Source organism: Actinomadura nitritigenes, from assembly GCF_017573545.1.
GTDB lineage: Bacteria > Actinomycetota > Actinomycetes > Streptosporangiales > Streptosporangiaceae > Spirillospora > Spirillospora nitritigenes.
Map to the genome: position 1 here is coordinate 1 of NZ_JAGEOK010000049.1, position 53822 is coordinate 53822.

General features: G+C 72.7%; 57 protein-coding genes (1 of these 57 running past the window's edge). 33 read left to right on the top strand and 24 right to left on the bottom strand.

Annotation, left to right across the window (positions count from 1 at the left end; genetic code table 11):
* The first annotated feature begins 150 nt into the window (after positions 1–150).
* Positions 151–1077: a M56 family metallopeptidase gene (locus J4557_RS44450; protein WP_208273178.1), complete on the top strand. Its 927-nt coding sequence runs from the start codon at positions 151–153 to the stop codon at positions 1075–1077.
* Between the two features lie 145 nt (positions 1078–1222).
* Positions 1223–2266, top strand: coding sequence for an NlpC/P60 family protein (locus tag J4557_RS44455; RefSeq protein ID WP_208273180.1), 1044 nt, complete (start codon positions 1223–1225; stop codon positions 2264–2266).
* A 119-nt stretch (positions 2267–2385) separates the two neighbouring features.
* Here J4557_RS44455 and J4557_RS44460 read toward each other — a convergent pair whose 3' ends face one another.
* Entirely contained in the window at positions 2386–2715 is a 330-nt protein-coding gene (locus J4557_RS44460; RefSeq protein ID WP_208273182.1) for a putative quinol monooxygenase, read from the bottom strand.
* A gap of 63 nt (positions 2716–2778) precedes the next feature.
* On the opposite strand from J4557_RS44460, the gene J4557_RS44465 reads away from it, so the two are divergent.
* Entirely contained in the window at positions 2779–3138 is a 360-nt protein-coding gene (locus J4557_RS44465; protein ID WP_208273183.1) for a MerR family transcriptional regulator, read from the top strand.
* A gap of 98 nt (positions 3139–3236) precedes the next feature.
* Here J4557_RS44465 and J4557_RS44470 read toward each other — a convergent pair whose 3' ends face one another.
* Together J4557_RS44470 and J4557_RS44475 are read right to left on the bottom strand one after the other, a co-directional pair.
* On the bottom strand, positions 3237–3932 hold the full coding sequence (locus J4557_RS44470) for a carbon-nitrogen hydrolase family protein (protein ID WP_243777349.1): 696 nt from the start codon (positions 3930–3932) through the stop codon (positions 3237–3239).
* 110 nt (positions 3933–4042) lie between these two features.
* Complete coding sequence (locus J4557_RS44475; protein WP_208273185.1) at positions 4043–4996, bottom strand: helix-turn-helix domain-containing protein; 954 nt, start codon at positions 4994–4996, stop codon at positions 4043–4045.
* Between the two features lie 70 nt (positions 4997–5066).
* On the opposite strand from J4557_RS44475, the gene J4557_RS44480 reads away from it, so the two are divergent.
* From J4557_RS44480 to J4557_RS44490, 3 genes are all read left to right on the top strand, one after another.
* Positions 5067–5906: an alpha/beta fold hydrolase gene (locus J4557_RS44480; RefSeq protein WP_243777350.1), complete on the top strand. Its 840-nt coding sequence runs from the start codon at positions 5067–5069 to the stop codon at positions 5904–5906.
* Positions 5907–6050: 144 nt separating this feature from the next.
* Positions 6051–6677: an FMN-dependent NADH-azoreductase gene (locus J4557_RS44485; protein WP_208273186.1), complete on the top strand. Its 627-nt coding sequence runs from the start codon at positions 6051–6053 to the stop codon at positions 6675–6677.
* A 94-nt stretch (positions 6678–6771) separates the two neighbouring features.
* Positions 6772–7257, top strand: a complete 486-nt coding sequence (locus J4557_RS44490) for a flavin reductase family protein (protein WP_307800565.1) — start codon at positions 6772–6774, stop codon at positions 7255–7257.
* Between the two features lie 9 nt (positions 7258–7266).
* On the opposite strand, the gene J4557_RS44495 is transcribed toward J4557_RS44490, so the two are convergent.
* The 7 genes from J4557_RS44495 to J4557_RS44525 form a co-directional block, all read right to left on the bottom strand.
* On the bottom strand, positions 7267–8841 hold the full coding sequence (locus J4557_RS44495) for a SpoIIE family protein phosphatase (RefSeq protein ID WP_208273187.1): 1575 nt from the start codon (positions 8839–8841) through the stop codon (positions 7267–7269).
* A complete protein-coding gene (locus J4557_RS44500; protein WP_208273193.1) occupies positions 8831–10564 on the bottom strand; it encodes an ATP-binding protein in 1734 nt (577 codons plus the stop codon). The genes J4557_RS44495 and J4557_RS44500 overlap by 11 nt, the downstream gene beginning before the upstream one ends.
* A 4-nt stretch (positions 10565–10568) precedes the next feature.
* Complete coding sequence (locus tag J4557_RS44505) at positions 10569–11618, bottom strand: ATP-binding protein (RefSeq protein WP_307800566.1); 1050 nt, start codon at positions 11616–11618, stop codon at positions 10569–10571.
* Positions 11606–12013: an ATP-binding protein gene (locus tag J4557_RS44510; protein ID WP_208273195.1), complete on the bottom strand. Its 408-nt coding sequence runs from the start codon at positions 12011–12013 to the stop codon at positions 11606–11608. Before J4557_RS44510 ends, J4557_RS44505 begins: the two co-directional genes overlap by 13 nt.
* Positions 12010–12396 carry an STAS domain-containing protein gene (locus J4557_RS44515; RefSeq protein WP_208273197.1) on the bottom strand — a complete coding sequence of 129 codons (387 nt, stop codon included), beginning with the start codon at positions 12394–12396 and terminating at the stop codon, positions 12010–12012. The genes J4557_RS44510 and J4557_RS44515 overlap by 4 nt, the downstream gene beginning before the upstream one ends.
* Entirely contained in the window at positions 12396–13214 is an 819-nt protein-coding gene (locus tag J4557_RS44520) for an STAS domain-containing protein (RefSeq protein WP_307800567.1), read from the bottom strand. Before J4557_RS44520 ends, J4557_RS44515 begins: the two co-directional genes overlap by 1 nt.
* A 191-nt stretch (positions 13215–13405) precedes the next feature.
* Positions 13406–13765: an STAS domain-containing protein gene (locus tag J4557_RS44525; RefSeq protein WP_208273201.1), complete on the bottom strand. Its 360-nt coding sequence runs from the start codon at positions 13763–13765 to the stop codon at positions 13406–13408.
* 358 nt (positions 13766–14123) lie between these two features.
* On the opposite strand from J4557_RS44525, the gene J4557_RS44530 reads away from it, so the two are divergent.
* The 5 genes from J4557_RS44530 to J4557_RS44550 all read left to right on the top strand — a co-directional run bounded on the left by J4557_RS44530 (position 14124) and on the right by J4557_RS44550 (position 20841).
* The gene (locus J4557_RS44530) at positions 14124–18311 is read left to right on the top strand and encodes a SpoIIE family protein phosphatase (RefSeq protein WP_208273203.1); all 4188 of its coding nucleotides are present in this window, start codon (positions 14124–14126) and stop codon (positions 18309–18311) included.
* A complete protein-coding gene (locus J4557_RS44535) occupies positions 18308–18625 on the top strand; it encodes an STAS domain-containing protein (RefSeq protein WP_208273205.1) in 318 nt (105 codons plus the stop codon). Before J4557_RS44530 ends, J4557_RS44535 begins: the two co-directional genes overlap by 4 nt.
* A gap of 59 nt (positions 18626–18684) precedes the next feature.
* Complete coding sequence (locus J4557_RS44540) at positions 18685–19215, top strand: hypothetical protein (protein ID WP_208273207.1); 531 nt, start codon at positions 18685–18687, stop codon at positions 19213–19215.
* A 161-nt stretch (positions 19216–19376) separates the two neighbouring features.
* A complete protein-coding gene (locus J4557_RS44545; RefSeq protein ID WP_208273209.1) occupies positions 19377–20378 on the top strand; it encodes an AraC-like ligand-binding domain-containing protein in 1002 nt (333 codons plus the stop codon).
* Positions 20379–20448: 70 nt separating this feature from the next.
* A complete protein-coding gene (locus J4557_RS44550) occupies positions 20449–20841 on the top strand; it encodes a VOC family protein (protein WP_208273211.1) in 393 nt (130 codons plus the stop codon).
* 27 nt (positions 20842–20868) lie between these two features.
* Here J4557_RS44550 and J4557_RS44555 read toward each other — a convergent pair whose 3' ends face one another.
* Complete coding sequence (locus tag J4557_RS44555; RefSeq protein WP_208273213.1) at positions 20869–21354, bottom strand: MarR family winged helix-turn-helix transcriptional regulator; 486 nt, start codon at positions 21352–21354, stop codon at positions 20869–20871.
* A gap of 263 nt (positions 21355–21617) precedes the next feature.
* Between J4557_RS44555 and J4557_RS44560 the strand changes: the two genes are divergently transcribed.
* On the top strand, positions 21618–23069 hold the full coding sequence (locus J4557_RS44560; protein WP_208273215.1) for a phytoene desaturase family protein: 1452 nt from the start codon (positions 21618–21620) through the stop codon (positions 23067–23069).
* A complete protein-coding gene (locus tag J4557_RS44565; RefSeq protein ID WP_208273217.1) occupies positions 23066–24190 on the top strand; it encodes a glycosyltransferase family 2 protein in 1125 nt (374 codons plus the stop codon). The genes J4557_RS44560 and J4557_RS44565 overlap by 4 nt, the downstream gene beginning before the upstream one ends.
* Here J4557_RS44565 and J4557_RS44570 read toward each other — a convergent pair.
* Entirely contained in the window at positions 24141–24752 is a 612-nt protein-coding gene (locus tag J4557_RS44570; RefSeq protein WP_208273219.1) for a glycerol-3-phosphate acyltransferase, read from the bottom strand. The genes J4557_RS44565 and J4557_RS44570 overlap by 50 nt on opposite strands.
* Between J4557_RS44570 and J4557_RS44575 the strand changes: the two genes are divergently transcribed.
* Entirely contained in the window at positions 24712–25473 is a 762-nt protein-coding gene (locus J4557_RS44575) for a spheroidene monooxygenase (protein WP_243777351.1), read from the top strand. The genes J4557_RS44570 and J4557_RS44575 overlap by 41 nt on opposite strands.
* A gap of 5 nt (positions 25474–25478) precedes the next feature.
* On the opposite strand, the gene J4557_RS44580 is transcribed toward J4557_RS44575, so the two are convergent.
* The 3 genes from J4557_RS44580 to J4557_RS44590 are packed head-to-tail and all read right to left on the bottom strand — an operon-like array spanning position 25479 to position 28832.
* The gene (locus J4557_RS44580) at positions 25479–26453 is read right to left on the bottom strand and encodes a phosphate acyltransferase (RefSeq protein WP_208273221.1); all 975 of its coding nucleotides are present in this window, start codon (positions 26451–26453) and stop codon (positions 25479–25481) included.
* A 1-nt stretch (position 26454) separates the two neighbouring features.
* A complete protein-coding gene (locus J4557_RS44585) occupies positions 26455–27366 on the bottom strand; it encodes a phytoene/squalene synthase family protein (RefSeq protein WP_208273223.1) in 912 nt (303 codons plus the stop codon).
* Entirely contained in the window at positions 27363–28832 is a 1470-nt protein-coding gene (locus tag J4557_RS44590; RefSeq protein ID WP_208273225.1) for a phytoene desaturase family protein, read from the bottom strand. The genes J4557_RS44585 and J4557_RS44590 overlap by 4 nt, the downstream gene beginning before the upstream one ends.
* Before the next feature lie 226 nt (positions 28833–29058).
* Here J4557_RS44590 and J4557_RS44595 point away from each other — a divergent pair, with 226 nt between their 5' ends.
* Entirely contained in the window at positions 29059–29289 is a 231-nt protein-coding gene (locus tag J4557_RS44595; protein WP_208273227.1) for a hypervirulence associated TUDOR domain-containing protein, read from the top strand.
* A gap of 42 nt (positions 29290–29331) precedes the next feature.
* Here the strand turns inward: J4557_RS44595 and J4557_RS44600 are convergent, their stop codons facing one another.
* The 3 genes from J4557_RS44600 to J4557_RS44610 form a co-directional block, all read right to left on the bottom strand.
* Positions 29332–30054: a carotenoid biosynthesis protein gene (locus J4557_RS44600; protein ID WP_208273229.1), complete on the bottom strand. Its 723-nt coding sequence runs from the start codon at positions 30052–30054 to the stop codon at positions 29332–29334.
* A 281-nt stretch (positions 30055–30335) separates the two neighbouring features.
* A complete protein-coding gene (locus J4557_RS44605) occupies positions 30336–31628 on the bottom strand; it encodes a cryptochrome/photolyase family protein (RefSeq protein ID WP_208273231.1) in 1293 nt (430 codons plus the stop codon).
* A 76-nt stretch (positions 31629–31704) separates the two neighbouring features.
* Positions 31705–32223 carry a TspO/MBR family protein gene (locus J4557_RS44610; RefSeq protein WP_208273233.1) on the bottom strand — a complete coding sequence of 173 codons (519 nt, stop codon included), beginning with the start codon at positions 32221–32223 and terminating at the stop codon, positions 31705–31707.
* A 109-nt stretch (positions 32224–32332) separates the two neighbouring features.
* Between J4557_RS44610 and J4557_RS44615 the strand changes: the two genes are divergently transcribed.
* The 3 genes from J4557_RS44615 to J4557_RS44625 all read left to right on the top strand — a co-directional run bounded on the left by J4557_RS44615 (position 32333) and on the right by J4557_RS44625 (position 34871).
* Positions 32333–33307, top strand: a complete 975-nt coding sequence (locus J4557_RS44615) for a YbgA family protein (protein ID WP_307800568.1) — start codon at positions 32333–32335, stop codon at positions 33305–33307.
* Between the two features lie 172 nt (positions 33308–33479).
* On the top strand, positions 33480–34397 hold the full coding sequence (locus tag J4557_RS44620) for a hypothetical protein (protein ID WP_208273237.1): 918 nt from the start codon (positions 33480–33482) through the stop codon (positions 34395–34397).
* Positions 34398–34403: 6 nt separating this feature from the next.
* Positions 34404–34871 carry an Rv0361 family membrane protein gene (locus tag J4557_RS44625; protein WP_208273239.1) on the top strand — a complete coding sequence of 156 codons (468 nt, stop codon included), beginning with the start codon at positions 34404–34406 and terminating at the stop codon, positions 34869–34871.
* Positions 34872–35008: 137 nt separating this feature from the next.
* Here J4557_RS44625 and J4557_RS44630 read toward each other — a convergent pair whose 3' ends face one another.
* Entirely contained in the window at positions 35009–35785 is a 777-nt protein-coding gene (locus J4557_RS44630) for an enoyl-CoA hydratase/isomerase family protein (RefSeq protein WP_208273241.1), read from the bottom strand.
* A gap of 100 nt (positions 35786–35885) precedes the next feature.
* Here J4557_RS44630 and J4557_RS44635 point away from each other — a divergent pair, with 100 nt between their 5' ends.
* Together J4557_RS44635 and J4557_RS44640 are read left to right on the top strand one after the other, a co-directional pair.
* Complete coding sequence (locus J4557_RS44635; RefSeq protein ID WP_208273243.1) at positions 35886–36641, top strand: enoyl-CoA hydratase/isomerase family protein; 756 nt, start codon at positions 35886–35888, stop codon at positions 36639–36641.
* Positions 36642–37047: 406 nt separating this feature from the next.
* Positions 37048–37335, top strand: coding sequence for a hypothetical protein (locus J4557_RS44640; protein WP_208273245.1), 288 nt, complete (start codon positions 37048–37050; stop codon positions 37333–37335).
* 100 nt (positions 37336–37435) lie between these two features.
* On the opposite strand, the gene J4557_RS44645 is transcribed toward J4557_RS44640, so the two are convergent.
* The gene (locus J4557_RS44645; protein ID WP_208273246.1) at positions 37436–38299 is read right to left on the bottom strand and encodes a helix-turn-helix transcriptional regulator; all 864 of its coding nucleotides are present in this window, start codon (positions 38297–38299) and stop codon (positions 37436–37438) included.
* A gap of 102 nt (positions 38300–38401) precedes the next feature.
* On the opposite strand from J4557_RS44645, the gene J4557_RS44650 reads away from it, so the two are divergent.
* The gene (locus J4557_RS44650; RefSeq protein ID WP_208273248.1) at positions 38402–38815 is read left to right on the top strand and encodes a VOC family protein; all 414 of its coding nucleotides are present in this window, start codon (positions 38402–38404) and stop codon (positions 38813–38815) included.
* Between the two features lie 435 nt (positions 38816–39250).
* Positions 39251–39448, top strand: coding sequence for a hypothetical protein (locus J4557_RS44655; RefSeq protein ID WP_208273250.1), 198 nt, complete (start codon positions 39251–39253; stop codon positions 39446–39448).
* A gap of 227 nt (positions 39449–39675) precedes the next feature.
* Here J4557_RS44655 and J4557_RS44660 read toward each other — a convergent pair whose 3' ends face one another.
* Positions 39676–40101: a MarR family winged helix-turn-helix transcriptional regulator gene (locus J4557_RS44660; RefSeq protein WP_208273252.1), complete on the bottom strand. Its 426-nt coding sequence runs from the start codon at positions 40099–40101 to the stop codon at positions 39676–39678.
* Positions 40102–40190: 89 nt separating this feature from the next.
* On the opposite strand from J4557_RS44660, the gene J4557_RS44665 reads away from it, so the two are divergent.
* From J4557_RS44665 to J4557_RS44685, 5 genes are all read left to right on the top strand, one after another.
* Positions 40191–40922: an SDR family NAD(P)-dependent oxidoreductase gene (locus tag J4557_RS44665; protein ID WP_243777352.1), complete on the top strand. Its 732-nt coding sequence runs from the start codon at positions 40191–40193 to the stop codon at positions 40920–40922.
* Positions 40923–41260: 338 nt separating this feature from the next.
* Positions 41261–41449 (top strand): hypothetical protein, encoded by a 189-nt coding sequence (locus J4557_RS44670; RefSeq protein WP_208273254.1) that lies wholly within the window; start codon positions 41261–41263, stop codon positions 41447–41449.
* Positions 41446–43035 carry a murein biosynthesis integral membrane protein MurJ gene (murJ, locus tag J4557_RS44675; protein ID WP_208273256.1) on the top strand — a complete coding sequence of 530 codons (1590 nt, stop codon included), beginning with the start codon at positions 41446–41448 and terminating at the stop codon, positions 43033–43035. Before J4557_RS44670 ends, murJ begins: the two co-directional genes overlap by 4 nt.
* A 167-nt stretch (positions 43036–43202) precedes the next feature.
* Complete coding sequence (locus J4557_RS44680; RefSeq protein ID WP_208273258.1) at positions 43203–44036, top strand: MerR family transcriptional regulator; 834 nt, start codon at positions 43203–43205, stop codon at positions 44034–44036.
* 194 nt (positions 44037–44230) lie between these two features.
* On the top strand, positions 44231–45085 hold the full coding sequence (locus tag J4557_RS44685) for an alpha/beta fold hydrolase (protein ID WP_243777353.1): 855 nt from the start codon (positions 44231–44233) through the stop codon (positions 45083–45085).
* A gap of 22 nt (positions 45086–45107) precedes the next feature.
* On the opposite strand, the gene J4557_RS44690 is transcribed toward J4557_RS44685, so the two are convergent.
* Both J4557_RS44690 and J4557_RS44695 read right to left on the bottom strand, forming a co-directional pair.
* A complete protein-coding gene (locus tag J4557_RS44690) occupies positions 45108–45533 on the bottom strand; it encodes a hypothetical protein (RefSeq protein ID WP_208273260.1) in 426 nt (141 codons plus the stop codon).
* Positions 45534–45885: 352 nt separating this feature from the next.
* Positions 45886–46668, bottom strand: coding sequence for a MerR family transcriptional regulator (locus J4557_RS44695; protein WP_208273263.1), 783 nt, complete (start codon positions 46666–46668; stop codon positions 45886–45888).
* A 49-nt stretch (positions 46669–46717) separates the two neighbouring features.
* Between J4557_RS44695 and J4557_RS44700 the strand changes: the two genes are divergently transcribed.
* Positions 46718–48370, top strand: coding sequence for an amidohydrolase family protein (locus J4557_RS44700; RefSeq protein ID WP_208273265.1), 1653 nt, complete (start codon positions 46718–46720; stop codon positions 48368–48370).
* 40 nt (positions 48371–48410) lie between these two features.
* Here J4557_RS44700 and J4557_RS44705 read toward each other — a convergent pair whose 3' ends face one another.
* Positions 48411–49391, bottom strand: coding sequence for an RNA polymerase subunit sigma-70 (locus J4557_RS44705; protein WP_307800569.1), 981 nt, complete (start codon positions 49389–49391; stop codon positions 48411–48413).
* A 60-nt stretch (positions 49392–49451) separates the two neighbouring features.
* On the opposite strand from J4557_RS44705, the gene J4557_RS44710 reads away from it, so the two are divergent.
* The 5 genes from J4557_RS44710 to J4557_RS44730 form a co-directional block, all read left to right on the top strand.
* Entirely contained in the window at positions 49452–49829 is a 378-nt protein-coding gene (locus J4557_RS44710) for a nuclear transport factor 2 family protein (RefSeq protein WP_208273268.1), read from the top strand.
* Between the two features lie 665 nt (positions 49830–50494).
* Positions 50495–51430 (top strand): branched-chain-amino-acid transaminase, encoded by a 936-nt coding sequence (gene ilvE, locus J4557_RS44715; protein WP_208273270.1) that lies wholly within the window; start codon positions 50495–50497, stop codon positions 51428–51430.
* Positions 51427–51837: a cupin domain-containing protein gene (locus J4557_RS50435; RefSeq protein ID WP_208273271.1), complete on the top strand. Its 411-nt coding sequence runs from the start codon at positions 51427–51429 to the stop codon at positions 51835–51837. Before ilvE ends, J4557_RS50435 begins: the two co-directional genes overlap by 4 nt.
* Entirely contained in the window at positions 51834–52781 is a 948-nt protein-coding gene (locus tag J4557_RS44725; RefSeq protein ID WP_208273273.1) for a zinc-binding dehydrogenase, read from the top strand. Before J4557_RS50435 ends, J4557_RS44725 begins: the two co-directional genes overlap by 4 nt.
* Before the next feature lie 196 nt (positions 52782–52977).
* Positions 52978–53822: the 5' portion of a LysR family transcriptional regulator gene (locus tag J4557_RS44730; RefSeq protein WP_208273275.1), read on the top strand. 145 nt of this gene lie beyond the right edge of the window; the window shows 845 of its 990 coding nt (coding positions 1–845); the start codon lies at positions 52978–52980; the stop codon falls past the right edge of the window.

Sequence of the window (53822 nt, forward strand, 5' to 3'; positions counted from 1 at the left end):
TGATGCTCGATGTGCTCACCGATGCCCCGGACCATGGGGCGATCCTGGCGAGGTTCGCCGAGAGCGTCCCGCCCGAGGACGCCCGGCACCTGCTGGACGTCCTGCGCCGGCGGGCCTCCGGCGACAAGGCCTGACCGCATGCTTCCCTCGGTGCTCGCTCTGATCGCGTCGGCCGTCCTGCTGGGATTCCTCGCGGGGCCGGTGCTCGACCGGCTGCGCCGGCCGGCCGTCGGGCCGGCGGCCGCCATCGCCTGCTGGACGGCGGCCCTCGCAGGGACGGTCATCGCGAACACGGCCGTCGTCGTGGTCGCGCTCATCTCGCCGCCGGGGCCGGGACACGGTCTCCTGGAGTGGCTGCGCGACTGCCTGCCCCACCACGGATCCCTGGCCGTCATCTCGGCGGCGGCCGCGACCCTCGTGTTGATGACCGCCTGTTTCTCCCGGCTGGCGAGCGGCCTCCCGCGGCTCGGCCGTGCGGTGCGCCACCGCCGCCGGCATCGGGAGATGCTGCGCCTGGTCGCCCGGGAGCACGGCCGGCATGCCGACGTCCTGGTGCTCGATCACCCCGTCCCGGTGGCGTACTCCCTTCCCGCCCGTCAGCGGGCGATCGTGGTCAGCACCGGTGCGCAGGAAGCGCTCACCGACGAGGAGTTCGGCGCGGTCCTCGCCCATGAGCGCGCCCACCTGCGCCAGCGGCACCACGCGCTGCTGCTCATGCTGGACGTCGTCCATGCGCTCCTGCCGTGGCTGCCGACGGTCCGGCGCGCGAAGTCGAGGCTGCCGCTCCTGCTCGAGATGGCCGCCGACGACGCCGCCGCGAGCGCCTGCGGCAGGCGGACGCTGGTCGACGCGTTGTGCCGGCTCTCCGCCGTCCCCGGAGTGGCGGGCGCGCTGGGGGCGGCAGGGGAGTCGGGGCCGGCCGCGCTGGTCGAGCGGGTGCTGCGGCTGGAGACGGCCGCCCCCGTCCAGGCGCGCCGATCCGTACGCCTCGCCGCCTGCGCCTTCGCGGCGGCGGCCGTCGCCACGCCTCTCCTGGTGGGAGCCGTGGCGATCGCGGAGCTGTCCACGACCTGCTGAGGGGCATGTCGGGCTATCGAGTGAAATCTGGTACTCGGGTGGCGCATGAGCACGGTATCTCCTACGCTCCGTAGGAGGTCATGGTGAGGCGCCCCCGCCGGGGCGGCCGATGACCGCGCCGAGGCATCACCGGAGAGGACAGCGCATGCAGCGACGAGCTGCCGGTACCAGAACGTCAGCCCGCCGCCGGATCACCACGAGCACGGCGTGGACGGCCTCGGCCGTGCTCGCCTTCGGGCTCCTGACGCCGGTCCCCGCCGAGGCGAAGCCCAAGCCCACGCGCAAGGAGCTGACGGCGCAGCAGAAGAAGCTCGCCGACGAGGCCGAGAAGCTCAGCGAGCAGTACAACGGGCTGCGCGAGCGGCTGCGGCAGGCCCAGAAGGCCGCCGCGGTCGCCGAGACGAGTGCCGACCGGCAGAAGAAGACGCTGGCCGAGGTGCGCGACCGGATGGCGAAGCTCGCCGCCGACGCCTACAAGAACGGCCCGGTCGACCCCGCGATCAGCTTCGCCTCGGCGGGTGATCCGCAGGCCGTGCTGGACCGGTCGGCGGCGCTCAACTACTTCGCCAGCCAGGACAACACGCGCATCGTCCAGCTGCTGCAGACGATGCAGGGCGCCGAGCGCGCCCGCAAGGCCGCCGAAGCGCGCGCGAGCCAGGTCCGCCGGCTGACCGACGAGGCGAAGAAGAAGCGCCGGGAACTCCAGGTCAAGCTCAAGAAGGTCGAACGCCAGCTGGGGACCTACTCCAGCACCGGATCGCGGCCCGGCTCCATCCCCAGCGTGAACTCGGGAGGGGCCTCGGCCAAGGCGATGGGAGCGGTGCGGGCCGCACTGAGCCAGCTCGGGGTTCCCTACTCCTGGGGCGGCGGGACCGCGTCCGGTCCGAGCTACGGCACCGCCCAAGGCGCCAACATCAAGGGCTTCGACTGCTCCGGCCTCACCCTGTACGCCTACGCCCAGGTCGGCATCAGCCTCGGCCACTACACCGGGAGCCAGTACAGCGCCGGAACCCATGTGAGCCAGAGCCAGCTCAAGCCCGGTGACCTGGTCTTCTTCTACAGCGACCTGCACCACATGGGCATGTACATCGGCAACGGCAAGATGGTCCACGCCCCGCAGACCGGCGACGTCGTCAAGATCGCCCCGATCGCCGGCCGCCCGTTCGCAGGGGGAGTCCGCCTCGCCTGACCGCCTCGCCGCCCGAGCCCGCGTCCCCGTCACCTGCCCCCGGTGACGGGGGCCGCCAAGCCCCCAGCCCGGCCCGCTGCGGCGGGCCGGGGTCTCGCCGAGGCGCAACAGGACGCCGGTCAGGCCGCGCCGCCGGGGTAGGGGCTTCTCATCGCGCCGAAGTAGGCCTCGGGGGCCCCTTCCATGTGCTCGGGCGCTTCGCTCATGAAGGCGCGCAGCAGCGGCGTCGCGTTGTGCCGGTCGAGGTCCTCCTGCGAACGCCAGACCTCGTAGAGGAAGAACCGGCCGTCCTCCTGCTCGTGCAGGTGGTACTGGAGGCTGCCCTCGTGTCCCCGGGACGGCTCGACGAGATCCGACAGGAGTCTCCTGAGTTCGTCCGCGTGCCCCGGCTTGGGGGTCAGGAATCCGTAGAGCGAAACGGGCGCTGATGTGGCCGAAGTCGTCGTCATGCGATCAACGTAGGATGTGACATCCGTGTGAGGTTCAAGCCGCGCGACCATGAGGTGGGTCACATGAAGATCGGGGAGCTGTCCCGCCGGACGGGCGTGTCCGTCCGCCTCCTGCGCTACTACGAGGCCCAAGGGCTGCTCGCCTCTCAGCGCAGCCCGGGCGGCCACCGCCATTACGGGCCCGAGGCCCCCACGGCGGTGGCCCGCATCCGCGCCCTGCTCGCCGCCGGGCTCCCCACCCGGGTCATCCGGGAGATCATGCCCTGCTTCGCGGGCGACGGCACCGAGGTGCAGGCCTGCGTCCTCGACCACCTCAGAACCCAGATGGTCGAGCTGGACTCCCGCATAGCCGACCTCGCCCAGGCCCGCGCGGCCCTGGGCGACGTCCTCCAAGCCTCCACCCGATCTCTTACCAGCGCCTGAACCGTGGACCCGGCACCGCCCCGCGCCGCGTCCGCCGCGTCCGGCGCATGCGGTCGCACGCCGGGGTCCGGGGTGCCGTCGCGCTCCGCCGTGAGGGGTCAGCGGAGAGCCGCGCCCACCACGGCGTCGAGCTCTGCGCCGGCCTGGACGAGCACGTTCCCGTCCGGTGCCCAGACGCCGGAACCACCGGATGTCTCGCGGTACTCGCCGCTCGGCCCCGCAGCGGTGGACAGGACGACCCAGACGCCGTGCGTGGCGGCCCGGTCTCGCATGTGCTCGTCCCGGCGGGCCGCCTGTTCCGGTCCCGGCCCGTACAGGGTGCTGGCCACGTAAGCATCGATGGTCAACGCCGCGGTGTCGGCCGCGTGCTCCGGCACCGCCGCGTCCCGGCAGATGGCCAGGCCCAGCCGCCATCCGTCGATCTCCAGCACTTCCGGCTTCTCGCCGGGAGTGAAACGGCGGAACTCCTCACCGTGAAGGTGCATCTTCCGATACGCCACCGTCGTGCTCTCGCCCGTGACGGCGAGCGTTGCGATGTACTCGCGCCCATCGGCCTCCCGCACCGGAGCGCCCACCAGTGCGATCGCGTTGGTGCTGTCGCATGCGGCCCTGATCGGATCCAACCGCGCGTCGTCGGGGGCCACAGCGGGAGCCGCGAGGTCGTAACCGGTCAGCGACAGCTCCGGGAAGACCACCAGCCGCGCACCGGCACGCTGCACCACCCCGGCCTGGCGGCTGGCGTTGTGGACGACGTCCAGTTCGTCACAGGCGGGCTGGGCCACGGCGACCGTCAAAGATCCACGCACAAGGACATCATTCCCGATGGCCGGCAGGCGCCGTCCACGGATCGTCGAAAGGCGCCCGTCGCCGCTCGGCGGTCGGCGCCGTCCTGGCCCTGCGGCTGTCAGCGGGTTTCGCTGAAGGTACGCCGGTAGGAGCCGGGCGTGGTGCCGAGGTGCGCCCGGAAGTGGCGGCGCAGATTGACCGCCGAGGCGAGTCCGACCCGGGTGGCGATGGCCTCCACGGGAAGGTCGGTCTGCTCGAGCAGCACCCGTGCCGCGTCGAGGCGGCGGCCGAGCAGCCACTGTCCCGGGCTGGTGCCGAGCTGCTCGGTGAACTGCCGGGCGAGGGTCCGGCTCGACAGTCCGGCGCGTTCGGCCAGCCGGGCGACGGTCAGCCGGGTGCCGAGCCGGGAGGCGGCCCACTCCAGCAGGGGCGCCAGCGACGCGTCCGCCCTGGCCGGGACGGGTCGTGCGGCGTACTGGAGCTGGCTGCCCTCCCGGTGCGGCGGCAGCACCATGTTCCGGGCGATCTGGGCGGCGTACGCCGCGCCGTGGTCGGAACGCACGAGGTGCAGGCACAGGTCGATGCCCGCGCCGGTTCCCGCGCTGGTCGCCACGTCGCCGTGGTCGACGTAGAGCACGTCCGGGTCCACCTGCACCTGCGGGAAGGCGGCGGCGAGACGGGCGGTGTGGCGCCAGTGGGTGGTGGCGCGGCGGCCGTCGAGGAGTCCGGCCTGGGCGAGGACGAACGCACCCGTGCAGATGGCGACGATCCTCGCCCCGCGCCGGTGGGCGGTCCGCAGCGCCTCGGTCACGGCCGGCGGCGCCGGTTCGCCGGCCGGCTGCCAGCCAGGGACGATCACGGTGTCGGCCTCGGGCAGGGCCTCCAGTCCCGCGTCGACGAGCATGGCGTAACCGGTGGTCGTCCGCAGCGGGCCGGGGCGCTCGGCGCAGATCCGGAAGTCGTAGCGGGCCGGCACGTCCGGGGGGGCGTTGCCGAAGACCTCGGTGGCGCAGCCGAGTTCGAAGGGCGACTGGGGCGGATGGAGCAGGGCCACCACCCGATGACGGTCCATGGCACGAATCTACCCATGGATGTCTTTTTGGACTCTCGGTCGCGCGGCCGGCCCGAAGCACAGTGGTCCCATGAGCGAGACGACGGGAATGGACGTGCTGAGGACCGCGGTGCGGGTCGACGGCGAAGACGCCAGCTACCTGACCGCCGGGCGGGACGGCCCGGCGGTGCTGCTGCTGCACGGAACGTACTGGAGTCGGGTCTGGCTTCCGGTGGTGGGCCGGCTCGCGAAGGCGGGGCTGCGGCCCCTCGCCGTCGACCTCCCCGGGCTGGGGCGCTCGGGAGGCGAGCTCACCGCGGAGACCGCGACGGTTCCGGCCCTGGCGGAGTGGGTGGCGCGATTCGCCTCCGCGCTGGGGCTGTCCGGGCCGATCGCCGTGGCGGGCCATGACATCGGCGGCGCCGTCGCCCAGCACCTCCTCGTCCACGATCTGCTGGAGGTGCCCCGGCTGGCCCTGGTGAACTCGGTCCTCTACGACTCCTGGCCGGCGCCCCACGTGGCGAGGTTCCGGGACCCGGAGGTAGCCGCGGCGACCACCGGCGGAGAACTCCTCGCCGCTCGCCGGCGGGCCGTGGCGGCGGCGCTGGCCGGTGCCGCCACCGAGGAACTGATCGCCGACTATGCGGACCCGTGGACCGACCCGCGGGTCCGCCGCTCCTGGCTGGCGATGGCGGTGGCGGCCGACAGCCGCTACACCCTCGACCTCGTCCCCGCGCTGCGGCGGTCCACGACGCCCAAGTTGCTGATCTGGGGCGAGGACGACGGCTTCGAGAGGGTGGAGTACGCCGAGAGGTTCGCCGGTGAGATTCCGCGGACCGCGCTCGTTCGCATCCCGGGGGCGGACCACATTCCCACGGAGAACGCACCCGGCCGGATCGCCGACGCCCTCATCGACTTCTTCGCGCCCTGATGACCTGCGCCGAGCGGTACGGCCGGTAGCGGTCCCCCTCCGCGGCCGGTCGTCGAGCCGCCGCCTCTTGCTAAGTGGACCGTGGTCCGTTAATCTCCCGGAGAGAGATGCGGACTGCGGTCCGCTTACTGAAGGGATCAGGTCATGAGCCGTTTGCTGCACGTCTCCGCCTCGCCGCGCGGAACGTCCTCCGAGTCGCTGGCGCTCGCCACCGCCTTCCTCGACGCCTACCGGGAGAGCCACCCCGGCGACACCGTCGACCACCACGACCTCTGGGACGGCACACTCCCGGAGTTCGGCCCCGCCGGAGCCGGAGCCAAGATGACCGTCTTCGGAGGCGCCGACCCGTCCGGCGCCCAGGAACGCGCCTGGGAGGCCGCCCGCGCCGTCTTCGAGCGCTTCGACTCCTACGACCGCTACCTGTTCAGCGTCCCCATGTGGAACGCGGGCGTGCCGTACATCCTCAAGCAGTTCATCGATGTGGTCTCGCAGCCCGGCTGGGTCTTCGGCTTCGACGCCCAGCACGGTTACACCGGCCTCCTGCGGGACAAGAAGGCGGCCGTCGTCTACACGAGCGCCGTCTACGGCGACGGCCGGGGACCGGGCTTCGGCTCCGACTTCCAGAGCACGTTCTTCGAGGACTGGCTGCGCTGGGCCGGGATCACGGACATCGCCACCGTGCAGTTCCGTCCCAACCTCGCGACCGCCGACGCCGAGACGGGACGCCGCGAAGCCCACGCACGGGCCCGGGAGGAAGGCAAGCGTTTCTGACGATGACCGGGAAGCGTGAATCCGTGACCGCGACGCGGCGGTGGCGGAGCGTCGTCGACGGCGCTCTGCACGGTCCCGGACATAGGCTGGTGCGGTGGACGCCGATGAGTTCGTCGCCGGGTTCGACTACCCGATGTTCGTGGTGACCGCCGTCGATCCCGGCACGGGCGCGCGTGCGGGCTGCCTGGTCGGGTTCGCCACGCAGACCAGCATCGAGCCGTTCAGGTTCCTCGTCTGCCTTTCCCGTCGCAACCGCACGTACCGGGTGGCCCGGGCGGCGACGGTGCTGGCCGTGCACGTCCTCGACGAGGAGCAGCGGGAACTGGCGGCCCTGTTCGGAGAACGGACGGGCGACGAGGTCGACAAGTTCGCCCGCTGCTCGTGGCGGCCGGGGCCCGAAGACGTCCCCCTGCTCACCGACGCCCGCCGCCACCTCGTCGGCCGCGTTTTGGAGCGCACCGAACTCGGCGATCACATCGGCTTCCTGCTCGACCCCGTGGACGTGAGGGCCGGGGCGGGGACCGCGCCGCTCACCTTCCGCTCGCTGCCCGCCATGGAGCCCGGGCACGAGAGCGGGTGACCCGCCCGGTCAGAGGGCCCGGCGCAGGGCGATGAAGGCGACGTCGTCCTCGCGGGGACCGAACTCGGAGATCACCCGGTCGCTGAACTCCTCGAGGTCGTCGTCCACGTCGGCCGCGACGGAGGCGAGCCGTTCGAGGTTGTCGGACAGCGAGATGCCGCGGTCCTCGATGAGGCCGTCGGTGATGAGGACGACGGTGCCGCCCGGCGGCACCTCGACCTGCTCGCTCCCGACGCTCTCGACGGGGAATCCGAGCAGGATGCCGCCCCCCTTGCCGTACCGGGCCCCGTTCCCGTCGATGTAGAGCGGTGCCAGGTGCCCGGCGTTGGCCACATGCAGCGCGCCCGTGCGCGGATCGAGCGTCATCAGGCACATGGTGGCGGTCTCGTTGTCGTGGTACCGCTGCAGGACCCGGCTGAGGAGCCCGAGGATGGTGATGGCGTCGTGGCCTTCGTCGGCGAAGGCGCGCAGCGCATGGCGGATCTCGGCCATCACGGTGGCCGCGTGCAGCGAGTGCCCTTGGACGTCGCCGATGGCGACGAGCACATGGTCGCCCTGTTCCAGCACCTCGTAGAAGTCGCCGCCGACCTCGGCCTGGTCGCTGGCCGGCTCGTAGCGGACCGCGAACGTCCAGCCCGGGATGGCGGGACGGGTCTCGGGGAGCAGGCTGCGCTGCAGGGTCAGCGAGATGAGGTGCTCCTCGCTGTAGGAGCGCATCGCCTCCATCGCCAGGGCGAGCGTCTGCCCGAGCTGGCGGAGCAGGTTGGTGTCGTCCTCGTCCATCGCGTCCGGCGCCTGGATCGCGATGCAGATCGGCGGGCGGCCCGTCTTCACCAGCGACATCACCACCACGACGTCGCCTTCGGCGGCGGTGTCGGGAAGCGCGGCCCGCCAGTCGTCCGCGGGGATCCGCACGACCTCCGTTCCCGTGGCGTCCCGGAGGCCGGTGCGCCGTGCCAGCCAGTCGAACAGGCCAGAGGGGAAGTCCCGGTGCCAGGGGTCGCCGTCGAGGCACGCGGTTCGCCGGGGTCGCCGGTTCGGAGGCATGATGAACACCGCCGTGGGCGTTCCGAAGACCTCGAAGGCCCCGCACGCCGCCACCTCCGCGAGGCGGTCGAAGCTCTCCGCCGCGTTGATGGCCAGGGACGTGCGGGTGAACACGGCGAGCCGCTCGGCCGTCCGCTCGGCCTTCCGGCGCGCCCGGTAGTAGCGGAGCACGGCGTCGACGGTGGCGATGAACTCGCCGGGGTCGATCGGGTCGACCATGTAGGCGTCGGCCCCCTGCCGCAGGCCGTGGGTGCGGTCGGTGACGTCGACCGCCGAGGCCGAGATGTGGATGACGGGCAGCGAGGCGGTCTGCGGCGCCGCCTTGATCTGCTCGCAGACCTCGATCCCGCTCATGTCCGGCAGGCGCACGTCGAGGATCACCAGGTCCACCTGGTGCGCGGCGAGCTGCTCCCAGGCCTGCGCGGCCGTCGAGGCCTCCACCACGGTGTGCCCGGCGCGCCGCAGCCAGCTGCCGATGATGTAGCGCTTGGTGTCGATGTCGTCGACGACCAGAGTGGTGCAGTGTTCAGCGGTCATCGGCGTCCTCCCTGTCGCGGGACCTCCGCGTCCGCGCCCGCTGCACGGCGTCGGCCAGCATCTCGGGGCCGAGGCGATCCTTGCCGAGTTCCGCGTCGGCCCGTTCCGGACGGGCTCCCGGCACGGTCGCCGCGTCGACCGAGGTGAGCAGGACCACCGTGGTGGCGTCCGGCAGCGCGTCCAGCGGCGGGACGTCCCCGGTGCCGCAGAGGCGGGCGTCCAGCAGCACCAGGTCGGGGGGAGCGGAGGCGACCACGGCCGAGGCGGACCGGACGTCGGAGGCCTCGCTGACCCGTGCGGCCGCGTCCTGGACGAGGCCGCGCAGGATCCGGCGCGCGGCCTCCTCGCCGTCGACGATCAGGACGTGGCCGAGCGCCAGTTCCCGCAGGGGCCGGTGCGGGGGCAGCCGCAGGGTCACCGTGGTGCCCTGTCCCGGCGTGCTCTCCAGCCGCAGCTCGCCGCCGAGGAGCCGGGCGAGCCTCCGCGCGTACGGCAGCCCCAGCCCCGTCCCTCCCCGGCGGTTGCCCGGGACCTGGTAGAACTCCTCGAAGACCCGCTCCTGCTCCTGGGGGGCGATCCCGACGCCGGTGTCGGCCACGCTGAACTCCACGTGGGAGGGCGCGGTGCCGACGGTGAGGCGGACCTCGCCCTCGGGGGTGAAGGTCAGCGCGTTGGCGAGCAGGTTGCGCAGGATCCGGGTCAGCATCACCTCATCGGTGACCAGCACGGGCGGGGCGAGCCGGTCGTCCACGGTCAGCGTGAGCGCGGACTCCTCGGCCATCGGCGCCAGCAGCTCCCTCAACCGCGCGAGAAGGCTCGGGACGCCCACGGGGGCCGGATTCGGTTCGAGCTTCCCGCGCTCCGCCTTGGCCATGTCCAGCAGCTCGTTGACCAGGGCGACGAGGGTGTCGCTGGTGTCGGCGATCAGGGAGATCTGGTGCCGCTGCTCGCCGGTCAGCGGGTCGGCGGCCGGGTCCAGCAGGAGCCGGGCCAGGCCGATGATGCCGTTCACGGGGGTGCGCAGCTCGTGGCTGACGGTGGCCCAGAACCGGTTCTTGGCCTCTCCGGCCTCGCGGAGCTGGTCGGATTTCTCCTCCAGCTCGGCGTACAGCGCGACGACCCCCCGGTTGGTCTTCTCCAGCTCCTCCGACAGCTCGTTGTACAGCGCCATCACGCCGCGGTTGGTCTCTTCCAGCTCGGCGTTCAACGCGCGCAGCTCCTCGCGCTGCGACCGCACCTCCTCCAATGCCTGGACGAGCTCGGCGTTCTGCGTGCGCAGCTCGTCCAGGACGGAGACCGGCGCAAGGCGCTCCAACTGCGCGCGCAGGCCGGCCAGGGCGGACTCGGAGGCCGGCGCCGCGGACGCGGGCAGGTCCTTGCGGATCCTGACCAGCAGGTGGTCGTCGCCGTCGTCCACCGCCACCAGGTCCACCAGGCGGGCGGCGGCCGCGGTCCCCGGTGCGAAACTCTCCGCGCCGGGCCGTAGCCGGAGGCTCAGCTCGACGAGCAGGCCGGGACGCGTCCCCTGGTCGAGCAGGAAGGCGACCATCACCCGGCCGGCGTGCGCGAACAGGTCCCGGCCGACCTCGCTGAGCGCGGTGGCCACCCGGACCTGGTCCTGCGGGTCCAGCCCGACGGCGCCGGCCACCCGCCGGCCCGCCTGGCGGACGGCGAACACGCCCTCCTCGTCCGCGATCTCGATGCGCAGCAGATCGGCGATCACCGTGTCACCGGCCGTCCCGCGGGACCACCGCGACGACGCACCGGTCGTCGCGGCGGACCCCTGCGTCGCGCATCAGGGCCCCGGCGACCAGGAGCGGGTCGTGGCCGGACGGATCGGGCTGCAGAGCGGCGTCCCACCGGTCGGTGAGCCCGTCGGAGTGCAGCACCACGCCCGCCCCGGCGGGCAGGTCGTAGACGTGCTCGCGGAACGTCCTGGCCTGCGCCCCGGCGATGCCCGGCACGGAGATCATGCCGCGCCGGCGGCCGGAGCCGACGGTCCACGCGGCGACGTTGCCGAGCCCGGCGAAACGCACCTGCCGAGCCGCCGGGTCCACGGCCGCGACGGCGACCGCGCCGCCGCGCGTCGAGGAGAGGCGCTGGTGGACGTGCCGCAGGATCTCCGCCGGCCGCGCCGGCAGCGCCATCCTCCGCACCGCGTCGACCGCCTCCCGCGAGGCCCGCGCGGCCAGCGGCCCGTGCCCCAGGCCGTCGCAGAGCATGACGTAGACCACCCCGGCCTCGGTGCGGACGGCGTACGCGTCCCCGCACTCCTGCTCGCCGTCGATCGGCCTGGTCAGCCCGCAGAACGCCGGTTCGGGCACGGCGCCGCCGCCGGGCTGGTGGAAACGGGCGAACAGGACCGTGCCGTGGCCCGGCACCGAATGCAGTCCGCTGCGGTCGGCGAGCCGGTCGATCGCTCCGAGCCCGATGCCCAGCGTGCCGCTGGTGGAGTAGCCGTCCACCCGTGAACCGGGCACGTCGGCCATGCCCGGGCCCCGGTCCATGCTGAGCAGTTCCAGCTCGGCGAACGTCCCGTGCCGGGCGATCCGCGCCATCATCTCGCCCTCGCGGGCGTGCTTGATCAGGTTGGTGGCCATCTCGGTGGCGGCCAGCTGGACCTGGCCGAGGCGCTCACCGGTGAACCCGAGCCGTTCGGCGAGCACGGTCGCGCGCCGCCGCGCGCCCGCCGCGGCGCTCCGCTCCTCGACCCGCATCCACAACGCGTCGCCCGCCGGGGCGCCGCCCTCGGGGCCCGCGCCGGTCAACGCGCCCACTTGACCACCGTGACGGTGGTGCCCCGACCGGCCTCGGTGTCCAGTTCGAACTCGTCGGCGAGCTTGCGCGCGCCCGACAGGCCCAGCCCGAGCCCGCTCCCGCTCGTCCAGCCGTCGGTGAGGGCCAGGTCCACATCGGCGATGCCCGGCCCCTCGTCGCGGAACGTGATGCGGATGCCGGCCCGCCCGCCGGTGTTGGTGACCTGCTCGATGCTCACCGCACCGCCCCCGCCGTAGACGAGGGTGTTGCGGGCCAGCTCGCTCGCCGCGGTGACGATCTTCGTCTGGTCGACCAGGGACATGCCCGCCGCGGACGCCGCGACGCGCACCAGTTGCCGCACCCGCACCACGTCGTCGTTGGAGCGCAGCGGCGCCTCCTCGCCGGAGGCCGTCACCGCCCGTCCAGGGCGTCGGCGCCGATGGACGGCAGCGGCGCGCCCAGCACCCGCATGCCCTGCTCCAGGTCCAGGGCGGTGCGGATGCCGCCCAGGGACAGGCCCAGCTCGACCAGCGTGATCGCCACGGCCGGGCGCATGCCGACCACCACCGTCTCGGCGTCCATCAGCCGCGACATCGCGGCGATGGTGGCGAACATCCGGCCGATGAAGGAGTCCACGATGTCCACCGCGGTGATGTCGATGATCACTCCGCGCGCCCTCGTCGCGACGATGCGCTCGGCGAGGTCCTCCTGCAGTGCGAGCACCGTCTGGTCCTGCAGGTCCACCTGGATGGACACCAGCAGGACCTCACCGATCTTGAGAATCGGCACCCGCTCCATCAGGTGCTCTCCCCGCCGACGACGCGGATGCCCTTGCGGTCCAGCGCGTACTCCAGCGCGTCGGCGAGCGTGGCCTTGGTGACGATGTCGCCGAACTCGATGCCCAGCGCCACGATCGTCTGCGCGATCTGCGGGCGGATGCCCGACACGACGCAATGGGTGCCCATGAGCCGCGCCGCCATCACCGTCTTCAGCAGGTGCTGCGCGACCTCGGTGTCCACCGCGGGAACCCCGGTGATGTCGATGACGGCGTACTGCGACCCGGTGTCGACCAGCATCTGCAGCAGCGTCTCCATCACCACCTGGGTGCGGGCGGAGTCCAGGGTCCCGACCAGGGGGACGCCGAGGATGCCGTCCCACAGCTTCACCACCGGCGTGGCCAGCTCCAGCAGCTGCTCGGCCTGGTCGGCGATCACCTGCTCGCGCGTGGCGGCGTAGGTCTCGAAGGTCTGCAGCCCGAGATCGTCGATGAACGAGGAGAACCTGATGAACTCGCCGTAGGCCGCGGTGTCGCCGGCGGCCTCGACGCGCTCGTGCACGGCCTGCTTGAGGGAGAAGACGCTGATCGCGGTCTCCGTCGGGCTGAAGCCCTGCCGGGCCCGGTTGCGCGACATCTCGGCCAGGGCCGCCTGCAGCTCGCCGCCGGCCGACCCGTCCCGATCGGCGACGGCCGCCTCGACGAGCCCGTAGAGCTCGGTCAGCTCCGTGCGCAGCTCGCGCTCGGTGATTCGGCCCCGGACACCCTCCGTGGTCACCTGGACCCACCGCTCGAGCACGCCCTCCCGCTCCGACCGCAGCAGTCCTGCCACGTGATCCACCGAACCATCCTTCACCAGGCGCGCTCCCATCACTGCATCAACTGGTCCAACACTGGACGAGCTGAACAGTACCCGCCGGTACGAATATTTGCCATCGGGCAAGTATGTGTCCGGTGTCGCATAAGTCCGGGCACCCCGGAGCGTCACTCAGCGTGTCCGGGTGCGCGCGTTCGCCGGCCGCGTCGGCCGGATCAGTGCCGGCGCAGCGCCTCGACGGCCTCGTCCGGATCGGGATAGAACGAGAACGCCTGATCGAGGCCGAGGATCCGGAACATCTGGAGGAGGTCGGAGTTCAGTCCGGCGAACAGGATCCGGCTCTCGGCCGCCTGGGCGCGGCGATAGCCGGCGACGAGCACGGTGACGCCCGTGGAGTCGCAATAGGCCAGTCCCGACAGGTCGAGGACGACGCCGCCGCCCGCCGCGAACGTCACCGACTCCAGTGCCTCGCGCAGGCGGGGAGAGGTGTGGAAGTCGAGGTCCCCCGCGACGCGCAGAACGGGGTGCTCCGACCCCTCGGGGGAGAGGGTGACGGTGAGGCCTTGCTTGGTCACCGAGGGGACTCCTCTACGGCTGGTGCTGGGCGTGCGGTCACGGAGAAGGCCGACGGTGCGCTGGCGTCACAGAACTCGGGACCTGTTCCGTGAGCAGTTTAGGGATGTTCGCCGGCGGACCGTCCACCCCGTACAGTCCGGATGGGGCAGGGGAGAGCACGAGCGGGTTCCGCCGCCCTCGCGCATCGCGATCCGGATCGACCTCCTGATTAGTTCGATAAACGAGACCGCTTTACCCTATTTTTGGGGGACTTATTGCTAGAACTGCGACCTTGATGGACGGCGCGCGACGCACGGAGCGCCGCGCCTCGGGCAAGCCGGCGAGCCGCAGAGGTTCGCCTGAGCGGGAGAGGGCGCGGTGAAGCATTCCGGGGGCGCCGGACGTGAGGAGTCCGGGCGCGATGCGTCCTCGGCCGCCGGCGCCGGCGTGTTCTCGGCGGACGGCGAGATCGGCCGGGATCTCGCCGCGGTCGACTGGACGGCGACGCCGCTCGGACCGCCGGACGGCTGGCCGCAGAGCCTGCGGACGGCGATCGACATCCTGCTGTCGTCCCGGTTCTCGATGTGGATGGCCTGGGGGCCGGAGCTCACCTTCTTCTGCAACTCCGCCTATCGGCGCGACACGCTCGGACGCAAGTACCCGTGGGCGCTGGGCCGTCCGGCCGGAGAGGTGTGGGCCGAGATCTGGAACGACATCGGCCCCCGCATCGACAAGGTGCTCCGCACGGGAGGGGCCACCTGGGACGAGGCGCTGCTGCTCTTCCTGGAGCGGTCGGGATACCCGGAGGAGACGTACCACACCTTCTCCTACAGCCCCCTGCGCGACGACACGGGGCGAGTGGTCGGGATGCTGTGCGTGGTGAACGAGGAGACCGAGCGCGTCATCGGTGAGCGCCGGATGACGACGCTGCGGAACCTGGGGTCCGACCCCAGCGTGATCCGCACCGAGGAGGAGACGCTGGCCTTCGCGCACCGGCAACTCGGCCTCAACCGCAAGGACCTCCCCTTCACGCTGACCTACCTGCTCGGCGACGGGACCGCACGGCTCGCAGGGTCGGCGGGCGTCGACGCGGGGCATCCGGCGGCCCCCGCCGGGATCCCGGTGGACGAGCGGGACGCGGTCTGGCCCGCCGCGGTGCTGGCACAGGGAGAACCGGTGCTGATCCGGCTCGACGACCCCGGTCTCGGAGTGCTGCCGTCCGGCGACTGGACCCGGCCGCCCAGCCAGGCACTGGCGGTCCCGCTGCTGCGGCAAGGGGGCGCGCCCTACGGGTTCCTGGTGGCCGCGCTGAACCCGTACCGGCCGCTGGACGAGGCGTACCGCGGCTTCGTGGAGCTGGCGGCGGGGCACGTCGCGGCGGGGATCGCCGGCGCCCGAAGCTACCAGGCGCAGCGGCGGCGCGCCGAGGAGCTGGCCGAACTCGATCACGCGAAGACCACGTTCTTCTCCAACATCAGCCATGAGTTCCGAACCCCGCTGACCCTGATCATGGGCCCCGTGCAGGAGCTTCGCGCCCGGCTGGAAGGCGCCGATGAGCGGGTGCGCCAGGAACTGGACGCCGTCCACCGCAACGGGCTCCGCCTGGGCAGGCTCGTCAACACCCTGCTGGACTTCTCCCGCATCGAGGCCGGCCGGATGCAGGCGCGCTACGAGCCGGTCGACCTGCCCGCGGTGACCACCGAGCTGGCCGGCGTCTTCCGCTCCGCCGTCGACCGGGCCGGCCTGGACTTCGCCGTCGAGTGCGACCCGCTCCCCGAACCGGTCTACGTCGACCGCGACATGTGGGAGAAGGTGATCCTGAACCTGCTCAGCAACGCCCTGAAATTCACCTTCGACGGGTCGATCCGGGTCGGCGTGCGCGCGGCCGGCGGGAGCGCCGAGGTGACGGTGGCCGACACCGGCGTCGGCGTCCCCGCGGAGGAGATGCCGCGCCTGTTCGAACGGTTCCACCGTGCCGAGAACGCCCGCTCCCGCTCCAACGAGGGCAGCGGGATCGGCCTGGCGCTCGTCAAGGAGCTCGTCGGCCTGCACGGCGGCACCATCACCGCCGCCAGCGGCGAGGGCGAGGGCACCGCCTTCACCATCCGGCTGCCCTTCGGAACCGCCCACCTGCCCGCCGACGCCGTCGCACCGCCCGGCCGTCCGGCGGTGGCGTCGATGAGCGCCGACCCGTACGTCCAGGAGGTGCTGCGGTGGCTTCCCGCCGAGCAGGGCGGCGACGGGGACGGCGCCCCGGCCGGCATGGCGGAGACCGATCCGGGCCCGGCCTCAGCCGCCGCGCCCGCGACGCCGACGCGGGTGCTCGTCGCCGACGACAACGCCGACATGCGGGAGTACCTCGCCCGGCTGCTGCGCGGCGCGGGCTACCAGGTCAGCGCGGTCGCCGACGGCCGCGCCGCCCTGGAGGCGGCCCGCGAGGGGGCCTTCGACATGGTGGTCAGCGATGTGATGATGCCCCGCCTCGACGGGCTGGGGCTCGTCGCGGCGCTGCGCGGCGACCAGCGCACCGCGGCGGTGCCGGTCCTGCTGCTGTCGGCCCGGGCCGGGCAGGAGGCGTCGATCGACGGGTTGCGGGCGGGCGCCGACGACTACCTGGTCAAGCCGTTCGCCGCCGCCGAACTGCTGGCCCGGGTGCGGGCCAGCGTGGAGCTGGCGCGGCTGCGCAACCACCACGTCCGCTGGCGCACGGCCCTGGTGGACTCGCTGCAGGAGGCGTTCTTCGTCTGCGACGACGACGGCGCCGTCATCGAGATCAACAGGGCGTTCACCGACCTCCTCGGCTACGACTCCGCAGGGCTGCCCTATCCGCCGCTGCAACCGTGGTGGCCGGACGAGAGCACCGATGCCGAGGCGCACCGGCTCGTCGCGGACGCCTTCGCCGACCTGCTCGAGGGGGAGCGGGGCGGCTGCACCGTCCCGGTCACCCATCGCGACGGGCACCGGGTCTGGGTCAGCGCCGCCTTCACCTACGTCCGCGACCCCGAGACCGGGCGGCGCGTCATCGTGGGCACCTTCCGGGACGTCACGGCCGACCACTACGCCATCCAGCGCGAGAGCGCCCAGGTGGCCCTCGGCATGCGCCTCGCCGGGGCCGTGAGCCTGCCCGACGCCCTGGCCGGCGCGCTGGAGGAGCTGCGGGACCTGTGGCGCGCCGACCGGGCGCTGGCCGTCCTCGTCACCGGCGGCGCCCCCGAGCTGACGTCCACCGACGCGGAGCTGACCTGGGAGGCGCTGCCCGAGGAGCGCCGCGCCGAGCTGCTCGGCCTGCGCGAGCACCCGACGCTCACGCCCGTCGCCGAGCACCCCACCGCGATCACGCTCGAACATCCCCGCGGCACCCTCGTCCTCTGGCTGGAGCTGACCGAAGGGCGCCCCTTCACCGACCAGGACCGGCTGCTGCTGACCCTCCTGGCGGCGCACCTCGCCCAGGGACTGTCGCGCGCCCACCAGATCGACCAGCAGCGTGAGACCGCCCTCGCCCTGCAGCGCGCGATCCTCGGCCCCTCCGAACTGCCCGACGGTTTCGCCGTCCGCTACGAGCCCGCCGCGCGGCCGCTCGAAGTGGGCGGCGACTGGTACGACACCTTCACCCTTCCCGACGGCCGCATCGGCATCATCGTGGGCGACTGCGTCGGCCGGGGGCTGGAGGCGGCCACCGTCATGGGCCAGCTGCGCAGCGCGTGCCGTGCCCTGCTGCTGCAGGACGCCAGCCCAGCGCGGACCCTCACGGCCCTCGACCGGTTCGCGGGAGACGTCCCCGGCGCCCACTGCTCCACCGTCTTCTGCGGCGTCCTGGATCCCGCGACCGGCGACCTCACCTACTCCAGCGCGGGGCACCCGCCCGGCATCCTCGCGCTGCCCGACGGGACGACCCGGCTGCTGGACGGCGGCAGGTCCGTCCCGATCGCCGTCTCCCTGGGAGGCGCCCGATCCGACGCCGAGACGACCATTCCCGCACGGGCCACCGTCCTGCTGTACACCGACGGGCTCGTGGAACGGCGCCGCAGGTCACTGACCGAGGGCATCGAACGGGCGGGCCGTGCCGTCCAGGACTTCCGCGAACACGGGATCGACGATCTCGCCGCCCGGATCATGGTGAGCCTCGCCCCGCCGGACGGTTACGACGACGACGTCGCGCTGATGCTGTACCGGCATCCGGCCCCGCTGGACGTCACCTTCCCCGCCGAGTCCTCGCAGCTCGCGCCCGTCCGGGACGCGCTGCGCGGCTGGCTCGCCCAGTGCCGGGTACCGCGCCGCACCGCCCAGGGCTTCCTGGTCGCCGCCGGCGAGGCCTGCGCCAACGCCGTCGAGCACGGCCGCCCCGGCGGCGGCGACGTGCCCACGATCCGGCTGCGGGCCGAGGCCTTCGCCGGCCAGCTCCGCCTCACCGTCACCGACACCGGCCGCTGGAAGCCGCCCCGCCCGGGGACCGGCCGCGACCGCGGACGCGGCACCACCCTCATGCGCGCGCTGACGCACCAGCTCACGATCACGCCCGGGCCCAGCGGCACCACCGTCCAGATGCACACCCGGATTGGCTCATGACCACACCTCTCACGCTCACGACCGTCCATCGGCCGGACGGGACATCGCTCGTGACGGCCTCCGGCGAGATCGACATGAGCAACAGCGACGCCCTCGCCGCCGCCCTGGACGCGGCGCGCCGCGACGGAGTCCGCCTCGTCCTGGACATCACCGCCGTCGAGTACCTCGACAGCGCCGGGCTGAGCGTCCTGTTCGCCCATGCCGGACTCCTCGAGCTGATCGCCCCGCCGCTCCTGGAGCCCGTGCTGACCCTCTCCGGCCTGCGAGAACTGGCCACCGTGCGCTTCGCGCCGGCTGGCGCGGACGGCTCCTGAGACACTGGCGACCCGGGGGCGTGCGTGCCCGACGCTCCGTCAGCGGAGGCTCCGACCCTATGGACAGGCTCCACACCGCACAGGTGGTCCGATCCCTGGCGGCCTCCTGGGATGACCGGTTCCTGGACGAGGACGACTGGCCGAAGATCGCGAGGAGCCTGCTGGCCTGCGGCTGTGACTGGCCGGCCGTCGCCGACCTCGCCGCAGCGGGCGCCACCTCGGGAACGGCCGTCCCCGACGCCGTCGAGCGGCTCGCCGCGCAGGCCGGCCGGGAGATAGGAGACCTGCCGGTACCGGCCTTCTGGGACACCGTCTGCGGCCTGGTCGCCCGAGCCTGGCGGTTGGGGGTGGTCGACGAAGTCGACGCGATGTACCGAATGGACGGCCTGTGGTGGATGATCCGCCGTCTTGACAGGTCCGACAGCCAGGGACTGCAGATGATCTGGCAGGGCATGGGCATCAAGGAGATGCACGACCATTGCGACATCAGCGGGCTGGCGACCGCCCTGCTCATCGAGGCCGACCGGCTCATCCCGGCCGATTCCGTGAATGGCCCGCTCTGCTTGGCCGTACTGGACGCCCTCATCTGAGCGGACCGCCGTCGAAGCCGTTGACGTGCCGGGGTCACCGGCGTCCTGGGCGAGGGAGTGCCAGGCCGCCCGGCGCGGCGTCCGGATCGGCGGTCGCGGCATCCGGTTCACCCGGGTGTCGTTGGGCCGCCTTACGATGGCGATTCTCCTGGGAGGTGGGATTGGCGGTCCTGATTCGTGCCGGTGACGTCCCCGCCGCGCGGCGGGCCGACACCTGGCTGAGCATCGTGTGCGAGACGCTCGGGCCGCTGGACGTGCGGATGGACCGGGACCGTCCGTTGCGGGGACAGATCGAGGCGGTGCGGCTCGGGCCGCTCGGCGTCGGCCGGATCGAGACCTCGACGCCGCACAGCGTGCACCGCACGCCGGGGCTGATCCGGCGGGACGATCCCGAGCACTACCGGGTCGTGCTGGCCGTCTCGGGCACGGTCCTGCTCGGCCAGGACGGCCGGACGGCGCGGCTCCGCGGCGGGGACCTGGCGATCTATGACTTCTCCCGTCCCTACGAGCTGGTCTACGACTCGGCCGTCCAGCTGGCGGTCTTCAGCTTCGCCCGGGCGATGCTCACCGTGCCCGCGGACGCGGTGCGCCGGCTCGCCGCCGTCCCGATCGCGGCGGAGGGCGGCACCGCGGCGCTCGCCGCGCCGCTGCTGCGCAGGGTGGCGGAGGACGCCGGGACCTACGACCCGGCGAGCGCCGCCCGGCTGCCCGCCGTCGTGATGGATCTGCTCGACATGACCATCGCCGAACGGACGTCGCAGGTCGCGGCGCTGGTACCGGAGACCCGCGAGCGGGTGCTGCTGCGGCGCGTCCACGCCTTCGTCGAACGGCACCTCGGTGACACCGGGCTCGGCCCCGGCATGATCGCGGCCGCGCACCACGTCTCGCTGCGCCATCTGCACCGGCTGTTCGAGTCGCAGGACACCACCGTCGCGGCGTGGATCCGCCATCGGCGGCTGGAACGCTGCCGCCGCGATCTGACCGACCCGGCCATGGCCGCAGAGTCCGTCAGCGGCATCGCGGCGCGCTGGGGGCTGCCGGACCCGGCGCACTTCAGCCGGCTGTTCCGGCGAGCGTACGGGGCGTCCCCGGCGGAGTACCGCCGCGCCTCTCTGGAGCCGGGCGCGCGAGCACTGCACGGATCGTCAACCGCCCGGCACTGATCTGCAAGCCCGCGGATTTCCTGATCGGGAGACTTGGCGCGACCGGAAACCCGAAGGAAGGAAATCGCCGATGTCCACGACGCTGTTCGTGAACCTCCCCGTGAAGGACCTCGACCGCTCCAAGAAGTTCTTCACCGCCCTCGGCTTCGACTTCTACGGCATGACCGCCGACATGGCATCCGTGATCATCAGTGAGCGCACCCAGGTCATGCTGCTGGCGGAGCCCACGTTCGCCGGCTACGCGCAGCACGAGGTCGCCGACACCGCCAAGAGCACCGAGATGATCCTCGTGCTCGGCCTGAACGCGCCGGAGGAGGTGGACGAGCTGGCCGCCAAGGCGCTCGCCGCCGGGGGCTCGGCCGTCGGCGAGCCCCTGACCGAGGGCGGCCGGTACCAGCGCGGCTTCGCGGACCCCGACGGTCACCAGTGGTCCGCGCTCTGCCTGGTCGCCCCGGAGAGCTGAGCCGGCGCGACGCGTCGACCGCGGTCCTCAGCGGTTCCGCCGGCCAGGTGCGCCGGAAGGGGGCGCCTTCTCGTTGACGGCCTGCGCGGAGGCGCGGAACTTCTCCAGCAGGCGGGCCAGTTCCGTGACCTCCTCATCGGTCCAGTCCGCGACGAAGGACGCGAAACGGGCCTCGCCCTGCCGGGTGAGCCGGTCGACCGTCTCGCGCCCGGCATCGGTGAGGGTCAGGATGGACGCGCGCCGGTCGGCGGGGTCGGGGGCCGCGGCGATGTACCCGGCCCGGGTCAGCGTCCGCAGCTGGTGGGTGACAGCCGAGCGGTGCACCTCGAGCCGGTCGGCCACCTGCGAAGGCCGGACGCCCCCGGGAGGATCGTCCCGCTGGGCCGCGCCGATGACCTGCAGGACGGCGAGCGCCGCGGCGTCGGGGATCGCCCTGCGCGCGCGCCGCATGTGCTCCAGGACCGCGAACAGGGCCCCGGTCAGGCGCGTGACTCCCGCCTCGCATGGTGGCATGCCCGCACGCTATCGATGGTTGATTGACTGAACCAACTATTTGGTACGGGCGCGCTGGTGGTGTCTCCGCTCGTCATGGGAATGATCGAGGTGATCGCCGGGCGGACGGGACGGCCGTGTCCGGGACCCGCCGCGATCTACGGGGGGATGAGCGTGGGGGAGACACCGGTGTTACCGGCGGCGCGCGAGCCGGCGGACCGGGAGGCGGCGGCCTCCGGCGGGGCGGCGACGGGGGCGTCCGCCGTCCGGGCGGGGAGGCGTCGATGGCCGAGGTGATCGTCGTCGGCGGCGGTGTCGGCGGTATGACCGCCGCGCTGCTGCTGGCGCGGGGCGGCCACCGGGTCAGGGTGTACGAGCGGCTGGACCGGCTCGGCGGCAAGCTCGCCGAGCGCGAGCGGGACGGATTCGTCTTCTCGCTGGGGCCGTCGCTGCTGACCCTCCCGGAGATCTTCCGCGAGCTGGGCGTCGCACGGGAGCTGCTGGAGCTGGACGAGCTGTGCCGCTACCGCTTCGCCGACGGGTCCGAACTGCGCGCCTACCGCGACCCGGACCGGATGGCTGCGCAGGTCGAACGGCTGGCTCCCGGAGAGGGGGAGGCGTGGCGCGCCTTCTACCGGTGGGCGGCGGGCTGCCTGGAGGCGTCGCGGCGGACGTTCTTCGCCGGGCCGCTCGGCCGCAGGCCCGAGCAGGCGCGGATCGGCGACCTCCTCTCGGTCGCGCCGGGCCGGACGCTGGACGGGCTGGCCCGCCGGTTCTTCCGCGACCCGAGGCTGCGGCAGTACGTCGGCCGGTACGCGACGTACGCCGGGTCGAGCCCGTACCGGGCGCCGGCCGCGCTCGGCTGCGTTCCGGCGATCGAGCACGGGGACGGCGGCTGGTACGTGCCGGGCGGCCTGGCCCGGCTCGCCGACGACCTGACCCGCCTGCTGATCGGGGCGGGCGTCGACGTCCGGACCGGCAGCGAGGTCGTGGAGGTGGCCGCCGACCGGTCGTCGGTGACGGGCGTGGTGCTGGCGTCGGGGGAGCGGGCGAGCGCGGACGCGGTGGTGGTGAACGCCGACGCCGCGGCGCTGTACGGCCGGTTGCTGCCGGATCGGCGCAGGTCGCGCCGGATCGTCCGGCTGGGCCCGTCCTCGTCGGCGTTCCTGGTGCTCGCCGGCGTGGAGGGGCGCACCGAGGGGCTGCCGCACCACTCCGTCGTCTTCTCGGCCGACTACCGGCGGGAGTTCGGCGACATCTTCGAGCGCGGGACGCCGCCCGAGGACCCGACGATCTACATGGGCTGCTCGGCGGTGGACGACCCGTCCCAGGCGCCGGCCGGGACGGAGAACCTGGTGCTGCTGGTCAACGTCCCCGCTGGCGATCCGGGCCGTTGGCCGATGAGCCCGGACGCCTACCGCGACCTGGTCCTGGAACGGCTGGCGCTCCGCGGGCACGACCTGTCGGGGAGGCTGCGGTTCGTGGAGACGTTCACCCCCGCCGACCTGCGCGACCGGTACGGCGCGTGGGGCGGGGCGATCTACGGGACCCCCTACCGGGGCGTGCTCGCGCCGTTCCGCAGGCCGGGCAACCGGGGGCCGCGGCGCGGACTGTACCTGGTGGGAGGGTCGGCGCATCCGGGCGGCGGGCTGCCGCTGGTGGCGATGGGCGGCCGGATCGTCGCCTCGCTCATCGAGCAGGACCTCCCGGCGCGGAAGGACGTGCGGGTGGGATGAGGACGCTGACACCGCTCCAGGCGCCGGCCGCCGCGGTGGTGGCCGCCCGGCTGGCGCGCGGCCGGAAACGCCCCGCGCCCTTCGTGCCCGGGAAGTCCGGCCCGCCTCCGGAGCCGGTCTCCGTGGTGATCCCGGCGCGCGACGAGGAGTTCCGGCTCGAGGACTGCGTACGGCCCCTGCTCGCCGATCCCGACGTGTCCGAGGTGATCGTCGTGGACGACGAGTCGCGGGACGGCACGGCGCGGCTCGCGGCGCGGCTGGGCGCCGAGGTCGTGTCCGGGGCACCGCTGCCGGACGGCTGGGTCGGCAAGCAGTGGGCGCTGGACCAGGGCGTGCGCGCCGCCGCGGGGCCGATCGTGGTCCTGCTGGACGCCGACACGCGCCCGAAGCCGGGCCTGTGCGCGGAGCTGGCGGCGCTGCTCGACACCTTCGACCTGGTGTCGGCCGGGCCGAGGTTCGTCTGCGGCGGCGTGGCCGAGCAGGCGTTGCACGCCTCGTTCCTGGCCGGCCTGGTCTACCGGCTCGGCCCCATCGGCCCGGCCGCGGCATCGCCCGACCGGCTCCTGCTCAACGGCCAGTGCATGGCCTTCCGCAGGGCCCCGATGCTGCGGGCCGACGGGTTCGCCCGGGTCCGCGGCCACCTCACCGACGATGTCGCCCTCGGCCGGCTGCTCGCGCGGGACGGCTGGCGGGTCGCCTTCCGGGACGCCGGCGCCCTGCTGGAAGTCGACATGCACGAGTCGGCGGCCGATGTGTGGCGCGAGTGGGGACGATCCATCTCCCTGCGGGACGTGACGGGGAGCGGCGCGCTGGCAGCGGATCTCGCGGTCGTCTGGTTGACGCTCGCCCTGCCGGTGATGCGGCTGGCGAAGGGGCGCCCGACGGCGCTGGACCTCGGCCTGCTCGCCCAGCGGTTCCTCCTGACGGCGGCGCTGCGCGGCAGCTACGTGCGGCCGGGCCCGGGCCTGGCGATCTCGCCGTTCCTCGACGTCCTGACCGCGGTGCGGCTGACGTGGTCGGCGCTGCGGCCGTCGCGCACCTGGCGGGGGCGGACCTACGACGGTCCGGCGGTCACGCGCGGCGCCCGGCCACGGCGGCCTGACCGAAGCGCAGCCCGATGAGGCACATCAGCGCCCCGGTGCCCGCGACGTGCTCGGCGGGCGCGAAGAGGAGCTGCAGCGCCGGCAGGGAGAAGACCGCGGCGCGCGTGCCCCAGGCGAACGAGCGCGACGCCAGGCCCACCCCGGCCAGCAACGCGGCGCCGAGCGTGAACGCGGGCGGGCAGATCACCGCGAAGCCGCCCGCGAAGGTGAGGATCGAGCGGCCGCCCCGCCGCCCCGCGAACGCCGGCCAGGCATGCCCGGCCATCGCGGCGGCCACCGCCGCGTACGCGGGCAGGACGCTCGGGCCGGCGACCGTCCCGAGCGCCCCGGTCACGCCCCCGCCCACGGCGAGCCCGACGAGGCCCGCGGCCATGCCCTTGAGCATGTCGCCGGCGAACACGGGCACGGCGGCCTTCCAGCCGAGCTGCTCCATCATGTTCCAGAAGCCGGGGTTGCGGTCGCCGACGTCGCGCGGGTCGAAGCCGTGGGCGCGCCCGACGAGCACCGCGACCGGCACCGAGCCGAGCAGGTAGCCGCCGATGGACGCGCCGAGCACGGGAGCCGCCGATACCAGGGTCATCGCCTCGTTCCACCTCATCAGGTACGCGGGTGTGGACGCCATGCGGCACATGGCGTTCGACCGGCCGCTGCTGCGCCGCACCGCCGGGCTGTCGTTCTGGCGGCTGCTGGGCACCGGCCGCGGCCGGTCCATGAGCCTGGGCGCGGACCTGCGCCGCTGGGCGCTGTTCGCGGTGTGGGAGGGGGAGCCCGCGTTGGAGGAGTTCCTCGCGCGCTCGCCGGTGGCCGCACGGTGGGGGGACGAGGCCGAGGAGTCCTGGCATGTGCGGCTCGCGCCGCTCGGTTCCCGCGGCCGGTGGGGCGGGCGCGATCCCTTCGCGGCCGGCCCCTCCGCGGCGTCCGTCAGGAGGGCCGGACCCGCCAGGACGGCCGGGGACGGGCCGGTGGCCGTGCTGACCAGGGCGTCGATCCGCCCCAGCCGGCTGGTGGCGTTCTACCGGTCGGTTCCGGACGTGGACCGGGAACTGCGCCGGGAGGACGGTTGCCTCGCCTCGATCGGGGTGGGGGAGTGGCCGCTGGCCCGGCAGGCGACCTTCTCGCTGTGGGACGACGAGACCGCCGTCACGCGGTTCGCCTACCGCGCGGGCGCGCACCGCACCGTCATCGGACGCGTGCGCGGCGAAGGCTGGTACGCCGAGGAGATGTTCGCCCGTTTCACCCCCTACGCGAGCCGGGGCACCTGGGACGGGCATGACCCGCTGCGCGCTCGCCGTGCGGAGTGAGCGCCTCACGCGACCGGCCCCACGGAAGCACGGCCGTCCACGGGCACGGGCGCGCCCTCCGCGGCCAGCTCGGACGCGACCACGCAGGCCCGGGCCAAGGCGGTGGATCGCGAAGAGCCGTGGCCCACGACGACCGTGCCGGCCAGCCCCAGCAGGGCGGCACCACCGTGCGTGTCCGCGGTGTAGAGGCGTGCGACCTCCGCCAGCCGGGCGGGCGGGGCGATGCCGGCTTCGGCGACCATCTCCAGGGTCGTCCGGACGCAGCCCTCGATGTTCTTCAGCACGACGTTGCCGGTGAAGCCGTCCGTCACGACCACGTCGACCGCTCCGCCGAGCACATCGTGCCCTTCCACGTTGCCGTGGAAGCGGAGGGGCAGGCCCGGCAGCAGCGCGGCGGCCTCCCGGACGAGCCGGTTGCCCTTCCCCGGCTCGGCGCCGATGGACAGCAGCCCCACCGACGGGTCGGGCACGCCGAGGACATTGCGCGCGTACGAGGCGCCCAGCAGCGCGAACTGCGCGAGCATCCGCGGAGTCGGGTCGGCGGTCCCGCCGGCGTCGAGCAGCACGGTGGAACCGGTCGGCGTCGGCAGCGCCACGGCCAGCGCCGGGCGCAGCACGCCCTCCCGCCGTCCGAACGTGCGGACCGCGCACGTCACCACGGCTCCGGTGGACCCGGCCGAGACGAACGGGGCACCCCGCCGGTGTGCGAGCGCGCACCCGACCGCGAGGCTCGAATCCCGCCGGGCGGCGGCGTTCGCGCCGCGCTCGGCCATCGGCACGACCTCGTCGGCGTGCTGGACCTCCACCTCGCCGACGCCGCCGTGCCTCCGCAGTTCGCGGTGCAGGTCATCCGCCCGCCCGACCAGGACGACCGGGACGCCGTGCTCGCGGCGCGCCGCCAGGGCCCCCGGCACCGTCTCGGCCGGTCCGTGGTCGCCGCTCATCGCGTCGAGCACCACCGGACGCGCCGCCCCGCCCATCTCAGGCCGCCTCGAGGGGCCGCCGCCGTTCGGCGCGGCCGGCGGCGGAGGCGGCCAGCATGTGCCGCGCGAAGATCGTGGCCCGGCGGCGGCGCGGCACCCGCGCCCGCGCGGTCAGCACGTCGTGCCCGGCCGCGGCGATCTCGTCCAGGATGCCGCTGTACAACTCGTACGCGGCGCGGATGCAGGGACGGGAGGACGGTGCCAGCAGTTCCACGCCGTCGAGGGCGCGGCGGTAGTGGTCCCGGGCGCGGCCCGACTCGAAGGCGACCAGGTCGCGCAGCGCCCGTGCAGGGACGCCGCGGTGGAGGTCGTCCTCGGTGACCCCGAACTTGGCGAGGTCCTCCTGCGGCAGGTAGACGCGGCCTCGGGCCAGGTCCTCCGCGACGTCCCGCAGGAAGTTCGTCAGCTGGAACGCCCGCCCCAGTTCGCGGGCGGCCTCGCGGGCCTGTGGCCCCGCGCCGGGAACCGTCTCTAGGACGGGAAGCATCATCAGCCCGATCGCGGCGCCCGAGCCCTCCATGTAGACCAGCAGGTCCTCGTAGGTGCCGTACCGGGTGACGGTGAGGTCGGCGCGCATGGACCGCAGGAAGGCGTCGAGATCGGTGCGCTCGATGCCGAAGGAGCGGACGGTGTGCACGAAGGCGGGCAGCACCGGATCCTCGACCGTCTCGCCCGCCAGACTCGCGCTCAGGCGCCGGGTCACCTCGTCGAGCGCGCGCGCCCGGCCGCCGGTGTCCGCGGCCGGCTCGCCGGACGCGTCGACGATGTCGTCCACATGGCGGGTGAACCCGTACAGCGCGTGCACATGTCTGCGCTTCCACGCCGGCAGCAGCAGCGTGGCCAGGTAGAACGAGCGGCCGTGCCGGGCGTTGAGACGGCGGCAGTGCTCATAGCTCGCGGTCAGCGTCATCGGCGGCCTTCCAGGATGCGGGCGGCGGCGAGCCGTCCGGAGATCAGAGCCGGTGGGACGCCCACACCGGGCGCGGTGTACATCCCGGCGAAGTGCAGGCCGGGGACGCGGCGGCTGCGGCCGGCGGGCCGGAACCAGGCCGTCTGGGAGAACCGGTGGTCGAGCGCGAAGGGCGTGCCGGCCGAATGGCCCAGGCGGGACCAGACCCGCGGATCGAACGTCCGCCGCGGGGCCGACGACAGGTCGCCGTACCCCAGGTCGGACAGGCGGGCGAGCAGGCGCTGCTCCAGCCGCGGCGCGAGACGGTCCCAGTCGGCTCCGCTCGCGGTGTTCGGCGCGGGTTCCAGGACGCTCAGCGTGCAGTGGCCGGGCGGCGCGGCGGTGGCGTCCGCCTCGGGGCAGGTGACCAGCAGGCTCGGGTCGGGCTGCGGGCGTCCGGCGGCCAGGGCGGAGAAGGTTCCGGCCCACTCCCGGCCGAAGTGCAGCGTGTGGTGCGCGCGGCCGGGCGCCCGGTGGTCGAGTCCGAAGTGCATGACCAGGCAGGACGGCGAGTACCGCGGCCGGCGCAGCCGCCAGTCGCCCGCCGCGGCCGGCAGCAGCCCCCGGTGGGCCCGCGCCAGGTCGCACGCGACCACGACCGCCCCGGCGGCGAGCCGCTCGCCGCCCTCCAGCCGTACCGCCGTCACCCCGGACGCGTCCGTCTCGACCCGCTCGGCGCGCACGCCGTACCTGAGCACGGCGCCCGCCTTCTCGGCCACGGCGGCGAGGGCCTGCGGGACGGCGTGCATCCCGCCGGCCGCGGGGAAGTACACCCCGCCGATGGTGTCCATGTGCGCGACGACCGCGTAGACGGCCAGCGCCTTGCCGGGAGGAAGCCCGACGTACAGCGCCTGGAACGTGTGCGCCCTGACGAGCCGCTCGTCGGTCAACTGGCTCGCAACGAACCGGTCCAGGCGCCGGAACCCGCCCGCCGCCGCGAGCCTGAGCAGCGCGAGGGGACGGGCCATGCTCCGCAGCCGGGTCATGTCCGCGTCGATGAACGTCGGCCATTCGGCCTCGAACATCGCCGCGAGCCGCCGCCGGAACCGCAGGTAGCGGGCCGCCTCGTCCGGCCCGCACAGGGCGCGGACGTTGTCGGCCATCCGCTGCGCGCCCGCCACCACGTCCAGTTGTGAGCCGTCGTGGAAGGACAGCCGGTAGAACGGGTCCAGGCGCCGGAGCGGCAGCAGGTTCTCCATGTCCTCGCCCGCCGCGCCGAACGTCTCCGCCAGTACCTGCGGCATGGTCAGCACCGAAGGGCCCGTGTCGAACCGGTACCGTCCCGCGTGCGCCGTTCCGCAACATCCGCCTGGTTCGTCCTGGGCCTCGACCACCACGACGTCGCGGCCGCCCGCGGCGAGGTGGATCGCCGCCGACAGCCCGGCCAGGCCCGCCCCGATGACGACGACCGGACCCCTCTCCACCATCAGCGCCCGCCACGGGGGCCGCGCGCACGATCCGTCATGTGCAGTGCGCCGATCATGTCCCCTCCTTAGGTCGTCCGCCCGTACCCCCCTCTGACCTGGACAAGCACGCCTGAACCGGATTTTGCCCGCGCGGCACCGTTCCAATGACGGACGCTCCCCGGCCGCTCTTCCGGCGATGACGCCGCCCATGGCTATAGCCCGACCGGGGCCGGGTACCGCGACGCACATGGGGGACGAGAAGAAGGAGCCGGCCGTCGGTGACGAGGTCACCTGGCGCAGCCACGGCTCCACGGCCGAGGGCCGTGTGGAGAAGAAGATCACCGACCGCCGCGAGGAGGGCGGCCGCACCGTCGCGGCCTCGCCCGACGAACCGCAGTACGCCGTGCGGAGTGAGAAGAGCGGTAAGAAGGCCGTCCACAAGGGCTCGGCGCTGCGCAAGCGAAAGCGCTCGAAGTGAGCGGCGCGGGTCCGGACAAGAGTGTGACCACGCCCCGTCGCGTCAGGGCCTGCCCGCGCCCGTTCCGGCGGCCCGCCGCCGCAGGGCCAGTACCGCGGCGGGCACCGCGAACGCGCCCATCGCCGTCCCGCCCGCCACCGCCACCACCGGATCGCTCGGCTCGAACACCACCGCGAACGCCAGCGTCTCCATCGCCGCCATGAGCCCGTACGTCGCCACGAGCCACTCCGAGGCGTCCGGCCCGCCGACCCACGCCTCGGTCGCGGCCATCAGCAGCGCGGACACGCCCAGCCAGCCGGCGAAGTTGCTCGCGGGCACCCCCCGGTAGGTTCCGCGCCGCGCCCATCTCCACAGGTCGTGCCGCAGCATCTGCGGATCCAGGAACGCGTCCCATGCGGTCAGCGCCAGCGCCCCGACCGCCATCCGCCGCACCGGCCGCCGGCCCGGGACCAGGACGGCCGCGACCGCATGCGCCGCCAGCCCCATTCCGGACCACGCCGCCGCGACCGCCACGGGAACACCGGCCACCTGCGGCCGCAGCACCGGTGTGTAGGTGTACCGCCCGAACGGCAGCCCCGTCCGCACACCGATCCGTTCCACGGTGTGGCCCAGCGCCATCCCCGTCGCCACCGCGCCGGCCGCCCGCGCGGCGCCCCGCCGCGAGGCGGCGAAGCAACCGGCCGCCGCCGCGAGCGCGCCCACCACCGGGTTGATCCACCGCACCGGCTCCGCACCGACCCCGGACGTCACCTGCGCGGCGACCATCGACGCCAGGAAACCGGCTCCGGCGACCGCGAACCCGTCCGCTCCCCGCCCCGTGCCCGCTCGCCCCCGGTTCCCAGGCCGCACCATCAACTCCACATCCCCGCATCGAGCCGAACAGGCGTGCCCGCCCGGGGCCGGCGATCGGCGGGGGCGTCCGTCGGCCCCCCGTCCGGTGATCTTTCCGTTCGTCCCGGCGGCAAGCGGCCGCCCGTCTCCGGAATCCGGCCGTGCACGGTAACGCGCCGGCAATGGGCCGGCGACCGCGCGCTTGAGGACCGGTGTCATTCGGGATCGACGATGGGCGGCGGGTAGCCGAGCGCGCGCCGGCGGTCGGCGGGCAGGGACCAGGGGCGGTGGACGCGCGACCCCTCGATCTCCGCGAGCTCGGGCACGTACCTGCGGACGTAGTCGCCGCCGCGGTCGAAACGCAGTGCCTGGCGCAGCGGCTTCATGACCTGGGCGGGACGGGTGTTGTTGCCGGTCCCCGCCACCCACTGCCAGTTCCCGGCGTTGTCGGCGACGTCGCCGTCCAGCAGCCAGTCGTTGAAATGGCGCAGTCCGCGCCGCCAGTCGATGTCGAGGTTCCTGGTCAGGAACGACGCGGTGATCAGCCGGGCGCGGTTGTGCATGAAGCCCTCGGCGCGCAGCTGCCGCATCCCCGCGTCGACGATCGGGATGCCGGTCATGCCCGCGCGCCAGGCGGCCAGGGCGTCCTCGTCCCGGTTCCAGCGGCGCCCGCGGGGCCGGTAGTCGGCCCGGGCCAGCTCGGGGAACGCGGCGGCGACCTGGTGGTGGAAGTCGCGCCAGGCGAGCTGGCGCCGGAACCCCTCCGGGCCGGCCTTCGCCGCCTCCAGCGGTGAGACGCAGCCGAACTTCAGGTACGGGCTGAGCCGGGACGTGCGGTCGGCGGCGAGGTCGTCGTGGACGCGGTCGTAGTCGGCGGCGGACTCGCGCAGCCAGGTCTCCATCCGGCGGCGGCCGGCCCGCTCGCCGCCGTCCGCCAGGTCGCGGGACGGCGTGCCGGACACCAGGCCGGCCATGTCCGGGAGCGCCCCGGGCCGGAGCCCGGACGGCAGCGCGACCTTCCGCGGCGTCTTCGCGACCGGCCGGCGGCCGGCGGCGTCCCAGGCCCTCCAGTACGGGGTGAACACCCGGTAGTGGTCGCCGCCCGCCGGAGTGAGGTCCCCGGGCGGGACCACGGTGATGCCCGGATGCGCCGACACCTCGAGCCCGAGACCGCGGAGCCCGTCGAGGCGCCGCGCCGCGTAGGCGGACCGCTCGTCGGCCAGGAACAGCGCCGCCGCGCGCGTCCGCTCGGCCAGCCGGGCGACCTCCGTGACCGGGTCGCCGCGCCGCACCACCAGGTCGCCCCCCAACTCCCGCAGTGATTCGCGCAGGTCGGCAAGGCTCTCGAGGAGGAACCGGACGCGGTTGGGCGCGGCGAACGGCCCGCCGAGCAGCGCGTCGTCGAAGACGAAGACTGGAACGACCCGCTCCGCCCGGCACGCGGCCGCCAGCGCGGGATTGTCGCGCACCCGGAGGTCACGGGTGAACAGCATGATCGATGTGCTCATCACCGCAATCCTCGGCTTCGCGGCCGCGTCGGGTCGCCGTCCTGCGTGAAATCGCGGCAAAGCTTCGGCCGCCGCGTCAGCCCGTTGCCGCGCCCGGCCGGTTGCGGACGGCGATGTCGATGTTCAGCGCGGTGGCGAAGCCGCACCAGGCCGCGTACGGCAGCAGCGCGAGGGCCGCCGCGGTGTCGATGCGCGCGGCGCGCCGGAGCAGCTCGGCGTTGCTCGCGTCCAGCAGGACCGTCCCGGCCACGCCCGCGCTCGGACTGCGGAGCCCGAAGAACAGATGGTTCCAGGCGGCGTTCAGGGCCAGGTTCGTCCCGACGCTGGCGGCCAGGGCCCGGCGTTCGGCCCCGCGCGCCCTGAGCAGGGCGCGTCCGGTGGCCCAGGCGATCGAGGCGTACAGCGGCGTCCACACCGCGCCGAAGGCCCACGACGGCGGCTGCCACGGCGGCTTGGACAACGACCGGTACCAGCCGTCGTCGGCATCGACCGCCGTGGCACCGAGGACGGCGGCGGTCGTCACCGCCGCGGTCGTGGCGCCGTAGGTCTTCCATCGCGTGGCCGCCGAACGCCCTTGCCGTCGTACCCGGTTCATACGAGCGTGCTTCCCCGGGGCGGCCCGGATGAACGCGCCGGTGACCGCCCTGCCCGACGGGCGCCGCGTCAGGCGATTGCCCCAGCGCATCCCGGGCATCTCACTCAGCGTGACTGCAACCAGCGGGCAGCCCCGGCCGCGGCTGGCGGTGTCCAGTTGCCTGCTCGGCGCGCCCGTCCGCTACAACGGCGGCCACAGCCGGAACCGGTTCCTCACCGGGATGCTGTCGCGGCACGTCGACTGGGTGCCGGTCTGCCCGGAGATGGAGATCGGGCTCGCGGCGCCCCGGCCCGCGATGCGGCTGCGGACCGACGGGCACATCGTCACCAAGGACGGCGCGTCCGACCACACCGCGGCCATGACCGCCCTGGCCGAGCACCGGCTCCCCGACCTGGAAGGCGTCGACGGGTACGTCCTGAAGTCACGTTCTCCCAGCTGCGGCCTGTCCAACCTGCCCCGGTACGCCGCCGGCGCGCCGGGTGAGCGCACCGACGGGCAGCCGGTCGACCGGAAGGGCCGCGGCGTGTTCGCCGCGCTGCTCCTGGAGGCCTATCCCGACCTGCCCACCGAAGAGGACGGCCGGCTCAATGATCCCGCGCTGCGCGAGCATTTCATCGAACAGGTGTTCGCTCAGGCTCGGCTGCGCGAGTTCTTCGCCGGCGACTGGCGCCCGCGCGACCTCGTCGCCTTCCACAGCCGGCACAAGTTCCAGCTGCTCGCCCACGCCCCCGAGGGCTACCGCGAGACCGGACGCATCGTCGCCCGCGCGGGCGAGCGCCCGCGGGACGAGCTGGAACGCGACTACCGCCACGCGTTCACCGCCACACTCGCGATCCGCCCGGGACGAGGCCGCCACACCAACGCCCTCCATCACATCCTCGGCTTCATCACCGACGACCTCGACCCCGCGCGCCGCCAGGACATCCTCACCGCCATCGACTCCTATCGGGAAGGGCGGGCGCCGCTGAGCGTCCCCATGGCCCTGCTGCGGCACCACGCCCAGGGCGAGCATCTCGCCTACATCGCCGAGCAGACCTACCTTGACCCCTTCCCTGAGGACCTCCTCCTCCGCCACAACCTCTGACGGCGTCCCGGGATGAGGCGGCCGAGGGGGCGACCGCACGCCTGATCCGGCGCGGACGCTCCGGGTCAAAGCTCCGGGACGGCGACGTCACCGGACGTTAGCCATGAGCCTCGAACTTCCATACAGACATCGACGTCTATATGAGTATGGTTGCCCCACAGGACGAGGAAGCATGATGCGGACTCCGCGGCGGATCGCCGGACTCCTGGCCGCCCTCCCCCTGGCCGCCCTCCTGACGGCCACCGGGTCGTCGCAGGCGCTGGCCGACCCCGCCTACCAGGAACTGTGCGCCGGCCCGGTCGCCGAACTGCAGGCGATACAGGCGCGCATCCGAGAGCACAACGCCCGTCCCCACACCGGCCCCTACAGTGCGGCGGCCGCCGCCTACGACTCCGAGGCGGCCACCTTGAGGACCGAACAGAACCGCGCCCTCTCGCGGCTCATGGCCTGCGAGCGGAGTCTCGACCGGATGCAGGCCAGGTACCCGAAGTCGACCATCATGAGCCCGTCGCCGGACGCCGTCACCAAGATCGAGACGGCGCTCGCGAAGGTCACCGACGCGGAGAAGCGGGCCGCCACGCGCTGGAACGCCAAGACCTACGACTACTTCAAGTACGGGCAGGGGAAGAGCGGGATGACCAAGCGGGTGGACCGGCGGCCCGCCGAACTCCCGCCGTCCGTCTACGGCGTGTACAAGGCGCTCGACCAGACGCGTCCCACGTTTCCCAAGACCGCGTACCTGCAAGGAGTGCAGGCGCCGAAGACGGGAAGCCCCGACCCCGCCTACCCTCCTGCGAGCGGCCGGGTGGTCAACAGCACGCACATGGACCACATCGTCCCGCTGCGGCGGCTCGTCTCCATGCGCGACTTCCTGAAACTGACCCCGGGCAATATGTACATCGTCGCGAACTCGCCCGCCAACGGCCAATGGCTCTCCGGCTCGGCGAACCTCTCCAAGGGCTCGGGCAGCGCGGCGCTCACCTCCGGCACCTCGCCCGCGTGGCGGCAACAGCAGGGCCAACTCCGGCAGAAGGCCGAAACCGAACTCCAGGAACTCATCGACGCGCTGCTCAAGAGCCAGAGGAGCTGATCCGCGATGGACGAACAGATCCAGAACCCGGGCCCGCCGCTCCCGCCCTCGCCCCTGCGCGGCCGGCGGCGCCGTCGGTTCGCCCTGCTCGCCGGAGCATTCACCGCGCTGGCGGTGTTCGCCGGAGCCGCCGCCTACGGCGTCCACTGGTGGACGCACCGGGATGAGAGGCGGGTCAGCAGCGCGGTGACGGACTTCGCGCACGCGGTCGACCGGGAGGACTCGGCCACGGCGCTCGGCCTCATGTGCGCCGAGGAGGAGCAGAGCGCGGTCGAGTCCGGGGCCTCCGCGAGCGACCACGGCCTCGGCTCCCGCTACGAACGGCCGGTGAAGACCTCCGACATCACGATCTCCGGTGACGTGGCCCGGGTGCGGCTGACGCGCCCCTCGCAGCCGCCCGCAACGCTCTACCTGCGCAAAGAGGGCGGGGCCTGGAAGCTGTGCGACCCGGAGCGGCAGAGCCGCCCGCAGTGACCCGGCGCCCGGCGCCCCGCCGGACCGGCCCGCAGGCCGGCTCGGCAGGGGCGCCGCGACGAACGGCGTCTGAGCGACGCCGTGCTCAGCACACCCGCAGCCCCCCGACCACATGGGCGCTCACGGTCCGCCCGCCGTCACCGTCCGGTGAAGCGCGCCTCGCGGCGCTCCAGGAACGCGGCGACCCCCTCGGCGTGGTCCTCGGACGCGAAGCACTCGGCGAGCGCGGCCCGCGTGGCGCCGACGTGGTCGAGCAGGCTCGCGGAAGCGCCGTCCATCACCAGCCGCTTCATCCTCGCCAGTGCGAACGGCGACCCCTTGGTGATGGCGTCGGCCAGTTCCCGCGTCGCCTCGGGTACCGCATCCGGCTCCACGACGGCCGTGGCGAAGCCGAGCGCCAGGGCCTCCTCGGCACCCAGGTCGGCGCCGGTGTAGAGCAGCCGCAGTGCCGGGCCGATCCCGATCTGGCGGGGGAGCAGCCACGTCCCGGCGCCGGTGTCGGCCACCAGCCCGCGGTGGACGAAGGGCCACCGGAACTTCGCTCTGGTCGAGACGATCCGCAGGTCGGCCTGGGTGGCGAACTCCGCGCCCATCCCGACCGCCATGCCGTCGACGGCCGCGATGACCGGCTTCGGGCAGCCGACCAGCAGCGGCGGCTCGTCGGGCCGGTCCCGGCCGGGCCCGCCCCGCTCGCGCGGGGCGCGGGCGGCGAGGTCCGCCAGGTCGATGCCGGCGCAGAAGCTGCCCGGCACGCCGGTGACGACCAGTACCGCCACGCCGGGGTCGGCCCCGGCCTCCGCGACGCGGGCGGAGAACTCCTCCAGCATCGCGAACGTCATCGCGCCGCGCTTGGCCGGACGGTCGATGGTCAGCGTGGCGACGCCGTCACCGACCCCGTAGCGGATCTCCTGCATGGCGCTCTCCTCTTGGCTCGTCCCGGCCGGTCGGGTATGTCTATTAAACAAACGTTCTAAGGGATCCGGCACGGCCGGCACGGTGCCGTGGGAGGTCGGAATGGCGCGAGACGTCCTGTACGAGGCCGACGGGCACGTCGGCATCGTCACGCTCAACCGCCCGGAAGTGCACAACGCGCTGCGCCGCCGGACCTACGAGGAGCTGACCGGCCTCGTCCGGTCCACCACCGCCCGCGCGCTGGTGGTGACCGGCGCCGGAGCCTCGTTCTGCTCCGGTGACGACGTCCGGGAGCTGCTGACCGGCGACGGCCCGCCGCCGGAACCCCGCCTCACCCCCGCGGCCGGAGCGCTGCTGGAGACCGACGTCCCCGTGATCGCGGCGGTCAACGGCTCCGCGGTCGGATGGGGCATGGAACTGGCGCTGATGGCCGACATCCGGGTGGCGGCGCGGCGCGCCCGCTTCGGCGAGCTGTTCGTCAAGCGCGGGCTGTGCAGCGACGTCGCCGGGATCGCCCGGCTGGCCCAGCTGGTCGGCCGCGAGCGCGCCGCCGAGCTGCTGTTCACCGGCGAGATCGTCGACGCCGCGAGAGCCGAACGGATCGGCCTGGTCAGCCGGGTCGTGGACGATGACGACGTGCTGGAGTCGGCGGTGGAGCTGGCGGCGCGGATCGCCGCGAACCCGCCGCTGGCCGTCGCCGCGCTCAAGCGGGGGCTGCGCCGCGCGCTGGATCCGGACTGGAACGACCTGGGCGCATGGGTCGGCACCACCCTGGGCGAGCTGTTCGCCACCGAAGACCACCGCGAGGGCGTCCGCTCGTTCCTGGAGAAGCGGGACGCGCACTACGTCGGCCGCTGAACGGTCCGTGGGTGCCCGGCACTACTGCCAGGCACCCACAAGGGACGGACAAGCGGAGATCGGATCCCACCGCCAGAGCGAGGATAACGGCCCACGACCGCCCGGGGCGCGAAGAGCGCGCGGGACGAAGCCGGATGTTCCGTGGTGAACGGCCGAACGATCAAGGACGGATCGGCCGAGCGGGAGGCAAGTCCGACTCGCGGCCGGATCGTCGCGGTACCGCCCCAGCACGGAAATGGTCGTCATGCATCGGGACGAGTCCGCCGGAATCGCCGCCGCGCCTGTCGCCTGGCAACGCTGAGTCACCTCTGCTATACGTATAGTCACCCACCTGGTTCGAGGTGGGGATGGGGCATCCGGTGCCCGCAATGGGGATCCGGGCGTGACAAGGAAGAAAAGGAAACACATGAAGTCCTTCAGCTACACCGAGCTGGACAAGCTGGCCGGCGAGGTCCTGCCGGAGCGCGCGGTGCTGTCCACCCTTCTCGTCGGTGGCGACAGCGACAACGACAACCAGAACTTCAACTTCAACCACGGCGGCGGCCACGACGGCGGCACCACCGCGGTCGTCCCGAACTGCCAGAGCAACATCAACCACTCGCAGGGCGGCCTCGTCGGCGCCCTGGGTCTCAGCTCCGAGAACCCCAACAGCGAGTTCACCTGCGCCGGCAGCTCGGTGGTCTCGGGTCACTGATCCGAAACGACGTGCTCGCGGGCTCCGGCCCGCAGGGGAGGGGTCGGCGTTCTTTCGCCGGCCCTTCCCCCCTTTTCTCCATTTCTCCGATGTGCTCCGCTCAGGCGTGCCGGGGGCCGGAAATGCCCGAGACCATCGCCAGGCGGAATCTGGTTTCGTCCTCGGTATCGGGGGCCGCGGTGAGAACGACGATCTTGCGCTCCGCGTCGCCGTCGCTCAGGACGTCGCAGTCCACCGCGATCGGCCCGGTCGCCGGGTGCTGAACGATCTTGTGGTCTTCCCGGTGCGCACCGACGGCGCCGGAGGCCCACAGTCCGGCGAAGCGCGGGCTGTCCCTCGTCAGGTCGCGGATCAGGCCGGCCAGGCGCTCGCTGTCCGGGAACCGCCCCGTGGCGCGGCGCAGGTCCGACACGACGGAAGCCTCGACCTCCGGCCGGCCGAGCGAGGTCACCGGCCAGTGCGACAGGCCGGGGGCGGTCCCGCCGGCCGGGAAGGTGTCGCGAGCGAAGTTGCGCAGTGCCGGCGGCGTCGAGGACGGGTCGCCCAGCAGCGCCGCCCAGCAACGGTTCCACCAGATGAGCTGCCAGTCCGCGGCGAACACGGCGGCTGCGGAGTCGCCGAGCCGGTTCAGCATGCGGCGCAGGCCGGGCGGGATGTGATCCGAGATCTCCCTGCCGGCCGGAGGGGCGAGCCCGGCCAGCCGGTAGAGATGGTCGCGCTCGGCGTCGGTGAGTTGCAGAGCGCGTGCCAGGGCCGCGGTCACCTGCGCCGACGGGGTCACATGGCGTCCCTGCTCCAGGCGGACCACGTAGTCGACCGAGATCCCCGCGAGTTCGGCGAGGTCCTCCCGGCGCAGTCCCGTGACCCGGCGCCTGCGGCCGCGGGGAAGTCCCGCCGTGTCCGGCGAGACACGGCCGCGCCAGGTGCGCAGCATCGGGCCGAGTTTCGCGACGTCAGCGGTCATGAAGCCGATTGTCGCACCCGGCGCCGTCCCCAAGGTGGCAACGGTTTTCCCACGAATCCCTCTCTCTGGTCGCAGGCCCGGCGACCGGAGATTCTCGCGGTCATGGCCTTCACGTTCTCCCACGACCATGTGGGCATCACCGTTACGCAAGAGGACCTCGACGCCACCATCGCGTGGTACACGCGCAACCTCGGTCTCGCCGTCGAACGGCGGTTCGAGGCCCACGGCACGACGTTCGTCTTCCTCACCGCAGGCGACGTCAAGATCGAACTCCTCGCGGGTGCGTCGAACCGGGGCGCGGCGCCGTCCGACGACATCCTCACGAGCATGTACACGTCGCGCCTGCATCACTTCTGCCTGGCAGTGGCAGATCTCGACGCGGCACTGTCCCGGCTGCACGAACTCGACGTGCCGCTGATCGGCGGTCCGATGGACATACCGGCAATCGGCCGGCGCATCGCCTTCGTCACCGACAACGTCGGCACCATCATCGAACTCAGCGCCCTGGGCACATGAACCCCGGCCGGGAACATGACCCGGACCGCGCAGGCGGGTGGCCGCGACAGCCGAGCGAGCGCCATGCCGACAAGGCAGAGCACGGAACGTCCGCCTCGCAGTCGTCGGGACTCCGTGGCCGGATCGCCCACGTCGCCATTCCCGAGGGAGGCAACCCCGTCTGCCGCTGCGGCGACGTCGGCTGCCTGGAAGCGGTGGCCGACGGTGCCGCCCAATCCGGCGACGGCGACCATCGCCGCGTTGCCGCGCGACGCGATCTGGTCATGTCTCACCGCGCTTGAGCTGAATGTCCACTTCTCTGAAGCGGCGCGACCCGGGTGATCCGGTGTCCAGACGCCGGCGAGATGACACACCTGGCCCGGCTTGCTTAACTATGGACGATCTTGTCGTTACTGTCGTACCCCAGGGTCGGCGACGCGGTCACCGGAGGTAACGATGCGGTCCGGACGGTGGATGCTCGTCGCCTGGCTGATCATCGGAGCTCTCGCCGCGGGACAGCGCCACTACTACGCGCGTTTCGACGGCAGCTGCGCCGACTTCGCCACGATCGGGATCACGTTGTTCTCCGGCCCGCTCAACTACATCGGTCTCAACCCGACCGCTTCCTGCAAGCTTCCCCAGCCGAGCAAGTGACGCGACGGGCTCCACGCCCGCGTCATCACGAGCCTCTCTGACGACATCAATGAGGCCGCCGATCCGTACGACCGGGCACCGACAGGCTTGGCGCGGTGGCGTCCGGAGTCCGGTGTAAATCGGGGGGTGGTTCCGGCTTCATGGTGAGGCGCGCAGTGCCGTGGCGGTCCGGTGTGAGCGGTCTTGCGGGGACTGGTGGCGTGTTGGGGCCGGAGGTGCCGCTGAGATCAGGGGCGTAGTGCTGTTGTGGCGGATTGGAGCAGGTGGACGAGGCTGTCGCGCTGGGTGCTGGGCCAGGAGCTGAAGCCTGCGGTCAGGGTGGTGTTGATGGCCTGCTGGAACTGGCCGGTGACCGCCTCGCCCTGGGGGGTGAGGTGGACGTGGGTGATCCGGCGGTCGTTGGGGTCGGGTTGGCGGGTGAGTAGGCCGCGTCGCTGAAGCCGGTCGACCAGCCCGGTGATGTTGGTCTTGTCGCAGTGCAGCAGGGTCGCGAGCTCGCCGAAGGACGGCTGCAGATGTTGGGCGAAGCACAGCAGCTGCGCTTGCTGGGGGGTTAGTCCCAGCCGGCGGCTCGCCGCGCTGAACAGACCGTCGATCTCCATGAAGACGCCGATCAGCGTCTCGACGAGTTCGTCATCGGATGCGGCGGCCATGGCGGGCAGTCTACTACCTGGACAGTTGACAGGCTCTACCAACTAGTCGATGCTGTGGACTATCCATAGGATCGACCAATTGAGGGGCTATGCGTATCGAGGATCGGGTCGCGGTCGTCACCGGCGGATCGCGTGGTATCGGACGAGCGATCAGCGACCGGCTCGCCGCGGCAGGAATGCGCGTCGTCATCGGCTCCCGCGACCAGGAGACGGCCGCGCAGGCGGTGGACCAGATCAAGGACGCGGGCGGGCAGGCCACCGCGGTCCGCACTGACATCACCCGCCCCGAGGCGGTCACCGAGTTGTTCGATGCGGCCGAGAGCCAGTACGGCCGGGTGGATGTGTGGGTGAACAACGCGGCCACGGCGACCGCTGGGCCGCTGGCCCGCGCCACCGATGACGACTTCGACCAGTACCTGCACGCCAACGTGCGGTCCACGTTCGTCGCCCTGCGCGAGGCCGCACAGCGGATCAGCGACCACGGCCGGATCATCTTGATCTCTTCCGCGCTGACCGTGTCGCCGCTGCCCGGTATGGCGCTGCTTGCCGCCGGCAAGGCCGCCGGTGACCAGCTCGCCCGTACGCTGGCCTGGGAGGTGGGCGCCAGGTCCGTCACGGTCAACAGCGTCCTGCCCGGCCTGACCCGCACCGACGTCATCGCCACCGTGCCCCCGCACGTCATTGACGACGCCAAGGCCCGCACGCCGCTGGGCCGCCTGGGCGAACCAGCCGACATCGCCGACGTCGTCGCGTTCCTGGCCTCCGACGCCGCCCGCTGGATCACCGGCCAGACCATCAACGCCGCCGGAGGCATGATCTAACGAGTCCGGCGCCGGGCCGGGGCTGGATGGCGCACGATCCTGTAGACCTTGGCCACGATCACCGGACCGTCCGCACGGCACCAGCGGCAGCTGCTCCACCGCCCTTCGCGAGTTCGAGACCTTTTGCAACGAGCATCGGCCTCACCAGGGCATCGCCAACGCACGCCCGTTGAAGCCGCCGCCGATCAGCACCGGAACCAGATCGCCCAGCCGAAGAAGGCAGCGTCGGGGCGCACTCCCAACGAGTGCGAACATGCGGCTTGACCTGCGCGGCAACTGTTGTGCTGCGAGAGGCGTCTACCTTGCGGGCGACGATGGCGCCCAGTCGGGGAGGACTGATGGACACGGTGGTGCTGCGCCGGCGCGGGGTCGTCCCGCTCTCGGACCGGCCCTTGCAAGCCGCGGGGTACACGCTCGGCTTCGCCGGAATGGCCGCCGGATTCGTGATCAGCGGGTGGCCGGCGGCGCTGCTCATGGCGGGCTGGCCGATCGCCGCCGGCGCCACTGCGACGGGAGCGCCTTCATGACGGCGGACGCGCCCTTGATGCGGGCCGGGCGGGCGATGGCGATCGCCACCATGGTGTCGCGGGTCACCGGGTTCGTCCGCACGATGGTCCTGGTCGCCGCGCTCGGGATGGGGACGCGGCTGCTGGACGCCTACACCGCGGCCAACGTCACCCCGAACGCGATCTATGAGCTGGTGATGGGCGGGGCGGTGGCCGGGGTGGTCGTGCCGCTGCTGGTCCGCGCCGCCGCGAACGACGGCGTCGACGCCGACCTGTTCGCGCAGCGGCTGCTGTCCCTGGTGGTCTACGGCCTGGGTCTGGTGGTCGTCGTGACCGTCATCGCCGCCCCGCTCATCGTGCAGGTGTACGTCCCCGGGTTCACTCCGCCCGAGCGGCATCTGGCGATCGTGTTCACGCGGTTCTTCATGCCCCAGATCCTCTTCTATGGGGTGGGCGCCACCCTGGCCGCGGTATTGAACGCACGCTCGCGCTTCGTCGCACCGATGTGGGCTCCGGTCGCCAACAACCTCATCGTCACCGCGACCGCCCTGGTCTTCCTCACGATCGGAGGCACCGGGCATCTGGAGAGGCTCACCACGGGTCAGATGCTGCTGCTGTCGATCGGCACCAGCGGCGGCGTCGCCGCGCAGATGGCGGTGCTGGCCGTGACCAGCCGGCAGGCCGGGTTCCGGCTCCGCCTGCACGCCGACCCGCGCGGCATCGCCGTCCGGGGGATCGCCGCCATGGCGGGTTGGACCATCGCCTCGGTGGCGGCCGCCCAGGTGGTGTTCATCGTCAGCGCCCGCCTGGCCTCCCAGGCCGGACAAGGCGCCATCGCCGTCTACTCGAACGCCTACACCCTGTTCCAGTTGCCGTACGCCGTCATCGCGGTCACCGTCATCACCGGCGTTCTGCCGCGGATGAGCCGGGCGGCCGCCGACCGCGACCTCGCCGGTATCACCGCCGACCTGTCCCGCAGCCTTCGCCTGACCAGCGTGGCCATGGCTCCCGTCGCCGCTGCCCTGATCGTGCTCGGTCCGCTGCTGACCGGCGTCCTGTTCGACCACGGCAACGCCGCACCGGCCGCGGCCCACCTCACCGGATCGGTCCTGGCCGCCTACGGCCTGGCCCTGATCCCGTTCGCCGGCTACCAGATCATGCTGCGCGTCTTCTACGCCCTCGGAGACACCCGTACTCCCGCCCTCGTCAGTGCTGCCGTGTCGGCCGCCACCATCGCGGCCGGCCTCACCGCCGCCCACTTCTTCCACGGTCCGGACCTGGTGATCGCCCTGGCCGGGTGCACCGGCCTCGCTTACGCCCTCGGCCTGGCCGCCACCGCACAGCTGCTCCGCCGCCGACTCGGCCGCGTCGACGGGCACCGGCTCCTGAAAACGCACACCCGGACACTGACCGCCGCCGCCATCGCCGCTGCCGGTGCAGCCCTCATCACCCAGGCGCTCGGCCCGGCCCTGGGCACGGGGACGATCGGCGCACTCGCCATCATCAGCGCGGCCGCGGCGATCGGAGCCGGGCTCTACGCCCTCACCGCGCACCTGCTGCGAATCGGCGAGCTCAAAGAGCTCGCATCGATGATCCGGTCTGCATGACCCCGGACGAACAGCGCGTGCACACGACGTCGGACATTCGTGCAGACGAACGTTGTGACCCGCTCACGGAATCGTCGCCGTGTCCGGCGTGCGCTTGACCTTCACCTTTGGGAAAGCCGCACTGTGGTCGTCACCGGGCACCCCGCCCGGGAACGAGGGAGCCGTCCATGGAGCCGATCAGCATCGGTGAGTTCGCGCGTCTGTCACGTTTGTCGCCCAAGGCGCTGCGCCTGTACGACGAACTCAGGCTGCTGGTGCCGGCCCGCGTCGACCCGGACACCGGTTACCGCTGGTACGCGGCCCCGCAACTGCACCAGGCCCGCCTGGTGGCCTCGCTGCGCCGGATCGGCGTTCCGCTGGCCCGGATCAAGGACATCCTGGCCCTGGAGCCGGTGCCGGCAGCCGAGGAGATCAGCGCGTACTGGGCCGGGGCCGAGGCCGAGCACGCCGCACGGCGGGAACTGGCCGGCCACCTCGTCGACCGTTTTCGCGGAAGGAAGTCCGCCATGGACGAGGTCGCCATTCGCGACATGCCCGCGCGCCGCCTGCTCAGCATCATCCGCAGGGTGCATCAGGACGAGCTGCTGCCAACGGGCCGGGAACTGTTCATCCGCCGCCTCCGGGGCGGCGACGTCCCCCGGATCGACGGGCTCGTCGGAGCACCCTTCATGATCTTCCACGGCGAGGTGAGCGGCGACAGCGACGGCCCCGTCGAGTGGTGCTGGCCCGTCCCCGACGACCAGGCCGAGGCGATCGCTGCCCGGTTCCCCGACCTGACCCTGCACACCGAGCCGGCCCACCAGGAGGCCTACATCCGCCCGGAGGGGCCCGCCGCCCAGTGGGGCAGCGGGACCCAGGCCGAGCTCGCCATCGAGGCGCTGGCCGCCTGGGCCTCGGAGCAGCAGTGGCAGCCGTCCGGAGCCATCCGGCTCCTCCTCATCCCCGACCCGGCGAGCGAGGGGGCCGGACCGGACGGCGAGTTCGCCCTGCCGTTGCGCTGACCCGGGCTCAGACCTGTGCTGTGGAACGCATCGCGATTCGCGGCCGCCGCCGTGGCGGTTGTCCCCCGTCCGAGCTACCCGCGAATGTCCACCCTGCGGGGATGATGCACGGCCGGCCGGATCCATAGCGTTCTGCCCGTGGCCGCGCCATTCCGGTCGGCGCGAAATCTTCACTGGAGGACATGGTGTTTCGCATGCTCAAAAAGACCGCTGTGGTCGCCGTTTGCTGCTCGGTGGCGGGGGCGGGCCTCGCCGGCTGCGACGACGACTCCGGCGCGTTCCACGAAGGCCTGCTCGCCGGGACCAAGAAGATCAACGTCGCGGGCTATTCGGTGAATGTGTCCTGCACGGGGGACGCGGCGGAGGGCAAGCCGGTCATCTTCCTGATGCCCGGCCTTGGCGACGGAATGGACAAGATGGCCGCTCTCCAGAGGACACTGAGCGAGAAGAACTGGGTCTGCGTCTACGACCGGCTCGGCGAGGGCAAGAGCGACAAGCCGAGGGGGCCGCAGAGCATCGCCAGCTCGGGGAAGGTCCTGACGGCGGTGCTCGCCCGGGTCACCGCCGGCCGTCCGGTCGTCCTGGCCGGGCACTCGCTCGGCGGGATGATCGCCGCCAGGTACGCTCCCGACCACCGCGACATGGTCAAGGGACTGGTCCTGATGGACGCGACGACGCCGCACTCGGTCGCCGACGTCACGAAGGGGATCCCCGCGTCCGCGACCGGCCCCGCGGCCCAGCTCCGCGCGCAGACTCTGGCGGTCGACGCGGGGGACAACCCGGAAAAGCTCGCCATCGCCGATGGGGAGGTCCGCTCCGCCGGGAACATCCCGGTCGAGGTGATCCAGCACGGGAAGAAGTACCTGGCGGCGGTTCCCGTGTACGGCCCGCGTCTGGAGCGGGACTGGTCGGCGGGCCAGCACAAGTGGCTCGCGATCTCCAGCCGCAGCAGGCTGAGCACCGCCACGAACAGCCAGCACTACATCTACGTCGACCAGCCCGCGATCGCCGTCCAGGCCATCCAGCGCGTCGCCGCGCAGGTCAAGTGACCGCCCCGGGCCGGGGGCGTGCTCAGTAAGCGATGTAGATGTGGGAGACCCGCAGCGCGTTCCAGGCGCGGAACAGGGGAGTGAAGGCGTTGTTGCCGATGGGCACCTGGCAGTGCCCTCCTCCCGAGCCGCACTTGACCCAGTAGGCCTGGCCTCGGGTGTTGTAGGTCCTGACCTGGAGGGCGGCGTAGGAGTCGGTCGCGGTCCAGCGGAAGCCGTGCCAGGCGCCGGGTCTGCCGAGGAGCGCGCACGAGCCCCGCGCGTAGGTCCACCGCGCCGGGGTGGCGGGGAGGTTGGCCCCGCAGCCCTTTCGTGCAGCCGGCGCTTCGGCCTTGGCCCTGGTGGTGGCGGTGGCGGCCGAGGCGGCGTTACCGGGAGCGAGCGTCCCGGTGGCGGTCAGAGCCAGAGCGGACGCCAGGGCGGTGGCCTTCCGCGTGGTCGATGACATCTCGTTCCTCCCGAAAGGGTGCTGACACGAGCCGAAGCCGTAGACAGCGTACGGTGAACAGGCTGTCACGTTAAGGAGTCGCCTTGAGGTTCTGTCCCGCGCGTCACAGCCGACAGGCCGTGGAAGTAGACCGGCGCGGGTCGGGGGTTGAGGACATCGGAACGGAGACCGAGACGCCGGAGGCCGGCCCATGGCCGCCTCCAAGCAGTACGCCGGCGCCCGCCTCATGGTCGGCGACGTCCAAGCAGCCCGTTTTCGGCTCCACGCAAGGGCCGCCGGTCTGCGGAGACTCGTCAGGCGCGGGCCGGTCCGTCCAGGCTTTCGGACCAGCCTTGGCGTTCGGCGCGCAGCTTCACACGGCGTCGGCGGCCTGTCCGAACCCGAGGCACTGGACGGCGTAGGCGCGGACGGCCTCGGCGAGCCACGGCGGCAGGTCGGGGTCGACGGCGGACACGATGGCGCGCTGCTCGGGGTTGTCGGTGATCAGGTCCGCCAGTGCGTGGTAGCCGGCGGCGTCGGCGGGCCACAGGGCGCGCACTCCCTGGTAGTGCTCGGCGGTCAGTTCGAGCGCCTCGGGCGAGCCGGGGGCCGCCCCGCGGCGCCGGGCCTCGGACATGCGGGTGTACAGGCGGTCGCCCTGCTCGGCGGCGTCCTCGTAGTCGGCGCGGGTCCAGTGGCGGGTGGCCCGCTCGGCGGCGACCATCCGGCTCTCGGCGGCTTGGCCGTAGCGGACGCGCAGGTCCTGGCGCAGGCGCTCCTTGGCCTCGGCCAGCCCGGTGAAGAAGTCCTCGTCGCGTACGGCGCGCTCACCGGACAGGCCGGCGATGGTGCGGTCGACGGTGTCCAGCACGCGGCTGAGGCGGTCACGTTCGGCGGCCAGCTGCTCGCGGTGTCTCCGCAACGCGGTGAGCTCGCTGGACTCGCCGTCCAGGGCCGCGGCGATGTCGCTCAGCGGCATGCCCAGCTCGCGCAGCAGCATGATGCGCTGCAACCGCAGCAACTCCCGGCGCTCGTACCAGCGGTAGCCGTTGGCCGACACGCGGGAGGGCATCAGCAGGCCGATGTCGTGGTAGTGGCGCAGGGTCCGGGACGAGATCCCGGCCATCGCGGCGACCCGGCTGATGGGGTACTCCATGATCGGCAGACTAGACCTTCTCGTTGCGTCAACTTCTAGGGTCGCCGGGGTGAGCGCACATCACCCCTTCACCATCACCGACGTACGCGTCTTCGACGGCTCCGGCGTCCTCGGCGCCACGCACGCGCGCGTCCTCGACGGCCGGATCCACGCCGTCGGCGACGCCTCGATCCAGGGCGCGGACGACGTGCTGGTCGACGGCCGCGGCGGGACGCTGATGCCGGGGCTCATCGACGCGCATGTCCATCTGCTCCCGGGATGCACGCAACTGGCCGCCGTGTTCGGTGTCACCACACTGATCGACCAGTTCAGCAAGCCGGAGGTCATCGAGCCCGAGCGGGCGGCCGTCGGCGCGTCCGCGCGGGGTTCGGGGCCCGTCCGGGCCGACCTGCGGACTTCCGGCGTCGGGGCGACCGCGCCCGGAGGCCATCCCACGATGGCGTACGCGCCCCTGCCGTACGTCACCGGGCCGGCGGACGCGGCCTCCTTCGTCGAGGCGCGTCTGGACGAGGGCGCATCGCACCTCAAGGTCGTCCTCGACGACGGGTCCGGTGCCCTGCTGGACATCCCGACGCTGGACGCCGCGACGGTCGAGGCGCTGGTACGCCGTGCGCACGAGCACCGGTTGCCCGTGGTCGCCCACGCCTCGACGGCCGCCGGAGCGGTCACGGTGGCCCGGTGCGGTGTGGACGTGCTGGCGCACGCGCCGTTCGACCGCATGAGCGACGAGCAGGTCGCCGAGGTGGCCGGCGCGGGCTGCGCGCTGATCGCCACGTTGAGCGTGGTGGACGGCTTCCCCGGCCCCGACGGCGTCCTGCCGCTGCTGGCCGAGCCCGGCCTTGTCGAGCGCCTGCCCGCACGCTGGCGCAAGGTCCTGGACGCCCAGTCCCGCCGGTGGATGCCGCCTCAACCGCCCGACGGCGCCGCGGCACGGCGCAACACCCTCGCGCTGTTCCGGGCGGGCACGCCGGTGCTGGCCGGTACCGACACGCCCAACCCGGGCCTGGTGTTCGGGGCGAGCCTGCACCGCGAACTACGGCACCTGGTCGCCGCCGGGCTCGGACCGACCGAGGCACTGGCCGCCGCCACCGCCGTCCCCGCCGAGGTCTTCGGACTGAGCGACCGGGGCCGGGTGGCGCCCGGCCTGCGCGCCGACCTGGTCCTGGTGGACGGCGATCCGACCGCGCGCATCGAGGCCACCCAGAACCTGCGAGGCGCCTGGGTCGCCGGATGCCGCGTCGATCCCGGCGCCTATCCCGGCAGCCGGACCGAGCGGGAGGGCATCGCCGCGCTCCGGGCGACCAACGAGAAGATCATGTCGGCCATGCGGGAGCGCTGGCCCGGCCTGCCCGCGCCCGAACAGGTGGAACGGGAGGACGGCGAGATCTTGGGCCGGGTGGTGCCCACCGCGGCCGGCTGGCAGGCCACCACCGTCTTCGGGGCTCCGCTCGGTGCGGTCACCAGCCGTGAGGAGGCCGTCGAAACCCTCCATGCGACGGGGTTGTCCAGCCTGGCCGAGCCGTGGTGGGCGCGACCGGTGGGACGGCCGGGATGGCAACGTGCCCATCTGATGGAGGTGCGTCCCGACCGTGTCCGCCTGCGATGGGCCGATCCGTTGGCCGAGCAGCCCGCCTCCGGGCAGTGGTTCGACATCGATGACCTCGACCTGTCCTACGACAGGCCCCGTGCCTGCCGGAAATGACGTCCGTAAGCATCGGCCTCATCACCGGATCCGCCGTTCATCAGACACTCCCCGAGGAGCGAAGGCCCGCGGCAGAAGGGACGAAGTGATGCTGCAGGCGGTCGTCAAGGAACCGGGTGATGCGGTGGATGCGATCGCCGGAGAGCGCTAGAACGATCACGCTGGTGGGCTGCGCACTGGCGTCGGCCAGCCGGCATGTGAAGGCCGGCTGCCCGTTGGCGCGGGTCGGGCGCAGCTCGAAACGCCGTCCCGCGCGCCATTCGGCGCTCGCCCGCAGGAACGCCGCGATCGCCGCCGCGCCGCGGTACTCGTGGGGGGCGGGCGGCATGGCCAGCCATGCGTCATCGGTGAGAAGGGCGAGCAGCGCGTCGACGTCGTCGGTGGAGAAGGCTTCGGCGAAGCGCTGCGTCAAGCGGCGCTCTTCCGCCGACCCTGGCGTCGGGGGCTCGGCCCGGGCGTCGCGGCGCTGCCGGTCGAGTGAGGAACGGGCCCGTTGCAGCAGCCCCTTGACGGCCGTCGGCGTCGCTCCGAGCATCGGTGCCGCCTCACCGAGCGGATAGCCGAGCACGTCGCAGATCACCAGGGCGGCGGCCTGCCGCGGCGGCAGTCGCTGGAGCGCGGCGACGAAGGCCAACTCGATCGCCTCCCGGGCGATGTAGCGCGCCTCGGGACCGGGGTCGACGTCAGGGGCCTCGTCCAGGAGCGTGTCCGGGAAAGGCTGCAGCCACGGCACGTCGCCGTGGCGGCTGGGCGGCGGCGGCCGGAACGGCGGTTCGGGGGCGAGCGGGATCCGCCGCCCGCGGTCGCGCATCGCGTTGAGGCAGCGGTTGGTGGCGATGCGGTACAGCCATGCGCGCGCCGCTTGGCGCTGCTGCAGGCCCTCAAAGCCGCGCCAGGCCGCCAGGAGCGTCTCCTGCAGGACGTCCTCCGCGTCGGTCAGCGAGCCGAGCAGCCGGTAGCAGTGCACCAGAAGCTCGTGCCGGTGTGCCTCCAGCAGCTCGCCGAACTCGATCTTCCCCACGGACCGTTCCGTTCCGCCGTTCACCGGTGTCCTTACAGAGAGAACTGGAAGGAGATCATCATGACCAGCCCAGCATTGCAGGTCGCCCTGGCCTACCACCGCGCGTGGACGGGCGGTGACCTGGACGCGGCGATGGCCCTCGTCGCGGACGACGTCGTGTGCGACGCCCCGGCGGGTCGGATCGACGGCGTCCTGGCCTACCGGGAGTTCCTGACGCCGTTCGCGCTGCGGTTCCTCATCAGGACGGAGATGATCGCCGCGTTCGGGGACGAGAACACGGCCATGCTCATGTACGACGCCGAGACCGTCCCGGCCAGAAGCGCACCGGCGGCCGAGTGCCTCAGCGTCCGGCACGAAAAGATCGTTCACAACCGGTTCGTGTTCGACCGCACGCCGTTCGACGAGTTCCGCAGGCGCCAGGCGCTGGTCCGCCCATGACGGCTGACGGGACGCGGTCGCACGACCGCCTCTGAGGGGATGCTGACCGGCCGGGTCCAAGTCCGTTGATCGCTTGGCCGCCGCTGGCGCACCAGCGGCGGCCGAAGACGCCGGACTCCTGGCCGGTCACGCAGGCGCATTCACGGGCATACGCCCACACCAACGGCCCTTCCACGATCCAAGCCGCCGTAACCATTCAAGGCTGGTCAGCGGGGGTGATGCCGCGCCATTGTTCAGGCGAGCCGACGCGGCTTTCGGGTGGCCTGCGGTGCTTGTAGACGGCTGGGGTGAAGGCCCGTGCGTGCCCGCCGTGGGGATTTCGTCCGCACTTCACATTCCAGCGGTGTGTGCTGGTCTATTTACGGCCTCTGCGGCCTCGCGCGTCAGGTTGAATTCGAGAGTTCGGCACTGCTGCGACGTAAGTGAATTCGCATTGACATGCCGGCGCGTGCGCGGCTTGCGCTGCGTCCTGGCAGGGCTTTGCGTCCAGCAAGGGCCAAGGCATCGCCTACAGGACCGCTGAAGGCTTTTTTAAGAAGCCTTCGATTGTGCTTAACGCGGCGACCGGCTTAACGTGCTGCTGACAGACGGCCTTCAGCGAAGGTGAGGTCAGTGCATTGAGTGTCCAGGCAGAAGTCGGACCACGAGGTCGCGCCGTTTTCGGGGTGCCCTACGACGTGGTCTTCGTCGATGGCGAATTCGTTTCGTCGGATGCGGCGAGACCGAGTGTTCTCGCGAACGTCGTCTCTTACGGAACCGGAACCTTCGAGGGGATCCGGGCCATGTGGAACCAGGAGCGGGGAGACCTCTTCCTCCTGGAGGCGCCGGCGCACTACGAGCGGCTGGAGCGTTCCGCGCGCATCCTCGGCCTCCGGCTGCCGTATCCGCCCGCGGACCTGGTGGCGGCGACCTGTGAACTGCTGCGCCGGAACGACGTGCGCGCCGACAGCTACGTCCGCCCGTTGCTGTTCCTGGCCGGTGAGCAGCTCGCCGTCCGGATGCACGATTCGGGCAGCCGGCTGTGCATCCCGGCCACCCCGATGCCCGGCGACTACATCGACCCGCGGGGCATCCGGTGCATGGTGAGCACCTGGCGGCGCGGCACGGACGTCGCCGCGCCCAACCGCGCCAAGGTGATCGGGAGCTATGTCGGCCCCGCGCTGGCCAAGACGGAGGCGATCCAGCGGGGATTCGACGAGGCCTTGCTGCTGACCACCGACGGCCATGTGGCCGAAGCGACGACGTCGAACATCCTGGTGCGTTCCGGGGACGAGTGGGCCACGCCCGCCGCGACCGACGACATCCTCGAGGGGATCACCCGCCGCCAGGTGACCGAACTGCTGTCCGAGGACTTCGGTGTCACCGTCGTCCAGCGTCGTGTCCACCGCTCGGAGCTGTACGCCTGCGACGAGGCGCTGCTGTGCGGCACGGCCGCCATGGTCGCCCCGGTCGTCGAGGTGGACGGACGCCGGGTGGGCGACGGGACGCCCGGCGAGACGACCCTGGCCTTGCAGCGCGAACTGTCGTCGATCGCCCGGCGAGGCGGCGACCGGCACCACGAGTGGACCACTCCCGTATTCGGCACGGAGGAGGAGGCGTGAACGAGTCGAGCAGGCCGGCCCGGACGGGGGCGCCGAGCGCCCTGAACGACCTGGGCTCGATCCGGCCACTGCGCATCTGGCAGGACGTCGTCGCCAGGGTCATCGAGAGCGAGCTGATCACGCTGGCGGTCGTGGAGATCCCGCCCGGCGGCCTGGTGCCTGCGCATCGGCACCGGAACGAGCAGGTCGGGCTCTGCCTGTCGGGCTCCCTGCGCTTCACCATCGGCGCGGAGACGCGCGAGTGCGGTCCCGGCGGCATGTGGCGGATCTACGCCGACGTGCCGCACGAGGTGCACGCCGGTGCCGACGGCGCGGTGGTCGTCGAGGCGTTCTCTCCCGTCCGAAGCGACTGGGAAGGTCTGGACTGGGCGCCCGAGTCGCCTCCGCGCTGGCCGGCCGGGTCATGAGGGCCCTGTCCGCGACGGGCGACGACGGCCTGGTCGAGCTAATCCGGGTGCCCGAGCCGTCAGCCGGCGCCGGCGAGGTGCTGGTGGACGTGCGAGCCGTCTCGGTCAACCGGGGCGAGCTGCACCGTCTGACGACGGCGGCCGCAGGCTGGCGGCCGGGCTGGGACTTCGCGGGCGTGGTGGCGGATCAGAAGGCGTCCGGCACCGCGCCGGCCGCCGGTCGCCCGGTTCCGGGCACGCGGGTGTTCGGCATCGCGGACGGCGGGAGCTGGGCCGAGCGGATCGCGGTCCCCGCGGCCCGGCTCGCCGCCATCCCGGACGGGCTCGCGGTCGAGCGGGCGGCGGCGCTGCCGACCGCCGGGCTGACCGCGCTGCGGACGTTGCGCATCCCGGGCGACCTGGCGGGAGCCAGGGTTCTGGTGACGGGCGCGGCCGGCGGGGTCGGACGGTTCGCCGTTCAGCTGGCGCGGCGATGCAAAGCCGAGGTGACGGCGGTGGTCGGCCGGCCCGAGCGGGGGGAGGGGCTCGCCGGGCTCGGCGCCGCCGAGGTCGTCGTCGGCCTCGAAGGGGTGGAAGGGGGGTTCGACCTCGTCTTGGAGGCCGGCGGCGGTGAGTCTCTGCGGGAGGCGCTCCGCCTCGTCGCGCCGCACGGCACCGTGGTCTCCTTCGGCAATTCCTCGCGCGCTCCGACGTCGTTCTCAACGAGCGACTTCTACCCGAAGGAAGCGTCTCTGCGCGGCTTCTATGTGCTGAACGACCTGGACGGCCCCCGCACCGCGGATGACTTGGCCCACCTTGCCCGGCTGGCCGCCACTGGGGAGCTGGCAGTGGACATCGCGGCCGTGGACGATTGGCGGGACGCCCGGGCGACCCTGCACCGATTGCGCGACCGGCGCCTGGCGGGCAAAGCGGTGCTCCTGATGACAAGGGAAAAGCGGGGCTGACAGGCCGAGTTCCCGAGGGAGACCTCGTGAAACATTCGCGAGTGCCGGCTCGTATGTCGCGCACGTCGGTTTCCAGGAGGTGGACGATGACCCGGCGAACGACTCCTCATCGCGGTGGGCATGCTGTCATCCGATCCGGGAAGGGCCTTTCCCCGGCAGCCCGAGAGGTTCCGAACCGCGGTTCTAGCATTACGCCATGCTCGACGTGACGCGGCTGCGTGTGCTCCGGGAGGTGGCGCGGCACGGCTCGCTGACCCGCGCCGCGGAGGCCCTCTCCTTCACCATCTCCGCCGTTTCCCAGCAGATCGCCGTGCTCGAACGGGAGGCGGGAGCGCAGCTGCTCGTGCGGCACGCCCGAGGCGCGCGGCTGACCGAGGCGGGACGGGTTCTGGTGCGGCACGCCGAGGTGGTCCTCGCCGAGCTGCGCGCGGCCGAGACGTCCTTGGCCGCCGTCGCGCACGGGACCGGCGGCCGGCTGCGGCTCGGGTCGTTCACCACGGCGAACGCCACGTTGATGCCCCGGGCGGTGAGCGCGTTCCAGCAGCGGGTCCCCGGAGTGGAGGTCGACCTGACGGAGATCGACCGGGACGAGGCGATGGCCGCGGTCGCCGTGTACGAGCTGGACCTCGCCCTGGTCTACGAGTTCCCGGTGGTGCCGCTGGAGGTTCCGGCGAACGTGGAGCTCAGCCCGCTTCTCGTGGATCCCCTCCACGTCGCGCTTCCGCTCGATCACCGGCTCGCGGACCGCGAGCGGCTCCGGCTGACCGACCTCGCCGAGGACCGCTGGATCCAGGGCGTCCATCACGGCTCGACCATCGACGTCCTTCCGCGCGCCTGCCGGAAGGCGGGTTTCGAGCCGCGGATCGCGTTCCGCACCGACGACCAGATGACGGTGCGGGGTCTCGTCGCGGCGGGCCTGGGCGTCGCCCTCGCCCCGTCGCTCACGCTGTCGGCGACCCCGTCCGGCCTGGTGGTGCGCCCGCTGAGCGAGCCGTCCCTGACCCGGACGGTGGCGGCCGCCACTCCGGCCGGCGAGTACCG

What these genes read in the sequence shown, in the direction of transcription:
- J4557_RS44455 (WP_208273180.1), top strand. Translation starts at nt 1,223, where the DNA reads ATGCAGCGACGAGCTGCCGGTACCAGAACGTCAGCCCGCCGCCGGATC.
- J4557_RS44460 (WP_208273182.1), bottom strand. Translation starts at nt 2,715, where the DNA reads ATGACGACGACTTCGGCCACATCAGCGCCCGTTTCGCTCTACGGATTC.
- J4557_RS44465 (WP_208273183.1), top strand. Translation starts at nt 2,779, where the DNA reads ATGAAGATCGGGGAGCTGTCCCGCCGGACGGGCGTGTCCGTCCGCCTC.
- J4557_RS44475 (WP_208273185.1), bottom strand. Translation starts at nt 4,996, where the DNA reads ATGGACCGTCATCGGGTGGTGGCCCTGCTCCATCCGCCCCAGTCGCCC.
- J4557_RS44480 (WP_243777350.1), top strand. Translation starts at nt 5,067, where the DNA reads ATGAGCGAGACGACGGGAATGGACGTGCTGAGGACCGCGGTGCGGGTC.
- J4557_RS44485 (WP_208273186.1), top strand. Translation starts at nt 6,051, where the DNA reads ATGAGCCGTTTGCTGCACGTCTCCGCCTCGCCGCGCGGAACGTCCTCC.
- J4557_RS44495 (WP_208273187.1), bottom strand. Translation starts at nt 8,841, where the DNA reads ATGACCGCTGAACACTGCACCACTCTGGTCGTCGACGACATCGACACC.
- J4557_RS44515 (WP_208273197.1), bottom strand. Translation starts at nt 12,396, where the DNA reads ATGGAGCGGGTGCCGATTCTCAAGATCGGTGAGGTCCTGCTGGTGTCC.
- J4557_RS44535 (WP_208273205.1), top strand. Translation starts at nt 18,308, where the DNA reads ATGACCACACCTCTCACGCTCACGACCGTCCATCGGCCGGACGGGACA.
- J4557_RS44540 (WP_208273207.1), top strand. Translation starts at nt 18,685, where the DNA reads ATGGACAGGCTCCACACCGCACAGGTGGTCCGATCCCTGGCGGCCTCC.
- J4557_RS44550 (WP_208273211.1), top strand. Translation starts at nt 20,449, where the DNA reads ATGTCCACGACGCTGTTCGTGAACCTCCCCGTGAAGGACCTCGACCGC.
- J4557_RS44555 (WP_208273213.1), bottom strand. Translation starts at nt 21,354, where the DNA reads ATGCCACCATGCGAGGCGGGAGTCACGCGCCTGACCGGGGCCCTGTTC.
- J4557_RS44560 (WP_208273215.1), top strand. Translation starts at nt 21,618, where the DNA reads ATGGCCGAGGTGATCGTCGTCGGCGGCGGTGTCGGCGGTATGACCGCC.
- J4557_RS44565 (WP_208273217.1), top strand. Translation starts at nt 23,066, where the DNA reads ATGAGGACGCTGACACCGCTCCAGGCGCCGGCCGCCGCGGTGGTGGCC.
- J4557_RS44575 (WP_243777351.1), top strand. Translation starts at nt 24,712, where the DNA reads ATGGACGCGCCGAGCACGGGAGCCGCCGATACCAGGGTCATCGCCTCG.
- J4557_RS44570 (WP_208273219.1), bottom strand. Translation starts at nt 24,752, where the DNA reads ATGACCCTGGTATCGGCGGCTCCCGTGCTCGGCGCGTCCATCGGCGGC.
- J4557_RS44580 (WP_208273221.1), bottom strand. Translation starts at nt 26,453, where the DNA reads ATGGGCGGGGCGGCGCGTCCGGTGGTGCTCGACGCGATGAGCGGCGAC.
- J4557_RS44585 (WP_208273223.1), bottom strand. Translation starts at nt 27,366, where the DNA reads ATGACGCTGACCGCGAGCTATGAGCACTGCCGCCGTCTCAACGCCCGG.
- J4557_RS44590 (WP_208273225.1), bottom strand. Translation starts at nt 28,832, where the DNA reads ATGGTGGAGAGGGGTCCGGTCGTCGTCATCGGGGCGGGCCTGGCCGGG.
- J4557_RS44595 (WP_208273227.1), top strand. Translation starts at nt 29,059, where the DNA reads ATGGGGGACGAGAAGAAGGAGCCGGCCGTCGGTGACGAGGTCACCTGG.
- J4557_RS44600 (WP_208273229.1), bottom strand. Translation starts at nt 30,054, where the DNA reads ATGGTCGCCGCGCAGGTGACGTCCGGGGTCGGTGCGGAGCCGGTGCGG.
- J4557_RS44605 (WP_208273231.1), bottom strand. Translation starts at nt 31,628, where the DNA reads ATGAGCACATCGATCATGCTGTTCACCCGTGACCTCCGGGTGCGCGAC.
- J4557_RS44610 (WP_208273233.1), bottom strand. Translation starts at nt 32,223, where the DNA reads ATGAACCGGGTACGACGGCAAGGGCGTTCGGCGGCCACGCGATGGAAG.
- J4557_RS44620 (WP_208273237.1), top strand. Translation starts at nt 33,480, where the DNA reads ATGATGCGGACTCCGCGGCGGATCGCCGGACTCCTGGCCGCCCTCCCC.
- J4557_RS44625 (WP_208273239.1), top strand. Translation starts at nt 34,404, where the DNA reads ATGGACGAACAGATCCAGAACCCGGGCCCGCCGCTCCCGCCCTCGCCC.
- J4557_RS44630 (WP_208273241.1), bottom strand. Translation starts at nt 35,785, where the DNA reads ATGCAGGAGATCCGCTACGGGGTCGGTGACGGCGTCGCCACGCTGACC.
- J4557_RS44635 (WP_208273243.1), top strand. Translation starts at nt 35,886, where the DNA reads ATGGCGCGAGACGTCCTGTACGAGGCCGACGGGCACGTCGGCATCGTC.
- J4557_RS44640 (WP_208273245.1), top strand. Translation starts at nt 37,048, where the DNA reads ATGAAGTCCTTCAGCTACACCGAGCTGGACAAGCTGGCCGGCGAGGTC.
- J4557_RS44645 (WP_208273246.1), bottom strand. Translation starts at nt 38,299, where the DNA reads ATGACCGCTGACGTCGCGAAACTCGGCCCGATGCTGCGCACCTGGCGC.
- J4557_RS44650 (WP_208273248.1), top strand. Translation starts at nt 38,402, where the DNA reads ATGGCCTTCACGTTCTCCCACGACCATGTGGGCATCACCGTTACGCAA.
- J4557_RS44655 (WP_208273250.1), top strand. Translation starts at nt 39,251, where the DNA reads ATGCGGTCCGGACGGTGGATGCTCGTCGCCTGGCTGATCATCGGAGCT.
- J4557_RS44660 (WP_208273252.1), bottom strand. Translation starts at nt 40,101, where the DNA reads ATGGCCGCCGCATCCGATGACGAACTCGTCGAGACGCTGATCGGCGTC.
- J4557_RS44665 (WP_243777352.1), top strand. Translation starts at nt 40,191, where the DNA reads ATGCGTATCGAGGATCGGGTCGCGGTCGTCACCGGCGGATCGCGTGGT.
- J4557_RS44670 (WP_208273254.1), top strand. Translation starts at nt 41,261, where the DNA reads ATGGACACGGTGGTGCTGCGCCGGCGCGGGGTCGTCCCGCTCTCGGAC.
- murJ (WP_208273256.1), top strand. Translation starts at nt 41,446, where the DNA reads ATGACGGCGGACGCGCCCTTGATGCGGGCCGGGCGGGCGATGGCGATC.
- J4557_RS44680 (WP_208273258.1), top strand. Translation starts at nt 43,203, where the DNA reads ATGGAGCCGATCAGCATCGGTGAGTTCGCGCGTCTGTCACGTTTGTCG.
- J4557_RS44685 (WP_243777353.1), top strand. Translation starts at nt 44,231, where the DNA reads ATGCTCAAAAAGACCGCTGTGGTCGCCGTTTGCTGCTCGGTGGCGGGG.
- J4557_RS44690 (WP_208273260.1), bottom strand. Translation starts at nt 45,533, where the DNA reads ATGTCATCGACCACGCGGAAGGCCACCGCCCTGGCGTCCGCTCTGGCT.
- J4557_RS44695 (WP_208273263.1), bottom strand. Translation starts at nt 46,668, where the DNA reads ATGGAGTACCCCATCAGCCGGGTCGCCGCGATGGCCGGGATCTCGTCC.
- J4557_RS44710 (WP_208273268.1), top strand. Translation starts at nt 49,452, where the DNA reads ATGACCAGCCCAGCATTGCAGGTCGCCCTGGCCTACCACCGCGCGTGG.
- J4557_RS44725 (WP_208273273.1), top strand. Translation starts at nt 51,834, where the DNA reads ATGAGGGCCCTGTCCGCGACGGGCGACGACGGCCTGGTCGAGCTAATC.